The sequence below is a fragment of the Petrotoga mobilis SJ95 genome, from assembly GCF_000018605.1.
Taxonomy (GTDB): domain Bacteria; phylum Thermotogota; class Thermotogae; order Petrotogales; family Petrotogaceae; genus Petrotoga; species Petrotoga mobilis.
In genome coordinates this window covers 2,029,628-2,087,298 of the sequence record NC_010003.1, presented here as the reverse complement: position 1 = coordinate 2,087,298, position 57,671 = coordinate 2,029,628, and the positions used below count along the sequence as shown (strand labels likewise).

Here is a 57,671-nt window from a genome sequence, read left to right as displayed (position 1 = left end):
CGCAAGTGCAGCTCTAACAGAAAGCCCTAAAGCTGCTGTTGTTTTACCTTTGCCGTTACCAGTATAAACATGAACGAAAGATCGTTCCATCTCAGCCACCCCATCCTGTGCTAAAAATTTATTTTCTTACAAGCTTTTTTATACCCTTACATTTTTTTTAATTGCAAATTTGGAAATGTGGCTTATACCCCCTGCGAGTGAAATAATTCGAAAGATTTTGTCTTTTTCCCTTTCATCCCACCAAGAACCTGCTAAAATACTTACCCTCGTTCCAACAAACGCATTGGGAAACATCGGGGTCGATGCCCCAATTAAAACTATCTCTCGGGCATTTTTGCATAAACTTAAAAGATACTCTAGGCTGTGGTTTATAACAGTAGTCCCACTTAGAAATACTATTTCACATTTTGGAAGTATGCCTTTTTGTTCTTCCTCAGGGAGTACTTTCCCAAAAATACCACCTTTTTTTGAGATTCCGCGATCAAAAATAAACACATTTTTGACCATTCCATTGAACATATTAGCAACTTGAGGAATATAGCCTATCAAGCAAACATTATCCTCAGGTGTGATTTCAATAGAAAAAGGATGAATAGAAGTATCAACATCAACTAAAGGAAGGGAACGTGAAGCAGCTGTCAACACGGCAACGCCGATAGATCTTTGCAGATCATCTTGACCTGTGAGAGCCCATTCGGCAATTTCTAAACTATCTTTACCAATAATGTCTTGAGCATACGGGAAAATAGAGCAACCTGACTTTAAATCCTCACGTAGAACGTAGCTTACGCCCACATGATTATTACTAAGTTCCATACCAATAAGTGAAATCCCTATAACCGCATCTTTGATCTTTATTCCCTCTAAATAAGGCTGTGCTTCTTCTATAACTCTTTCAACTATCATCCTGATCTCCTTCTTAGTGAGTTATTTAACTATTGAAATATTAAAAATGTTCCTAACCTTCTTCCTATTACCCATGATTTTGATAATTTGTTTTCAACCCCATTATATCATCTAAAAATCTAAAAAAATTCATTAATTTGCATTAACCTTCGATAGCTAAATTAATAACTACTTTAGCTCTTCTAATGTAATACTTAGAATATTTTTCTTTATCTGATTGTGGATTTGCTCTTAGGATAAGAAGAAAAAAGCGAAGAAACAAGAAAGATGCGTTAAAAACTATTTTAATTTCTTATTGTTAGAATAAAAATCTATGAAGTTAAGAAAGATGGAGATGATTTGAGAATATTTTCATTCATCAAAGAAAAGATAGGATAAAAAATCTAGAATGTTAAAAAAAGTCAGACGGTTACACAGGTTTCCATTCCTCACTCCCACCTTCCATTCCTTTCTCCTTTTCATTTCTTTTTGAACAAAAGAGAAGAAAAAAAGTCTCACATTTACAGGTTATCTTTTCTTTCCTACTTTCAGTTCATTAAAATAAGGTTAGAAGGAAGGAAGCATTACTTGGAAGCTGAGAGATAATATCGCTTCCCTTATTCCCCTCTATTTGTAATCTTTTTCAAAGTAAAGAAAAGAGAAAAAAACTCATGTTTGCAGGCATTATTTTCGTTTCTACTTTACCTTCATCAAAGCTTGTCTAAAAGGTTGGACTGCACAGTATAGAACCTAGCAAGTTAAGAAATAATGTAGTTTCTGTTTTATCTACATCTTACATTATTTAGAGCAAAAGGGGAGATATCAATCTCCACTTCATTCCTATTTTCGATTAATTAAAGTGTGATTAAAAATTTAGGGGATACTTCGTAGAAGCTTAAGAATGATCTAAAATGAGGTCCAAATTCTTACCCTATTTTCTATCCTTTAGATCAAAAAGAAGTAGAAAAAATGCTTAAGTTCGCTAGCCTTACTTCCCTTCCTTCCATTCATCAAAGCTTGGTTAAAAAGTGGAAGCGAACTACTTGAAATTCCCGGAAGTTGAAGATTGTATTGTTTCCATTTTTTCCCTCACCCTCCATTCCTCTCCACCCCCCTCCATTCCTCATAGGTAGGATAAAAAGCCATGCAATGGATGCAATGCGTTATGCTGTATATACGTTTCCATTCCTTATAGGTAGGATAAAAAGATTAGCTGCTCAAAGAGGAGCTTTAGAGGAGAGTGCGTTTCCATTCCTTATAGGTAGGATAAAAAGGGATACATGGTGAAGTAGACCAATATGTGAAGGAAAGTTTCCATTCCTTATAGGTAGGATAAAAAGGGTACACCGAGGGTATGTTAGCTTCAGCTCAGGGGCTGTTTCCATTCCTTATAGGTAGGATAAAAAGCTTCAAGGAAAAGTAAAAGTATTCACAGATTTAGAGTTTCCATTCCTCATAGGTAGGATAAAAAGGGGGCGTTTTAGCAGTATTCACTTTACTTTTCATATGTTTCCATTCCTCATAGGTAGGATAAAAAGAAAAAGAAGATACAAAGATTGTTAGTTTAAATGAACCGTTTCCATTCCTCATAGGTAGGATAAAAAGGAAAAAAGAGGTGAGAAATCATCTCTTTTTTTTACTTGTTTCCATTCCTCATAGGTAGGATAAAAAGCTACTATATGGTTCAAAAAAAAAACTAAGAGATATTTCTTGGTTTCCATTCCTCATAGGTAGGATAAAAAGTGAACAATTAGAACCAGAAATAGTTAAAGAAATAAGAAGTTTCCATTCCTCATAGGTAGGATAAAAAGGGAGAAAATCACAGACGAAGGAAGACAGGATGATATAAGTTTCCATTCCTCATAGGTAGGATAAAAAGTAAATATCTACACAAATATCAACACAAAAATCTAAAGTTTCCATTCCTCATAGGTAGGATAAAAAGCGAGTTGTCGGAAAAAATGTACATAGAAGAAATCGAGGTTTCCATTCCTCATAGGTAGGATAAAAAGTGAGAAAGAAAATAATGTTGATATGTTGAATAAAGTGTTTCCATTCCTCATAGGTAGGATAAAAAGAAAAGAAAAAGGAGTTATAATTGCTAATTTAGCTACGTTTCCATTCCTCATAGGTAGGATAAAAAGGATGATTTGTTGAGAAATTATTATTGTGAAATTATTGAGTTTCCATTCCTCATAGGTAGGATAAAAAGTTGTTATTACTTATTACTTGTGGGAATACTGTATTTGGTTTCCATTCCTCATAGGTAGGATAAAAAGAAGTTACAAAAAGAAGTTGAAAGAAGGAAGTTAGAGTTTCCATTCCTCATAGGTAGGATAAAAAGAGAAGCAAAGAAAGACAAAAGAAGCGTTTCATTCATGGTGTTTCCATTCCTCATAGGTAGGATAAAAAGGCACGGAGCCGCAAACACGGAGCCGAAACAAACGCCTTGGTTTCCATTCCTCATAGGTAGGATAAAAAGCTTAAGGAGGTAACTGTTATGGATCTAATTGGTGTCGGTTTCCATTCCTCATAGGTAGGATAAAAAGTGTTTTTATGTCTGCTTCTGTTTCTGTATACAAGTGTTTCCATTCCTCATAGGTAGGATAAAAAGGATACAGCATCACAGTGCCGGACGTGCGAGACGGGTGTTTCCATTCCTCATAGGTAGGATAAAAAGTGGCAAAGATAATTGAAAATGGTGATGGAAGTTATATTATGTTTCCATTCCTCATAGGTAGGATAAAAAGTTTTATTATTTGCCTCCTCTTTTTTAGGTTCCTCAAGTTTCCATTCCTCATAGGTAGGATAAAAAGAAAAACCGACACGGAAAAACCGACACGGTTTTTCAGGAAGGTTTCCATTCCTCATAGGTAGGATAAAAAGCAGGACAGACTCAACCAAAAGAACCTATTGAGACAAGTTTCCATTCCTCATAGGTAGGATAAAAAGACAGGTCTCTCTTCTAAAGTGCTCTCATTCTTAACCCAGTTTCCATTCCTCATAGGTAGGATAAAAAGATTCTTTTTTCAAGTTATACAACGTCAGCGGCACGGGGTTTCCATTCCTCATAGGTAGGATAAAAAGCACCCCTCCACGTAGATATTTGAAAGTATCCAATTGAAGTTTCCATTCCTCATAGGTAGGATAAAAAGAAATAACTGAAAACTTCCAAGGTGTCAAGAATGCACAGTTTCCATTCCTCATAGGTAGGATAAAAAGATTTTCATTCGAGCTGGCTCGTTGTTAATTGTTAGAGTTTCCATTCCTCATAGGTAGGATAAAAAGCGACTTAGAAAGTACAGTGTACTTTCTATAAAAAAGTTTCCATTCCTCATAGGTAGGATAAAAAGGCTTTTATCACCATGCCAAATCCTTTTATCATCTTCATTGTTTCCATTCCTCATAGGTAGGATAAAAAGTTATTCTTTTATCGTACCGAAGGGATACAATTATCGTTTCCATTCCTCATAGGTAGGATAAAAAGTCAACATCACGCCTACAATATTCTATATCCTCATTGTTGTTTCCATTCCTCATAGGTAGGATAAAAAGATAGAATATTTTAGAAGTTTTATCGCCTTTTCTTGCTTGTTTCCATTCCTCATAGGTAGGATAAAAAGAATTCACCAATACGTTTCATGATTTCCTTTTCGCCCTGTTTCCATTCCTCATAGGTAGGATAAAAAGAGTGTTTTTTGATTCATTCGGAGACAAATATGAAGGTTTCCATTCCTCATAGGTAGGATAAAAAGTCAATCAATTCAGTACGTCCACCATAGTAACTATTTCGTTTCCATTCCTCATAGGTAGGATAAAAAGTTTTACTAAAAAAGGAGATGATTTTATCATGAAAAAAAGTTTCCATTCCTCATAGGTAGGATAAAAAGCATAATCCATAACAAATAATCTACTATGTGGATGAGGTTTCCATTCCTCATAGGTAGGATAAAAAGGGTCAAACGTTCTTGATGTCTTTCTTTCTTTTCCATCGTTTCCATTCCTCATAGGTAGGATAAAAAGGCATAAGATACCTATAAATACTATATCATAAAAAATTACGATTGTCAATCAAAATTTTGATAAATTGTTAAAAATCAACTCAAATATGCATAATATAAGGATTGTGACTTTTAACACTTGTCTGTCGATCCCCTGGGATTTTTACCTTATTGGAGGTCGACAGACATTTTTTTATACCTTCTTGCTTTTTTTATTATCGTATGATAAAATATATTACAGTAAAGATTCTAATTTTTAATTTAAAATATCGGGAGAATTGAAATGAGATTAAACGTTCAATTTTCTTTAAATAGTTTAATACTTCCATTAAATTACAATCATATTATTCAAGCTTTCATTCTTGATTTAATAGATAATGCCGAATATAGAAACTTCATTCATAACGAGGGTTTTAGCTATAATAAAAGAAAGTACAAATTGTTTTCTTTTTCAAGGCTAAGCGGAAAATTCAGCTTAAATCAAAAGGATAAAACAATAGAGTTTTCTGATAATGTTTCTTTGAAAATTTCCTCTCACGACAAGAACTTAATTCAGTATTGTGCAGACTCGCTTTTATTTAAAGATGATTTTGAACTATTAGGTCAAAAGATTCATGTAGAGAAGTTAGAGTACGATGATTTGGAAATAAAAAGCGATAAAATAAAGGTAAAGACTTTATCCCCCATTACTATTTATTCTACGATTGTACAAAATTCTTCAAAAAAGACTATTTACTTTTCCCCCAGCGAAGATCAATTTTCAAAATTAATAAAGGAAAATTTAATAAAAAAATATCTTGCCTATTACGATTCATATCTTTCAAAAAAAATAAGTAATGATGAATTCGTTATAAAAGAAGCTGATCAGAAAGGCTCTAAAATGATCATAACAAAGTATAAAAATTTTATTATTAAAGGTTGGCATGGAGTTTTTGAAATTCAAGGGAATCCAAGTTTGTTGAAAATTGGTTACGATTCTGGTTTTGGAGCAAAAAACTCCCAAGGGTTTGGGTTAGTCGAAGTTATATGATTATGGACAGAGGGTGATAATATGGGTTTTATCGAAGCGGTTTACACTATTGGAAAAGAATTTTCATCAAAAACTGATGAAATAACAGATTATCTAGCCATACCTGTAAGAACAGATGGATCAAAAGAAATAAGAATTTATTTAAAAGTATCAAATTACAGTACGTTGAAATTGCAAAGTGAAAAAGAAAATACAATCATACCTCTAAAAATTGAGGGTGTTTCAAAAATTGATGAAGCTGATTTTTTTGCAGATAGCAAAGATGAACAATACAAAAAACTTAGGTATTTGTATAAAGAACCTCCAGGCAGTAATACCGACTGGCGATACTCACCTGTTTTGAGAATATCAAAGCCAAAAAGTACAAGAGAAAAAAATCGTGAGGTTCTCTTAAATGGTTCTAAATCGTATATAAGCAAAATTGAAAAAATGATTCAAGATTTCGAAGATTTAGGATTTTTTGAAAAAGGTTCTGTTCAAAAAATAATCAATGACTTATCTAATAATGATTTTGTGGATCGGTTCTTAGAGTGTTACAGTGATCCAAAGGCTTCGTATTTAATTGTTTTTGGTATTGAAGATGATGGACAATTTCTTTACCCTGGAGAAGTTAAGCTGTTCCAACAATATTTTTTAAAGAAATTAAACGAGGAACTGAATAAGAAAAATGTTTCAAAAAAAGGTGGAGTTTGTGATTATTGTGGTAAGGAAAGCGATATTTTACTTAATTTCGATATGATTTTTCCTTTTGCTACGTTTGATAAAGTGAATTTCCTTCCTGCCATAAATAAGAATTTTTCTAACAAGGTATACAAATATTGTAAAGACTGCTTTAAGACTTTCTCTAATGCCAAAACTTACATAGATTATAATTTTGTAGATCAATCCATTATAAATAATATCCAGATCTGGATAATACCCGAGTTCTTTACAACAGATACAAACATTCTGGATGATGCTTTCAATGATTTAAAGAATTATTTTTGGAGTGATCAGTATACAAAAGAAAAAGATCTTTTGGATTATATCACAGATCCTGATTATGATGTAGATAAACCTTATACAGCTGTTTTTCATTTTCTTTTTCTCGAACAAAATCAAGCACAACTTGTAATACATCAAATGATCGAGGATGTACCTTTAACAAGAATACAAAAATTACACCAAATTTGGGAAGAGACTGTGCAGCTCTTGGCGAAAAAGAAAGATACCCAACTTTCTGCTGCTTTAAAACACATATATCGAACTCTTCGCCATTTAGTTTTGAAAGAAGACAGTGAAGAAAAGGTAATGAGAACCCTGACAATGGAAATTATTGGAAAAATTTTAAGTGGAGAAAGGGTTGAAACTAAAACTATAAAACAAAATTTTGTTGCAAGAATTCCTAAATTGATGAACGACAAAGTCCAAAATGACTATTTTCATCTTACTTTGAATGACTTTTTGTTGTTGATTGAATTTTTGAACAACTACAATAAATCTTGGAGGTATTCGTTATGAAAAGACATTTGGAATTCCTAGATAAGTTTTCTGATAAGTTTTTGCAGAGTGATTTTGGAAAAGGAACACTTTTATCTGGAGTAGTTTTGGGCTTTATAGCCTATAATCAAGCAAAAGGGGAAAAAGACGAGAGTGGTTATTCAAACGCAAAAATTCAAGATTCTCCGTTGTACAAACAGCTAAATTTTGGAAGATTAAGTTTAAGAGATATTAAAAAACATCTAGCAAGAATACCAGAACTGATAAAAGCGTACAAGATTGAGCCTTCTTTCCTTATTGAAGATTTAGCTGGTTACTCTCAAGAACTATTAATGAATTCTAAAGGAAAAGATTTAGGCGTTGATGGAAATTTTGCTTTTGTAACAGGTTTCATGAACTGGAGAAATTATTTCTGGGAAATATACAAAGACTACACAAAAGAGAAAGAAGTAGCAGAATTAGAAATAGAAAAAACGGACAAGGGGGAGGACCAAGATGTTTAACGGTAGAAAAGAACTTTTGTTTGTATACTCTGTAAAAGATGCGAATCCAAACGGTGATCCATTGAATGCAAATCATCCAAGATACGATGAAGAAACAGGGCAAGTTTTGGTATCTGACGTTAGGATTAAAAGAACTATTAGAGACGAATTAATGAGAATGGGAGAAGATGTTTTCATTGATGGAGAACCAAAGACTTTAAAAGAAAGATTCGAAGAGTTGAAAACGAAATTGTCTACCACAAATGGAGACGAAACTCTAAAGAAATGTATCGATACAAGGCTTTTCGGTGTAACTTTCGCATTGGGTAAAGAAAGTTTTGCATGGACTGGACCTGTCCAATTTAAATGGGGAAGATCTTTACATAAAACAAAAGTTGAATTTGTACAAGGGACAGGTGCGTTTGTTACTAAAGAAGGAGGAGAACAGAGAACTATAAGAAATGAATATATAGTACCTTTTGCATTGATTGGAACCTATGCAATTGGAAATCAATATGCATCTGAAAGGACACAAGCAACAGATGAGGATTTCAACAAACTTACACAAGCTGCTTGGAACGGAACCAACAATTTAATCACAAGAAGTAAAACTGAACATCGCTCCCGCTTTTTGATGGAAATTTGGTACAAACCTGATTTCAATGGATTAATAGGGTCTTTGGATGAAAGGATAAAATTAACCAAAAAAGATAATTCTTTGTTAGATGACGATGAACAATTGGCAATCAGAAATATTCAAGACATTGCTCTCAATTTGAAGGAAATATGTGATAAGGTTTCTTTACTCAAAGATAATATAGAAAAGATAATAATTATCAAGGATCCTGACTTGGAAGTAAAGAATATTGATGATCTAAAGAGTATTTTGGGAGAAGATAAAGTAGCTATTGAATTGAGGTGATACAATGGCCCTTGTTTTTGATATTACAGGGGAGTATGCTATGTTTCGCAAATTCTATACAACCACTTCTTCCGCATCCTATCCCTTTCCGCCACCTACGGCTGTTGGAGGATTAATTGCAGCTATAATAGGCGTAGAGAACAAATCTGAAAATAAAGCTCATTTGGCTTCTTATTGGGAAGCATTGTATGGAAACAGAATTTCCATCTCTATAAGATCTCCAATTAAATGGTTCACTACTAGCATAAACCTGTGGAATTATAAAGACCCAAAAAAGGGAATTCACAATATTATAAAACATCAATTTGTTAAAAGGCCAAAATATCGAATTTATGTAGAAGGTCCTATAGAAGAAAAATTAAAACCTTTTCTTGAACAAGGTAATTTTGTTTTTACTCCATATTTAGGTACAGCATATTCATTTGCTAATATTGACTACATAGGATCTTTCAACCCAGTGAAGATCAATGATGGTGAGGTAAATATTAAAAGTATCATACCAGCTGATATTAAACCCAAAATTAATCTGAAAAAAACCAAAGGAATCTTTAAAGACATAGTCCCTCTTCAGATGGATGAAGAAAGGGGACTTACCAAAAGCTTGTCAGTTTTTTATCCAGTCAATAGCGATACGGGGATTATTGTTGATAATCCTGAAGAGATAGGGGGAGTTTTGGTTGGAAATGATGAAATTGTTTGGCTTCCTGAATGGTCAAGAAAGCCATCCGGATAAACTGCTTAAAGATCATTTAGAAGGAGTCTTCGAAAAATCCAAAGAGATATCAAATTTTCATGGGTACAATGATTTAGTTGATCCATTAAAACCTATCTGCTTAACTCATGATGTAGCTAAATCTCATGTTAAATTTCAACAATATTTAAAGACAAAAAAAGGAAAATATCCTCATTCTGAACCTTCTTCTTATTTAACATTTATGCTTACAAAGGATGTTTTCCAAGCCGAAATTGTTAGAAGACATCATTCATATCAACTAAATTTTGAAGATATAATGTCTTTTTGGAGAAATTTAAATTATCAAGACGTTATAAAAGCATTAGAAGAATTCCTTGATCTAAACAAAATTGAATATCTAACAGAAAAGGAATGGAAAAGATTAATATTTCAATCTTGGCATTCACAGTATCTTTTAAACAAGACGGTTAAAGCTGAAGAATTATGGTTTAATACGAGAATCGAGAATTCAATTTTTATAACATCTGATAGGCTAGATGCGTTAAATGTTGATAGGATCAATTTTGATAAAATTTCTTATCAACAAGATAGGTTCGACAAATTTCTTGAATCCCTTCCAAAGAACCATTTAAGCGATTGGAAAAACAAAATAAGAGAAAGTACATTATCAAACGTTGATACAATTTCAGAACCAGGTATCTATACCATAACGCTCCCAACTGGGGCTGGAAAAACACTCACTGGATTGCAAGCATCGATGAAGTTAGCAAATAAACTTTCTCTTAAAACAATTATTTATGTATTACCGTTCATAAGTATTGTTGATCAAAATTCTGAAGTTGCAAAGAAAATATACGACAAAGTACAGGAAGACCATCATTTGGTAAGTGCATCAAAGGAAAAAGAAGATTTAGATAATTTAGAAAGGTTTATACTTTCTTTTAGATACTTCAAAGAGCCACTCATTGTTACAACCCTTGCAAAGTTTTGGGAAGTGCTTTATTCTCCTAATGCCAACGATTCTATGAGTTTCCACAGGTTAAAAGATGCGGTAGTTATTTTGGATGAACCTCAGTCGATTCCCCCTGAATATTGGCAAGGATTTGGAGAAACAATGTCTTTTCTTTCAAAAAAGATGGGAACTTATTTTATTTTAATGACCGCTACACAACCTAAAATAGCAGAAGGTAAAGAGTTAGCTCCTAAATCTTCTTTCCCAAAAAATAGACACTGTTATAACATAGTTAATGAAAAAATAAAGCTTTCTGATATTAAACAATTTACAGCTGATAGAACTGATAACTCTTCTCTACTTATTCTTAACACAAGAAAAGAAGCGTTAAAAGCTTTTATCTTACTCCGAGAACATTTGAAAAGTAACCTTTTCTTTCTTTCTACTTGGGTAATTCCTAAAGAAAGGTTAGAAAGAATTAAACAGATCAAACAGTTGGAAAATAAAAACTTGCCAAGAAATCTCATATCTACCCAGGTAGTAGAAGCTGGAGTAGACTTAGACTTTGATTACGTTTTTAAAGATTTATCCCCCTTTGATAGTATCGTGCAAGCTGCTGGAAGATGTAATAGAAGAATGCTAAATAAACTTGGCACAGTAATGGTTGCTGAAATAGTAGATGATGACAGTGAGAATGAAAGATCATATGCTTCTTATGTGTACGATAGCATATCGCTGAATAAGACAAAAGAAATTTTTTCCAACAAAAATAAATTTTCAGAAAACGAAGTTCAAGAACTACTAGATAAATATTACACTGCATTGTCAGTGAGTAAATACCAAAAAGGTCCTTGGTATGAGATAAAAGAAGGGAATTGGAGTAATTATAAACCTCTAATAAAAGAACATTTATACGAGGATGTGGTGTTTGTAGATTCGGATGGAACAGTCTCAAACAAATTATATGAAATTGAAAGTTTGGAACATAGTTTAGAAAATTACGAAAGAAAAAAACAACTATGGAAAGAAATTCAAAATTATTCTATAAATGTTCCTCACAAAGAACTGGAAGAATGGGAAAACTACTGTAACGAAGTATTTCTAGAGGATGACAAAAAGCTTGAGTATAAGGGAAATGGAATTTGGTTGATTACCCAATTAGGCATTGGGGAAATCTATTCTGAAGAAGTAGGGTTTATTCCATATGAATTGAAAGAGGATTTTCATGGATGATAATATCATTACAGGATATTCAGTTTTAGCCTATTCAATATGCCCAAGAGAAGCTTGGTTTGTTTTAAGAAGATTCACTCCTGAACAAGATAACCCCTACATAGAACTAGGAAGGTTTTTACACAAAAATTCTTATGAAGGGAAAGGAGAAAAAGAAATAAAGCTTCCAGGAGCTGTAATTGATTTAATTTGGAATGATAATAAGTGTACCATAGTTGGAGAAATCAAAAAATCTTCGAAATCTTTCAAAGGAGCCAAAATCCAGTTGTTATATTATTTAAAATTATTGGAGGATATGGGTATTCAAGCAAAGGGGGAAATTCTATTGCCAAAAGAAAAAAAGAGAATTCCCATTGTGTTCGATGAGGAAGCCAAAAAAGAAATACAAGATACACTTCTTAAACTCAATGAATTAATTGAATCGCCTATTCCATCTCCACCAAAATGGATAGGAGTGTGTTCAAAATGTGGCTTTGCAGAATTATGTTGGGCGGGAGAGGAATAAATTGAAACCTATCTATATATTTCAAAGCGGAACGTTATCTAGAAAAGGAAACACACTAGCCTTTAAAAATGAATCTGATGAAAAAACAAAGTACTTCCCGATAGAAAACATTTCAGAAATAAAGATATTTGGAGAAATAAACATAAACAAACGACTTCTTGAATTCTTGTCAGCCAATAACTTACCACTCCATTTTTTCAACCATTATGGTTTTTATGTGGGAAGTTTTTATCCATATGAGCATAATACAAATGGAATAACAATAGTTAAACAAGTAGAGCACTATATCTCCTCAGAAAAAAGATTAGTTTTAGCAAAAAAGTTTGTAGAAGGAGCTATGCAAAACATCTTAAAGATTGTGCAATATTATGAAAGGAAAAACGATTTAACAATAAAACGGTATTCGCAAAAAATGGAAGAATTTATTCAGAATATTCCCCAGATTGGTTCTATTAACGAATTAATGGCACAAGAGGGAAATTATAGAGAGATTTATTATAATTTTATTGATAACAATATAATCTCAAATGAAGATTTCAAAATGGTTGTCAGAGAAAAAAGGCCCCCTACAAATTACCTGAACACACTTATCAGTTTTGGAAATTCTTTAATGTACTCTACAGTTTTAACGCAAATTTATCAAACACCATTAGATCCTAGAATTGGCTATCTTCATTCAACTAACTTTAGAAAATTTTCTTTGAACCTTGATATAGCTGAAATATTTAAGCCCATTGTGGTAGATAGAACTATTTTTAACCTTGTGAATAAAAAAATAATTAATGAAAACCATTTTAAAAAAGTTCAAGGCGGCATTCACTTGAACGAAGAAGGCCAAAAAAATTTTATAAAAAATTATGAAGAGCATTTAAGTACAACTTTAAAACATAAAAAATTAAAAAGAAATATTACCTACAGAACATTGATAAAACATGAGGCTTATAAGATTTTAAAACATCTGATAGAAGAAAAAGAATACGTTCCTTTTACAATGAGGTGGTAAAAACGTACGTAATAATGGCCTACGATGTTAATGAAAAAAGAGTAGCAAAAGTTTTAAAAAAAGCGAGACAATACCTGAACTGGGTACAAAATTCCTTGCTGGAAGGAGAAATAACAAAAGCAAAATATGAGATCTTAAAACAACAGATAAGAAAAATTACAAAAAAAGATGAAGATAGCATTACTTGGTACATTTTCGAATCTCGAAAAATTTTTATAAAAGAAACTTATGGTGTGGAAAAAGGTGAACCTGATGACTTCATAATTTAAGGAGTGATATTTTTAAGAATACAATTATAGCTTAAATACTTGGCATTGGTTCGGTATTATTATAGATAATTTGTTCGTTTTGGTGATGTATTTTTCTTCCCATATCTTTAGTGGGTATTTTAAAAGTTGCAGAAACACACTGGCATTATTGTAACTTTTGTGTTCAAAGAGAATGTATTAGTTAAATAATTTAGGTCTAATACTTTCTTAACCTCAGAAGGTAGGTAGTTTTGTAAGAAATCTTGGGCTATTTCTTTGTTTGATAATGGTTAAAAAGAATTTAGTGTTCATTTATATCTATTCAGTAACAAAAATCGCTTGTACCGAACATCTGGCTTCAACTTCTCGACATTTGACCTCAGCTTCTTTGTAAACAGTATCAACGATGACTTTTGATTTTCCTTCTTCCAGTTGAAACACTTCAGGACAGGTTTGTGTGCAATTGGGCTTTCCCATCACCCATCTCGATCAACATGTGCTTTCATGTTAGTATTCCTTTTGAAATTTTATCAGTCTAGAATTAATCGCGACAATTACTGTACTAAGGGACATGATAATAGCCCCCATAGCTGGAGCGAGAATAATTCCATAACTATACAAGACCCCGGCCGCTAGAGGTATGGCAAACACGTTATAGCCTGTAGCCCAAGCAAGATTTTGGACAGTTTTGCGATGATTAATTGCCGAGAGCCGGATGATATCCAATACATTTCTGGGATCATTCTCGATCAATACCACATCGGCTGTTTCAACAGCTACATCCGTACCTGCCCCTATGGCTATTCCCACGTCAGCCTGAGCCAGAGCAGGCGCATCATTGACACCATCACCCACCATCGCAACTTTTCTACCTTCGCTTTGAAGTTTTTTTATTTTCTCGGATTTTTTATCGGGCAAAACTTCGGCAAAAAAACTGTCCAAGCCTAATTGATCGGCTACAAATTTAGCGGTTGCCTGATTATCGCCAGTAATCATCGAAACACTTATATCTTGCTTTTTGAGTCTCTTAATCGCTTCTTTTGATTCATCTCTGATGATATCTGAGAGAGCGATGATCCCCTGAATCTTGTTTTCTGAAGCAACAAAGACCAGTGTCTTTCCCTGAGAAGCAAACTCGTTAGCCTGTTTTTGCGCATCGTCCGTTGAAGATACTTCGGCAATTTCAAAAATCCCTTTATTTCCAACAAAAATTTGTTTGCCCTGAATACGCGCTTTAGCGCCTTTCCCTGGCAGACTTGAGAAATTTTCTACCTTAGGTAAATCCAGCTTCTTTTCTTTTGCTTTTTTCACGATTCCTTTGGCAATCGTGTGTTCGGAATTTGTTTCAATGGCAGCGACATCACGTAAAAGCTCGTCTTCCTTCCAGCCGCCAAACGTAACAATGTCCGATACCCCGAATTCCCCTTTGGTTAATGTACCTGTTTTATCAAAAACGACAACATCAATATTACGAGCACCTTCAAAAGAAGTTCTATTCCTAATCAGAAGGCCGTTCTTAGCCGAAATAGATGTAATTACAGCGATAACAAGTGGTATAGCCAGGCCTAAGGCGTGCGGGCAAGTAATAACCATGACAGTAACCATACGTTCCAAAGCAAATACAAATTCTTTACCTAATACAAGCCAGGTTATAAGGGTTGCTGCACCTGCCGTAATAGCAATTATTGTCAACCAGAAAGCCGCCTTATCCGCTAATCCTTGCGCCCTAGATTTACTTTCACTGGCAATCCTTACTAACTCTATCACTTGGGAAAGATAAGAATCTTTGCCGGTCTTGGTTACTTGGACAGTGAGAGAACCTTCTCCGTTGACTGCGCCACCGATAACCTTATCATCCTTTTTTTTGCTTACCGGCTTTGATTCACCAGTTATAGCAGATTCATCAACATCCGATTCGCCTTCGAGAACTATTCCGTCAACCGGAATTTTTTCACCCGGTTTGATAAGCACTTTATCCTGTGATTGCAAATCTTCAATCTTGACCTCTTCTATATCTCCACTTTCTTTTAGACGATGGGCTTCTGACGGCATAAGTTTCGCCAGTTCCTCCAAAGCCTGTGACGCTCCCATAATAGATTTCATCTCTATCCAGTGTCCAAGGAGCATAATATCTATAAGGGTAACTAATTCCCAAAAGAATACTTTTCCTTCAACTCCAAAGACAACCGCACTACTGTAAAAATAGGCGACAGATATAGCCAGCGCAATGAGCGTCATCATACCGGGTTGTTTCTTTTTTAACTCCTGAAACAGTCCCTCTAAAAACGGCCAGCCACCGTAGAAATAGACAAATGAAGAAAGGCCAAAAAGAAAAAACATCGAACCCGCAAAATCTATGGAATAGCCGAAAAAAGATTGGATAAGTGGAGAAAGTAGAAGAACGGGGATAGTCACAATTAATGATACCCAGAACCTCTTCCTGAAATCAGCCACCATGTGTGCGTGATGTGAGGCATGCCCACCACCATCGGTATGATTTGTGTGCTCGGCATTCATATTATGTTTCGTTTGACGGTTTCTGTGTTTCATAGATTATTAACCTCCTTTTCAGACTAGTAGCCTGTTTTAATAAATTCATCCTTACAGAGTTTACTACAGAAATAATGTGTCAATCCATTCTTTCTAACCTTCCATTTGACTTCTTCTGGATTGACAACTATCTGGCATATAGGTCAACAAACTCCGGATTATTCGGAATGGCCTTAAGGCGCTCCTGTTGTCTTGTGCGATTAAAATTATCTAATTCTGCTTTTATGTCTGCTACCAGTTTCAGTTTAAGGCAACATAGAACAAGCGACCAACAAATAGAATAATCAGGCGATATAAGCCTTTTCTTTACTTTCGGCACCGCATGCAAATCAATCCTTAAGGTTTCATACCCCTACCCCAATAATAACAGCAGAAAATAAATATTAAAAGCAATTGCATCACAAATACTTAAAAATTTACTAAATGTTTACAGCCCCAACAATATTCTTTAACAATTTTAGAGTCGTGGGTTCCCGCTGATACTCACCAAAAACATTTGGATTATTCATATTCATAGCAAAAAATATTGCAGTAAATCATAGCCCCAAACTGGCAAAATCAACATGAGCCAATAATACCTCTGCATCCACGCAACAGACGGAATTTTCAAAAAAAATACCCTAGGCGAATTTTTTTTGGAATTTTATTTTATCATTCCTAAGAGGGGCCGTTGTTTTTTTAAGAAGATCCTGTATAAAAATTAAATTATTCAAAAGACTCTACCCTTGGTTAGAGAATTCTAAACTTGGAAAAGTCGAAAGAAGCTCTTAAAATAACTCTTATTTGGGTAACAAATATTTCCGAATGAAAACGGTGAATTCTAGGTGCCCTAAACCTAAATAAGGATTTTTCTGAAGCATTAAGGAAAGACAAGGAAGATTCTTATTACTACAAATATCAACGGTTCTTATAGGTACGGACATTTTTTGATATTTATTAAAGAGAGTAGAATACAACATAAACTACTCGTTTCCATTCCTCCCCCACTTTCAATTCATCAAAATCCGTTTAAAGCGAGAACATACTGCATCGAAGCTCTGAAGCAATCTCGTTTCCATTCCTCTCCCCTAACTCCATTCCTTATAGGTAGGATAAAAAGTATTGTATATACATTTGTATTCTCATTGTCAATATCTCGTTTCCATTCCTCATAGGTAGGATAAAAAGGCGGGTTACGCTGGGCAGAAAGCTTATGAAAAACAAAGTTTCCATTCCTCATAGGTAGGATAAAAAGCTTTGTGAGCTGGTTTATGCGAACAGAGCAAAGCAGTTTCCATTCCTCATAGGTAGGATAAAAAGTATAAGTAAATTTTACGTTCCTCCCCCCTTTCATGGTTTCCATTCCTCATAGGTAGGATAAAAAGGCATAAGATACTTACAAATACTATATCATAAAAAATTACGATTGTCAAGCAAAACTTTGAGAAATTGTTAAGATTCAATTCAAATACTCATGTAATAAGGCTTGTGACTTTTTTCGCTTGTCTGTCGATCCCCCCGGGATTTTTACCCTATTGGAGGTCGACAGACGATTTTTCTCATCATTTGCTTTTCTATGCTATTATTAGGTTAAATTGTTAACATTATTTTATATTAAGTCGGTTCAACTTATCAAAACTGTGAACAAAAAAATTAATAAAATCAAAAAACCCGCCATGAAGGCGGGTTATAAAGTTATTCCAACAAGGTAATTGTCTTTCACGACATCGCTTTAATTTGTAACGAAAGGTGCCATACCGCTTGTTCCATGAAACTTTAATAAAACCATATACCCTGTTTCAAAACCAAATTCTAGTATTGTTTCTTATTGTATATCATTTAAGAACACTTTGACCATCCGCAAGTGGTGCAGGTGACACAGCCTGATTCATTTACCAGTGTATTTTTAGATAGACAGCTTGGACAGTATGCGTTACCTTCTGAGTCTATATAATATCCTTTGTCGTATTTTAAGTCATTGGCGTAGACAAATTTTTCTACTTCTTCTCGGGTTTTAGGTGTGCCCGTTCTTATTACTTCATAATCTTCTATTTTCGATCCCCATAACTGGTTGAAATCGTTGAGGGCTTTGCTTATTTCCTGTGCCAATCCTTTACAATATGTTCCTTTAACTTTTTTTAATTGCTCAACTATTTCATCCGTTGAGACGCCTGCTCTTAAAGCTATGGATGATAATCTTCCAATGACCTCTGCCGTTTCTGTACCATCTGATAGAAAGATTTCTACCGCTTCTCCGGCATCATCGAAGGAGACTGTGACGTATACCGTTCCTGTGTCGTGTTTGAACTTTCGTGTGACGCTTCGTAAGGTTTCTTTTCTTGGCCTTGCCCTTAGTTTATGCTTTTCGTCCAATACGAAGAATGTAACGCTTTTGCCTTGTGTTTCGGATGTTTCTTTTTCTTCTTGAGATGAGGAGGTTAGAACTTGGGTTTCAAGGCTCCCATCTCTGTAAATAGTTAATCCTTTTAAATTTAATTCTAATGCTTGTAGATAGATAGCTTTAACGTCTTCTATAGTTGAAGATTTAGGCATATTTATAGTTTTAGAGCATGAGGCGTCAAGATAACTTTGAATTACGTGTTGGGCTAATAGATGATCCTTTGGTGGTATATCCATAGAGGTTACAAATATTTTTTTGATTTCGTTTGGTATGCTGTCTATATTTTGAATACTTCCTTTTTCAATGATTTCTGCTTTTAACTCTTCTGTCATGTTGGTGCCTATTTTTTCCATTAATATTGGGTTTATATAAGATAGAGGAACTCTGTCTCCTTCTTTGTTGGTCATGTATCTTACATAGGATAGTAAGAAGTTTGGCTCGATTCCACTTGATGTATCTGCTAAGTTAGATATTGAACCTGTTGGGGCTATGGTGTTTGTTTGTACATTTCTTTTGTATTTTGTGGCTTCGCCTTGAAAATGTTGACGTATTTTTTCATTCCACACTTTTATGTCTTCGTCTATTTCGTCATCCAACATGGGAAATGGAATGAAACCGTTTGGGTATTTGGATCGTTGAAAGTCCGGGAAATTGCCTCTTTCTTTGGCCAGTTCAGTACTTGCAACATGAGAGAAATAAGCTAATTCAGCGGTTAATTTTGCCATGAACTTTCTGGCTTGTTCTGAGTTGTAGGGTAGCTCTTTTTTGTATAATGCATCTGCTAATCCCATCATTCCTAATCCAATAAATCTTTGCTTTTTCGATATTTCTTCAATTTCTTTCAGAGGGTAGATGTTTGATTCTATGACGTCATCTAAAAATCTTACAGCCCAATATACTATTTCTTGAAATTCTGAAATATCCGGCGAGTTTGGATTTCCTAAATCCATGTCTTCCACTAGTTTTGCAACGTCTATAGAGCCAAGATTACAACTTCCAAAGGGTGGCAGTGGTTCTTCTCCACATGGGTTTGTGGCAGTGACTGGAGTATGCTCACTCATAGCATAGTACTGATTGTGTCTGCCGAGGAAAAGCATCCCAGGATCTCCCGTTTTCCATGCGTTTTCTACCATTTTGTTCATTAAATCGTTTGCCTTGATAGTCTTTCTTATGGATGATGCGGGATGTTCTAAGGTGAGATCCCCATCTTCTTCGAGCATTTTTTTGAATTCTTTTGGGTTGTCAATGTTTACTGAAATGTTGAAATAATTCAAGACATTGTTGCCTTTGTTGTCTTTTTTGGAATTTATAAAGTCAAAGACATCGGGATGATCATACCTTAATACAGCCATTTGAGCTGCCCGCCTTGCCCCACCTTGTTCTATCGTGGAAGCTGCTGTGTTGAAAACATGCATGAAGCTAATAGGTCCGGAGGATTTTCCCCCTGTTCCTGCGATAGAAGAACCTTTTGGACGTAAAACAGAGAAGTCGTATCCTACTCCTCCTCCATATTTCATTATTAAAGCAGCATTTTTTACCGCATCGAATATGGCGCTCATTGAGTCGTCCATAGGGATTACAAAACATGCAGATAACATGTTGTGTTTTGTTCTTGAATCAAAAATTGTTTTGTAGTCTTCTAAAGTTGTTTCTTCTATATCTTTTTTGAATAATTGTCTGTCCATTGTTTTGCCTGCGTTGAATATCGTTGGACTGTTCGGTAAGAAAATTCGAGATTTAATTAGTTGGTAGAAATGTTCTTCTGCATTTTTTATTTCCTCTATATCGTTTGTATAGTTTACCTCAGCTGCAGCAACATGTCTTGCAATCCTTTTTGCAACTTCATCCCATGTGCTTTCTAAATAATTCCCTTCGCCATCTTTTAAGAAATATCTGTCTTTTAATATGGTGATTGCATTCTTCGATGGTTCTTTTTGGATCCATTTATTTAAAACTCTCATGAAAATTACCCCCTTGAATCAATATATTGTACTTTTATATGATAACACGACAATATATTGAAATCAAGGGGGTCTATTAAAAATTTACAAAATCTTATTGAGGATATTTTACTAGTCCCATCAAGTAGTTTTTATGGGGCATGAGAGGATTGTTAGGTGTTACCCTTACATTTATTCCATATTCCCCCCTGTCTTCTATTTTAAATTTTACTGAGTATAGATATGTGTCTTTTTGTACTTCTTTGATGAGTTTCATATCGTACCGCCTTATGTTTGCAATCTTACCATCTTTTAACCTTGCAAATACAACTTCTGGTAGGATTGAGTCTGGACCTATACCTGGCAAGTATATTTCTGCTTGTACTCCTATTTCTTCTTCTGCGTTTTTTACTCCAGTAAGATCTTGATCGAGTTTGACATGTATTTTTATAGAGTCCCAATTTTCTTTTAACAATTTAACCCAACCGGCAAATTCTTTTGCCAATTTAAAGTCATCGTTTGAAAAGCGTGTGTGCTGCTCGAGAGCGGGCATATATAGTTTTTGAGTGTATTCTTTGAGCATTCTGGCTGTGTTGAAAAAAGATGTGACACTTTTAATAGACTCTTTCATCTTTGATACCCATTCTTTTGAAACGTCAGTTTCTCCTTTTTCATAGTACATAGGCACTATTTGTTTTTCTAATTGGTTGTATATTGAAACACTGTCTATTTTATCCTGTAATTTCAAGTCTTCATAGTCTCTGTTGTCCCCTATGGCCCATCCATTTTTACCGTTGTATCCTTCAACCCACCAGCCATCTAAAACTGAGAAGTTTATAGCTCCATTCATTCCGGCTTTCTGGCCTGATGTTCCAGATGCCTCTCTTGGACGTCTAGGATTGTTTAACCAAATGTCAACACCCGAAACTAAGTGCCTTGCCATATCCATATCGTAATTTTCCAGAATTATGACTTTATTTTGAAATTCTGGTTTTCGTGAGTATTCGTATATCTTTTTTATGAGTTCTTGACCTGGTTTATCCGCAGGGTGAGCTTTACCAGCGAATATTAATTGTACGGGTTTGTCTGGATCGTTCAAGATCTTTTTTAATCTTTCTTCATCGCTGAATATTAGATCTGCCCGTTTGTAAGTAGCAAACCTTCTGGCAAAACCGATAGTTAAAGCTTTTTCATCACCTATTTGGTTTACTTCCTCGAGTTGTTCAACTGTTTCTCCATGTCTCGATCTTTGTGCTTTTATACTCTTCCTAATGTATTCTATTAACTCTTTTTTTAATTGTTGGTGAGTTTCCCATAGTTCATGGTCAGGGATATTATCAATTTTTTCCCAAAGTTCTGGATCGTCAATTTTTGACATCCAGTCAGCACCCAGGTATTCTTTTAAAGATTCCTGCAATTTTGGGTTTAACCATGTGTCTATATGTACGCCATTGGTAACATAGTTTATAGGTACTTCCAACCATTCTATACCTGGCCAAACATGGTTCCATAACTTTCTCGATACTTCTCCATGTAGCCTTGAAACAGCATTTGATCTTCCAGAGAGTTTTAGCGCCAAAATGGTCATTGAAAATAATTCTTCTGCGTTTTGTCTTTTTTCTAATCCTAAATTTAGAAAGTCTTGCCTTGAAGCTCCTAATTTAGGCCAAAAGTCTCCAAAATATTTATCAATTAAAGAAATAGAAAATACATCGTTCCCAGCAGGTACGGGAGTGTGAGTGGTAAAAACGTTTCCAGCCCGAACCGCTTCAATTGCTTCCTGAAAAGTTAAGCCATGTTCTTGAACTAATTCACGTATTCTTTCAAGACCTAAGAATGCAGCGTGACCTTCATTCATGTGCCAAACAGATGGGTTGTACCCTAACTTTCTTACCGCTTTCACTCCACCGATCCCTATTAGTATTTCTTGTTTTATACGCATTTCTATGTCTCCACCATACAATGTGGAGGTTATTTCTCTATCTTCAGGATCATTTTGCATTAGGTTGGTGTCCAAGAGGTATAGGTTCACTCTTCCTACCTTTACCTGCCAAACTTTAGCGAATACCTTTTTCCCTAATAGGTCTATATCGACGTATATTTCATCCCCGTTGCTTTCTTTGGCGGGAATAATAGGAAAATCCGAAAAATCGTAATCTAAAAATATACTTTCTTGCCATCCTTCTGAATTAAGCCTCTGAATAAAATATCCCTTTTGGTATAGTAAACCTATAGCTATAAGTGGTATACCTAGATCACTTGCACTTTTTAGATGATCACCAGCCAATATTCCTAAACCACCAGAATACATAGGAAAAGACTCGTGAAGGCCATATTCCATACAAAAGTAAGCAATTTCTCCATCTTTAAAAGAACGGTGGGTCTTACTGAACCATGTGTTGCTATTTTCATTCATATAATTAGAAAACTCTTTCATGACTTCTTGATAGAGTTCGTTAAATTTCGAATCTTCTGCAGCAGTGTTTAATTTTTTTTGTTCCACACGTTTTAAAAAGGTAACCGGGTTTCTCTGAGTGGACTCCCAAAGCTCTTTGTCTATGGTTTCGAATAAGGCTTGAGTTTTATAATTCCATGTCCACCACATGTTTTCAGAGAGTTCTTTTAACCCCAGAATCTTTTCCGGGATTTTTGGAACGACGGTAATTTTACTTATAAAATCCATTTTTTACCCTCCCAATATAGCTTTTGATGATAGAATCTTTAAAAATTAGATACCCCCTTTTGGACCCAACTCCAGTAACTCTTTTAAAATAAATATTATACTTAAAAATTCTTTATTTTTATATTTTCTAATTATTGCTCCAAAATTCTTGAGATTCCGATATCATTATTAGCTCTCCAAAATTATTGGTTGATTTTTCTAAATAGTATATCTTATTGAACAACCCATACTTTTTCGAAATGAAATAAATGTAGTCTTGGGATTCACCTACCGTACTTATCAAATTTTTTGATAAAGTAAACTCTTGATCGTTACTAACAATGGTGTAACTGTTCTCACTTTCTTTGATATATTCATAATTTGCTAATTCTGGAATCTCTAAGACCCTTATTCGTAAAAGATTTTCAACAAAGGTAAAAATATCTTCAACGATTTCCTCGTTTGGTACTATAACAAATTTAAAGATACTACCATTTTTTAGAATTACAGAATATTCGAGCCCTCTGAAATCGTAAGAAGGATAAGAGACTACTACCATATCAGAGTTTTCAAAAAAGAAGAATCTATCGTCAAATGTTTGAATATTGAATGAACCAAACTTTGTTTTTACTGTGTAAGTGTTTGTGATATTGCTTTTTTCAATAGTTATATTGTAACCTTTGGGCGAAAAAGGCATTTTTTTAACCCGTTCGTAGCCTGTTTCTTTGATTTTTACATATGGATAGTAATAATGGCTTTCTAAGTTTTCTACATACAAATTCCATAGTATGAAAGTAGCAAAATATATGACTGCCATAGTGCCAATGATGATTAATAAATTTTTTAGACTGTCGTTGGATTGGTTTTTTTCTTTTTCTTCCATGATTTTTTCTCCTGTTTTAATGGTTGTTTTTAGCGCTTCCACCCTTCTAAAAGGGACCTGCGGTCCCTAACGCGGCCGGGGGTGGGCTCCGCCCTGTGACCCTTTTAAAACCTAAATCTTATTGTTAAAAATTATTTAGTTTCTATAATATTTATTCTATCTAGGTTTGCGCCCTTCCACAATTCTTCACGCTTTTGAAAGAGAGACCTGCGGTCCTTAACGCGGCCGGGGGAGGGCTCCGCCCTGTGACCCTTTTAAAACCAAAATCTTATTGTTAAAAATTATTTAGTTTCTATAATATTTATTCTATCTAGGTTTGCGCCCTTCCGCAGTTCCTCACACTTTTGAAAGAGGGACCTGCGGTCCCTGACCTAACCAGGAATAGAGGGCTGCGCCCTGTGACCTTTTAAAAAAAAGAGCGTTTTTTAGTTAATTATTAGCATCGTTTTTTGTAAGCTGCGCTTAGTCTTTATTTGCGCCCCTTCGCCCCGCAGCCCACCCCACAAGGAAAAGATCGAAGATCTCTTGACCTCGCAGCCCACCCATAAGGAAAAAGATCCTTATTTAGCGCTCTAACCCTGTGCATTTGACATTAACTACCAAGGGATATATTTATTTGTAATTGGCATTCTTCTGTCTTTTCCAAAACTTCTTTCAGTTAGTTTTATACCAGGAGCAGATTGCCTTCTTTTGTATTCGTTCTTGTTGACCATGTTTATTACATTTTTCAATAACCCTTCATCGTATCCTTCCTGTAGTAATTCATCATATGACATTTCTCTGTCTATATACTTGAATAAAATCTCATCGAGTAAAGCATATGGCGGCAAAATATCCTCATCTTTTTGATTTGGTCGAAGTTCCGCTGAAGGGGCTTTTTCTAATATCGATTTTATAATAATTTCCTTTCCATGCAGTTCATTGTATTTTCTGGCAACTTTATATAAGTCTGTTTTGTATAAGTCTTTAATGGGAGAGAATCCTCCTGCCATGTCTCCATACAATGTAGCGTATCCTGTAGCTGCTTCACTTTTGTTGCCGCAAGCTAAGGCTAAATATCCGAATTTGTTCGAAAATGCCATTACTAAGTTTCCCCTTATCCTTGCTTGAATGTTTTCTTCAGTTTTGTCTTCATCGGTGTTTTTAAAGCTTTCCTTTAAATTTTCAATATACTTTTCGTATATGTCATTTATTGGTATTATTTTATAATTTATTCCCAAATTTTTTGATAACTCTATCGAATCGTCGATACTGCCTTTAGATGAGTATTGAGAAGGCATTAGTAATCCCACAACATTTTCAGGGCCAATAGCATCCGCTGCAATAGCGGCTGTGAGCGAAGAATCTATTCCTCCACTTAGTCCTAGAACAACTTTTTGGAAACCATTTTTCAATACATAATCTTTTATCCCAGTTTTTACAGCAAGGTACAATTGCTCGTATATATCAAAAGAGTCAACTTTGACAGCTTTTATAGGAGTTTTTTCTCTAATCTTTTTTTCTATTTTGATTGTATTTACGCTTTCATAGTAGGCACTTTGATTGTAATGTTTCCTTTTTCCTTCCCTTAAATTTGCTCTAGTAGGTTCTAGGGGATCTATATCTATAAAATACAACCCTTCTTCAAAAGAAGGAGCACTTAATTCTATTTCTCCGTATGGGTTAATAACTACACTCCCACCATCGAAAACTAACTCATCTTGACCACCTATAATATTGCAATAAGCGATCCAACTCGATAACTCTGATGCTCTAGTTTTAAGCATTTCAAACCTTACTTTATTTCTCCCCTTATAAAAAGGAGATGAAGAAAGGTTTAAAATCAAATTGGCTCCGTTTTGGGCTAAAGAAACAGCCGGTCCATTGGGAACCCACAGATCTTCACAAATTGTTATTCCAATTTTGATCCTTTCCATTTCCATTAAAAAAGGTGCTCTACCGGCAGTAAAATACCTTTTTTCGTCAAAAACAGAGTAGTTTGGTAAGAACATCTTTTTATAACTACCATAGATTTCGCCTTTGTATATAACAAAAGCAGAGTTGTAGGATTCAACATCCCAGTCAACAGCACCTAAAACTATTACAACATCTTTAGATTTACTAAAATCTTGTATTTCTTCTATACTTTTCAAAGAATCCTTGAGAAATTGAGTTTTTAAGATTAAATCTTCAGGTGGGTATCCATTCAGAGATAATTCCGGAAATAATATTATATCGGCACCTTTTTCGTCTGCCTTAGAGATGAAATCTTTTATCTTTTCAACATTTCCTGGATAGTCGCCAACTGTAGAATTCATTTGAGCCAAAGATATTCTTATTTTCATAGCTAATTTATGCTTTCGGTTTATTTTTTAAAAGCATGGACCTCCTTTTTCGGATATTGAAAAAAGAAACACCAATATATTTTACCATTCTTGCCATAATAAATCAAATTTTCTGTTTATGATGTCAGCCAACCCTTTGTTTTTAATTATAACAACCATTTCGTCGTTTTTCTCTCTTGCCCTATAGGTTAGATTGTAACTTCCTATAATGACTGTTTCTCCATCTATTGTTATACACTTTGCATGAATGTCATTCCTATATTTTATATTTATGCCTTGCATATATTTTAAGGGTGAAGTGTAGATTTTGTTCCAATCATCGGATAGTATTTCAACCTTTACATTATTGGAGGAAGCTTGTTCCAAAACATGGACAAAGTAGGGATCGGTGAAAGAATACGAAAAGACTTTTAAAGAAATTTTGGATCTCTTAATCTCATTTAAGACTGAGTTAAGGACCTCTTTTGATGGCCCAGTTATTATTTTTACCTTCCCAAATTCGGTGGTGTTTAGACGCTTATTGATTACTTCTTTTGAATATCCAAATTTACCCCTTTGAAAGTTCTCATATTCATCAAGAAAAACTTTAACAATCTTTTCATCTTCGGTGTAGATGAAGATGTTTAGATCTGTTAATAAACCGCTTGTAGTGAAGTTCCCAGTTCCAAATAATACTGAGTTGTTATCGAAGATCATATATTTTTGATGTAGGTAACCGTCAGTATTCTTATCGTATTTGATGGTCAAATTCAAATCACCAGAATATCCACCATCTTTTTCTAAAAATATTTGGTGGTTTATAGCTGATAAGTTTTCAGAAATTGTGTCATCCAAACTGAAAGATACAACTTTTACTGAAGTGCTCGTGGTTAGTTTTTGGTTTATGAAGTGTACTAATTCTCCACCGGAGAAGAAGAGTTCATAGGAAAAAATCGAGGTAAAGAAAGACAGAAATAATGCTGTTAAGGTAAGTTTTGTTTTCAATGTTGTTAATCCTCCGTCCTGTGAACTTTTGAAGCTTTATTATTAGAATTTCTTCTAAAACTTACTGTTAGCGCCCCTTCGCCCCGCTGCCCACCCATAAGGAAAAAGTTTTTTTAATATTTTCCCCAGAACACCCTCGTACGAAAAAAGTTTTTTCATTTTTTGACCTGCTGACCACACATAAGGAAAAAAGTTTTTTTATTTTTTGTTCTGCTGCACACACATGGGAATACAAAATGAAATCGTTAGAATTATAGCATATTTTCGAATTTTGCTTCTAAAACGTTGAAAAGAAAATTTATTAGAAGTATGGTAAAATATATTTGTTGTATTGCAAATAACAGAGTATTGGAGGTAGCTTAAATGAAGGTGCTATTTCTAAACCCCCAGGGCAACTTTGACAAAAACGATTCTCATTTAACCGAGCATCCTGATTTTGGGGGTCAATTGATCTACGTTAAAGAAGTATCTAAAGAGTTGGCTAATTTAAATGTTTCTGTGGATATAGTTACCAGACAGATAATTGATCGTGACTGGCCTGAGTTTTCAAAGGAATTAGATTATTTCGATATTAATAAAAATCCAACTATTGTCAGGATACCTTTTGATGGTGAAAAATTTTTAAATAAAGAACAATTGTGGCCTTATTTAAAGGAATACGTTGATAATATTCTTTCATTTTACAAAGGCAAAAATATAGATTTCATAACCACTCATTACGCCGATGGAGGGTACTCGGGAGTTCTCTTAAGATCAAAATTAGGTTTAAATTTCTCTTTCACAGGGCATTCTTTAGGTGCCCAAAAAATGGACAAATTAAACGTCTCTTCGAAGAATTTTGAAGATCTCGACAAAGAGTACCATTTTTCACAAAGAATAATGGCTGAAAGGTTGTCAATGCAATACGCATCTAAAATTATTGTCTCCACATCTATGGAAAGATATGAACAATATTCTCATCCTTTGTATGCCGATGTTTCTGAAGTTGCAAACGACAGTAAATACAAAGTGATTCCTCCTGGTGTTAACACGGAGATCTTTAACGACGATTTGACTGATCTCGATCAAGACACTGTCGCTCAAATTGAAAATAAATTAAATAAACAGCAAAAACCTTTTATCGTTCTCTCCAGCCGTTTAGATGCTAAAAAGAATCATATAGCTGTTGTGAAGGCATATGCAAATTCTAGAGATCTTCAAGATAAGGCAAATCTAGGAATATTTCTTAGGGGCATTCCTGATCCTTTCACTGACATACAAAAATTGTCGGAAAAAGAAAGATCCATCCTAACCCCAATTTTGGAAGAAATAGAAAAAGCAGATATAAAAGATAAGGTATATTTTTTTGATTTAAAATCTCAACTTGCCTTAGCTACCGCTTACAAACTCTTTTCAAAATTGAAGTCCGTTTTTGTTTTACCCTCTTTTTATGAACCTTTTGGCTTAGCTCCTATCGAAGCAGGCGCTTGTGGCCTTGCTGTTGTTGCAACAAAGAATGGTGGACCAAGCGAAATATTTTCGGATGGTTCAGGTGTGTTAATTAATCCTGAAGATATTCAAGATATTGTTGAGGGCTTAATAAAAGCTTTGAATAATTATGATTATTTTTCAAAAAAGGTTAAAAAAAGAGTTTTAGAAAATTATACTTGGAAGAGTACTGCTAGAGGATATTTAGAGGTTATTGAGGAAGGAGTTAAACTTCCCAAAAAAACGTTAGAAAAAGTGCCTCCTTTAGATGCAAATGAAATAATACTTGATTATTTAAAAAATAAAAAGATTTAAAATTATGGTATAATTTCGATGATAGAAGAATAAAGTGCCGATTGTAAGGTTGGTGTGGTGAATGCTACTTTCTTTGTCTATAAAAAATTTTGGTCTCTTTAAAAGTGCTAACGTGGATTTTAACGATAATTTCTGCGCTATCACCGGTGAATCGGGAACGGGAAAATCTATGTTTTTAAATGCTTTAAATCTTTTTTTAATAGGAAATGTTCCTCAAAACCTGAAGACCTCAGAAGGTTCAGTTTCAGCATATTTTACCGTTAATGATTTTATCAAAGAGATGCTGAGAGAATACGTGCCCTTTGATGGTGATGATTTGATCTTAGCCGTAAATTTCACTCCTAAAAAGACACTTTTCAGAGTTAACGATACAATAGTTCCTAAAAACGTCGTTCAAGACATTTCGAAGTATCTGTTAGAAATACATTCTCAAGACTCCAACATAGCTTTGAGAGACGAGAATTATCAGAATTCTTTGATTTTTAAGATTTTGAGAGAGAAATTCCCCGAATATTTTTTTGATTACGATAAGGGGTATGAGGAATACTTGAATTTGAAAAGAAAGCTAGAAAACCTTCCAACCAATAAAACCGAAATCTTTCGAAATATTGATATTTTAAACTACCAGATCCAGGAAATTGAAGAGGCGAACCTTCAACCTCATGAAGATGATGAACTTTCTGCTCGGTTTAAAACTCTAAATAATTTAGAAGAAATCAGGGAACGTTTGGTAGAATCTTTAAACATACTAAAAGATAGAGAGGAACAAAGTATCGATGAGGAAATTGGTTATATAATTTACAATTTGTCAAAGTTAAAAGATTTTGGATTCATTGAAGAACATTCTCTAGCTTCGTCTATTCAGGAACAAATAGCCGAATTATACACCCTTTTAGAAAATAGATTATCTCAACTAGATAGCGATCCAGAAGAATTGGAAAGAGTCAGCGAGAGACTGAACAAAATCATCGATTTAAAAAGAAAATATGGTCCATCTCTTGATGATGTTTTAAAAAATCTCAACAAGTTTAGAATTCAAAAAAATGAATTAGAAGAAATAAAAAACGATTTTCACGAGTTAGAACCAAGATTATATAAATTGAAAGACGAATTATTAGAACTCAGTGATAAAATAATAGAGGAAGTTACTCCTTTTCTCAACGATTTAAAATCAAACATTGAAAACAATCTGAAGGATCTTAATATGGAAAATAGTAAGATAGATTGGAAGATAGAAAGACTAAAAGAGCCAAAAAAAGAGGCAGCACATAGGATCACCTTTTTATTAAAAACAAATCCAAAAAGTGATTTTATGCCTTTATCCGAAATAGCTTCTGGGGGTGAATTATCTAGAATAATATTAGCAGTGGAGGTTGTACTAGGAAAAAATCATGCAATTGATACTATGGTTTTTGACGAGATTGATTCTGGAGTTGGTCCAAGGATGGCAGATGTTGTAGGAAATAAACTCAACGAATTATCAAAAGACAAACAAATTATTGTAATCACTCATATGCCCCAAGTTGCAAATTTCGCCACTGAACACTTTAAAATAGTAAAATCGTCAAACGAAGAAACTAGTTCAGCAATCATAAAATTATCAGAAAATGAAAGATTGGAAGAAATAAAAGAAATGTACGGAAACATTGTCTATTGAAAAGGATGTGTAAAAGATGTACAGTCGTGAAGATCTGATAAAAAAGATAGTAGATGAAAAAGGGCTTCAAGCTATACCTAATTTAATAGAGTTATTAGATGACGAAGATTACGAAGTTCGAGAATTGGCAAGGGATGCATTGAGCGTTATGGCACCCGAGGGAAAAGAATACCTTTTACAAGAGTTCAAACGAAGATTCAATCTGAACTTTCAAGACGATACTGTTTTGTTGTATCTAGCTGAACTTTTATCTGACTTGAAGTGCCATGAAATAGTGGAAAACCTTAAGATGATGTTCAATAAATTTTCAGATGAGAGGGCTTTCCCTTTGATCATAGAAAATCTATTAAAAATCACAAAAGATGAATCTTATTTAGACATATTGAAAACTTATATTGACAGCGATGAATGGGAAATAGAAGAGATAAGCGTTATGGCCATTACCGAGTTACCGAACAGAAAAACTTTAGATATACTTTTAGAAAAGTATTATAAAACTTCCAACAACTCTTTAAAAGTGCTCATTTTGGATTCAATAACAAAAATCTTGTCTAAGAATTTTGATTTGGTTCCATACCTACAAGAACGTGACCCTGAAATATCTGAAAAGCTACAGTGGCATCTTAAGAGGTCTTGATTTTGAACTGAAAATTTGTTATAATATAAACGTATCCCAGCAAAAAGAATTCACCCCGAACGGGTTAAGGAATAAAGTATGGGGACGATTGGGTTCGACGGGAATAGGCTGAAGTCGGGAAGCGAGTCGAGGAGTCTGAAACCTCGTAAAAAACGAAAAAACATTGAAATGCCGAAGAACCAGAATTAGCATTAGCTGCTGCGTAGACGGCGGCTCGTCTCTCCCCAAGTTTTCTTGGAACCTTGCTTGAGGAATGAGGCGTCAGAAAAAGGTTCCACTTCTAAAATCTCTTACCCGGGTTTTAGAAGTACCAACGGGTAATAGGAAATTGTGACTCGGTCCGCAAAGTCACAATTTCCGAAAACTGATTGCGGACTGCGCTCGGAGAAGCCGACTTCACCTATTTTCGGACGCGGGTTCGATTCCCGCCGTCTCCACCATTTTTTAGGATGTAAGTTAAATATTTCACATACATACTATATACAATATACAGGGGTGGGGAGCAGTCACGGTATTGCTACCCTTTTTTTCTATGCAGGATGATGGACACAGTGGGGATAAAACGAGTTTTAGAATATTTAAATTCTATATATACTAAAGTCGACACTTTAGAAATATAAAGATTTTCAAAAATAAGATTTTGTTTTTAAATTGGTTACAGGGCGGAGCCCTTCCTCACACATGCGAGCGGGTTAAAGCTTTTAAAGACACTAAATTTAAAAAATAGAGGAGGATAATTGAGTGTTTTGGATAAGAGATAAGGAGAACCAAAAACCATTCATAAAAGAAGATGAAATATTTAACATATTGGAAGGAACAAAATCCCCAAGTAAATTAAAAGTCAGAGATATTATTCAAAAATCTTTATCAAAAGAAAGATTGAATCCAGACGAAGTAGCAACACTTTTAAACGTTGAAGATGATGAAACGTTAGAAGAGATTTTTGAAGGAGCAAGAACATTAAAAAGAAATGTATATGGGAATAGAATAGTCTTTTTTGCTCCTCTTTATATTGGAAACAAATGTATAAACAATTGTGAGTACTGTGGTTTTAGATCAAGCAACACGGAAATTTATAGAAACTCTCTTAGTTTTGAACAATTAGAGAAAGAGGTGAAAGCACTTGAAGACAAAGGCCATAAAAGATTAATATTAGTTTATGGCGAACATCCTGATTACGATGCAGATTTCATAGCCAAAACCGTTGAAACGGTATACAAAACTAAAAACAGAAACGGTGAGATCAGAAGGGTGAATATCAATGCTGCCCCTCAGACAATTGATGATTACAAAAAAATAAAAGAAGTTGGAATAGGAACATTTCAAATTTTTCAAGAAACTTATCATTTTGATACTTACAAGAAAGTTCATCCAAAAGGGCCTAAATCTAGTTATATATGGAGGCTATATGGATTAGACAGAGCTGTAGCTGCTGGGATTGACGATGTTGGGATCGGTGCTTTATTTGGACTTTACGATTATAAATTCGAGGTCATGGGCCTTTTATACCATACAATACATCTTGAAGAACGCTTTGGATTTGGTCCCCATACAATTTCATTTCCACGAATAGAACCAGCTCTAAACACCCCTTTATCTGAGCAACCTCCATACCTTGTGAATAATAATGAATTCCAAAAGATAGTGGCGATTTTAAGATTAGCTGTACCCTACACGGGATTAATTTTAACAGCCAGAGAACCTTCCCATATAAGAAACGAGGTTTTAAAGTTAGGAGTTTCACAAATAGATGCTGGTTCTAATATTGGAATTGGTGCATATTCAACAGAAGATCAACAAGCTTATAAGAAAAGTCAATTCACCTTAGGTGACCAAAGGAGTTTAGACACTGTAATAAACGAATTAGCAATCGAAGGTTATCTTCCTTCATTTTGTACCGCATGCTATCGTATGGGGAGAACTGGCGAGCACTTCATGGAGTTTGCAATACCTGGATTTGTGAAGAGGTTTTGCACTCCCAACGCCATTTTAACTCTTTTAGAATATGCCCAGGATTATGCCCCAGAAAATACTAGGATATCTATCGAAAAGAGGATCGAAGAAGAGTTAAAGGTTATGAATGAAGGGCCTCTAAAAGAGAAATTATTAGAAAGAATGGATCTTGTTAAGGCTGGAAAAAGAGATCTATACTTTTAATGCAAAGGGATGTATTATATGAAATTACAAAACGAAGAAATTTTAAAAATATTACAGAGTAATACACCACATTCCACCTCTCAATGGGATGATTATTCTAATTTTTCTGAAAAAGTTCAAAATATCGTGAATTATTTTATATCTAATGAAACCATAGAAAAAGAACACATTATACAAATCTTGTCTTTAAAAAAAGAAGATAAAGATCGAGATGATCTTTTCAATGTAGCAAATCTGATCAGAAAAACGTATACAGGAGACTATATAAACATAAAAGGAGTTATCGAGTTTTCAAATTATTGTAAGAAAAACTGTTACTATTGTGGATTGAGAGCTAAAAATCCATCTGTACAAAGGTATCGGATGAGTCCCAAAGAAATAATAGAAGTTGCAAATCAAGCAGCGATACTTGGTTTAGATACGATTATTCTTCAAAGTGGTGAAGACGATAGATACACAGATGATGATTTAATCTACATCATAAGAGAAATAAGAAAAAACACAAGTTTACCCGTATCTTTATCAATTGGTGAAAGAAGTTTTTCATCATATAGAAAATTTAGAAAAGCAGGCGCAGTAAGGGTACTTCTAAAACACGAAACCATTAACAAAAATATTTTTAAAAATATCCATCCTGAAAAGAGCTATGATAATAGAATAGAACTATTAAGGTATATGAATAGTCTAGGTTACGTGACTGGTTCGGGGAATATTATAGGTTTACCTGGACAAACATTAGAAGATATAGCTGATGATATTCTTTTTATGAGAAATGAAAATATTAGGATGATAGGTATGGGGCCATTTATCCCCACAGAAAACACACCGTTAAAAAATCATCCTCGTGGGAGTGGTGAATTAACTTTAAACGCCTACTGTGCCACAAGATTTTGCGTGCCAAGAGCACAAATGCCTACTACTACTGCATTAGGAACGATTTCTCCCGATTTGCAATACCAAGGTTTTTTTGCCGGGTGCAACGTTATTATGGTTAACATTACTCCAGAAGTGTATAGAAAAAATTACAACATCTACGATAATAAGATAAAAGTAGAGTTTTATGAGACATATGAAAAAATCAAACAATTAGGCTTCTCACCTTCCAAAATAACCCAAAAACGAATGGAGGATGGAAATAATGCCAGCAACATCAGGTTATAGAACTTACATAGCTATCGCTGGAAGAAGAAACGTTGGAAAATCCTCTTTGATAAACGCAATAGTTAATCAAGAAATAGCTCTTGTTTCTAACGTTGCTGGGACAACTACCGATCCAGTATATAAAAGTATGGAATTACAACCTATAGGCCCCGTTACTTTAATTGATACCCCAGGTATTGACGATGAGGGTGAACTTGGAAAAAAAAGAATTGAAAGGGCTAAAAGAGCTTTTTACAAAGCTGATGTTGGAGTTTTAGTAGTTGATTCTGAACCCAACGGGTTTGAACACTCTATTTGCGATCTCTTTGAAAAGATGAATATCCCATTCATAATCGTATTGAATAAAATAGATCAACTTAACAACGTATCTAATTTAAAACAATTATATATTAATTCTTTTGGAAGACCTGTTTTAGAAGTTTCTTGCAAAGAAAAAATCAATATAGAAAGAGTAAAAGAAGCTTTGACTGAGTTAAAACCAAAGGAAGAAGAAATTCCGTTGCTTCCACAATTTATTAAAAGCAACGATATCGTCTTACTTGTCGTCCCGGTGGACACAGGAGCACCAAAAGGTCGATTGATAATGCCTCAGGTAGCAACTATAAGAGAAGCAATAGATAGAAAGGCTTTTCCAATTGTGACTTCTGTTGAAGGAATAAGCGAAATAATTAGTAAGTTGAAAGAAAAACCTAAGTTGGTTATCACCGATTCTCAAGCAATTGGGAGGGTTTCTGAATTAGTCTCTGAGGATATAAATTTAACTACATTTTCAATATTAGAGGCACATCATAAAGGGGATATCAGTATCTTAACTAAGGATATAGACGTAATTAATAATTTGGAAAATGGCGATACCATTCTTATAATGGAAGGTTGTTCTCATCGCCCGTTGAGTGAAGATATAGGAAGAGTCAAAATTCCAAAATGGCTCGAAAAATATTCCGAAAAATCTTTGAATTTTAAGTTTATTGCAGGGAAAGAATTCCCTGACATAGAAGATGTTAAGAACGTAAAATTGGTTGTACATTGTGGGGGATGTACTCTTACAAGAAGAATGATGTTAAGAAGAATAAATTCAATCAATAGGTTGGGAGTTCCTGTCGTTAATTACGGGGTGCTAATATCTTTTCTCCACGGATCCTTAAATAGAACTTTAGAACCTCTTTCATTATAAACAATTTTTATTGAGGCTCCTGATTTTAGTTTAGGGAGTCTTTCTTTTTTCCTTAAACACTTGATTTTTCACGGTTTTATAAAAGAACTGTAATGAAATTTAGCTTTTTTGTATAAAGAAGAGAGTATTATAATATTTGTAAGCCACCAATTTAAAGATTAAGTGAAGAAAGGCGGCGAATTGCGGTGTACGAGAAAAACCAAAGTCCTTATCGTGAAGATGATTCTTTCAAATTCAAATACTCTTCTCAAATTGATTTTATTAGATCTCTAAAAAATGCTAACGACGAGGAAAGTATTAGAAAGTTAGCGTTAGCGAAAGAAGACTATTTTTTTAATAATATGAAAAGCACAAAACATTAAAATGGATAAAGATAAGATTATCGAAATTAAAGATTTATCTGTATACATTAACAGTCAAAGACTACTAAATGATATTAATTTAGAAATATCAAAAAATGAAATTCTTTTAATTTATGGACCTAGGAATGCAGGTAAATCTTTATTAGCAAGATCTATTGTAACTTTGAATGAGGAACTTTTTAAAAACATCCAAACTACTGGTCAGATTTTATTTTTAGGTGAGGATGTTAATCATATTGAAAAACGATATCTGCGCTCCGAAATTGCATATTCGGAGCCAACCTTTGTTGATAATATAAATTTCTTAACTTTAAGTGAAGTCTTCAACCTCGTATTAGGAATAAAACCTTCCGAGATATCACATGAGCAATTTATACTTCTTGAAAAGCTTAATATCGCACATATCTTTTCCAATCATTCTTCGTTAAAAAGTTATGAGAGTTTTTGGAATTGGACAATTGGGGATAAGATTTCATTTATAATTTTTCTGAGTTTAGTTAGAAACCCACAAGTATTCATATTTGATTCTATCTTAGATCATTTGGACGATTTCATGCATAAAAATATTAAAGACTTTCTTTACGATATCAAAGAAGATCGATCATTGATTATATCTACAAGAAACCTCTCCTTGTTTTCAGACATTGCAGAAAAGATTGTTTTTTTGGATCAGGGTGAGATTGTTTACAAAGGGAGTATTGAAGGTTTTTTGCTGAATTTCCCTCTTTAGTTTATTACTCATCTTCATTAGAATAGATTATAACTTCGTTTTTTGTAATTTCGATATCAAACTTACCTAAATCGTATTCCTTTTGTGGTGCGTAGGAAGGCAACTCTAAAAACATATTGTAAACATTTCCTTCTTTGAATATTCCTCCTGCAAATTCAATCCTATAACTTTCTAATTTGAAGGTTTTTATTTGAATATATTCATCTGTGACCAAAATGGATAAAGGAGCTCTTTCAAAATCTCGATTTATATTCTTTTTACCCAAAGTGAGAAATTGGCCCGAACTGGAAAGCATGTATACCGTACTATCTTTTTCATAGGCAAAAACAATTTCTCCATCGATATAGAATGTCTTACTTTTTTCTTCTATGTCACCGTAATCACAATAAAACCGGGATTTAGTAATGACAGGTTCTCCTTTTTTTGGCATCCAAATAGATAAAGGCTCTCCATAGAAAAATACGCCGCTTTCAATTTCAAATACTTTATCTATATTAGTTTCAACTTTTTTATATATCTGTTGTTTTTCCAGATCTAATGTATATTTTTCACCTTCATAATTCGTTAAGTCTATTTCTATTTTTTTTACTCCATCCGTGAAAGTAAGTTTTGAAGGTGGTACATTTATTGTAATTGGTGTGTTTATTTTTAGATTGTTTAAAGTAGCTTCTCTGCTGTCACCCGTAATTTCTAGCTCTATCCATTTTGAAGGTACTCTTGTAATCATCTCACCAATGGGTGGAGAAAACTTATGCTCAAAAATAAAGCCATTGACATCTAAAAGTACACTCATATTTTGATTCCAACTTAAAAAAGCAGACGTTTTGGTTCCATCGTCTGTAAGAATAAAAGAGTTTTCTGGGATAACAAAGACGCTCCTAGGAAGTTCATTAAGTATTTCATGGATAGTATTATCCAAATTTTCCATTGAGGTTGTGAAAATTGTGTTGTTATATCTTATATAAAATAGATCGTTAATATAATCTATTTCCAAAATTTGAGAGTTTTCATCAGGAGGTATGGAGATATCCGCGTATTTGTAGAGATTCAACAAGACCTCGTCGAAATAGTTAGAAGGTCCATTATAAATTAAACCAATCTCCACTTTGGCTAAGATTATACCATTTATTAAAATAAAGCTGAGTAAAAATACAACCCTTGCGCAGGAGCTGAGGCAGGTGCTAAAGCTCTTTTTTTTGCTTCCAAAATTTCCTGTATTTTTTCCACTTCCCATACATCTGTACCCACCTTTACCAATGAACCAACGATATTTCTAACCATTCTTTTTAAAAAGGACTTGCCTTCAACTCTTATCAAAATTAAATCTTTTCTTAACTCTATTATTCTTACCCTATAAATGGTCCTTATGGGATTTCTCTCATCGTTACCGGTTTTAAAACTGGTAAAATCATGCTCCCCTTCAAAATATTTTGCTGCCTGTCTCATCTTTTCTAAATTCAATGCAAAAGGGATCCACCATACTCTGTCTCTTAAAAATATATTTGGATCTTCACTAATATAAATAAAATAATGATATATTCTTTTTTTTGCCTCTGCCCTTGGATTAAACCCTTCTTTTACTTCTTTGACTTCTTTTACATACACATCTTCTGGTAAAATAGCATTCAAAGCATCTTTGATATTTTTTTCAGTCATATTTTCATTTTCTACTTTAAAGGAAATAACTTGGCCTACCGCATGTACTCCTGTATCAGTTCTTCCACAAGCATAAGAAGGAATTTCTTTTTTAAAAATAACCTTTAAGGCTTTTTCAAACTCATCTTGAACGGTACGAAATGTTGGCTGACTTTGATAACCATAAAAGTTTGAACCATCATACATTACCGTTGCTGCAACCCATTTCACGAATACTCCTCCTAATATGTCTTCTGTAATAGTTGAGCTTCTAAAATTTTGAATGCGATTTCCGATTCAAATCTTTTTAATAGATCTATATTTCTTTTATAAATCCCTTCATAGATCTTTATCAAATACAAATTAACAAATTTTGTAATTCTTTGAGCGATCAACTCTCTAACGTCAAGAGGAACATTTTCAACCGTCTTTTCTAACCAATAACTAAAATTGTTGTTTATATCGTTTTCTAAAATCAAATCGTTGAAAGAAGAGATTACTCTCCTTAACCCTACATATTTAGAAACCAGATCAACATAATCGCCATGAATCTCCCTAACCGTGTTAGATATGTCATCACAATAACTTAATTTAAGGTATTTCCCTCTTCGCTCGCTTATATTTAAATATCTTCTTATACCTGATAGATCATTATTATCCTCTTCCACAAGAAAATATCCCACGAAGTTAACAGAACCTTTTCTTAAAATCGAAGGCGGAAGAATGTCGTTTATTTTTATAGTGCTTCCATCTAAATAAGAAATATCGTTGATTTCTACGAAATTACCATTATCTGTAAATAAAACGTTATGAAACCTCATTTTCACTCACCTTTATTAGAATACTAAACATTTACAATTTCTGAGATAGCCTGCTCAGCATCTTTTATCAATTTGCGAGATTCATTTTCGGAAGATGATTTTACCATAATATAAAATTTGATTTTTGGCTCTGTGCCTGAAGGCCTCGCTATAATTTTAACGTTTGAGTATCTCAGTTCTACTACATCGGATTTCGGGAACCCCTCTATTCCATTAAGATAATCTAACGTTTCCTTCAAAGTAAAATCACCAACTTTTATAGGAGGATTTTTTCTCATCTTGCTCATTATGCGTTTTATTTTTTGAGTTCCTTCAAACCCTTCAAAAGTAAAAGAAAGAAGCTTTTCATCATAATAACCATATCTTTCTTTTAGATCTTTCAAATACTCGGTGAGTGTTTTCAGTTTGGATAGGGACTCAGAACTCATAACGGAAATTAATGCAGCAGCAATTATGGCATCTTTATCCCTCACATGATCGTTCGCCAAATATCCATAACTTTCCTCAAATCCAAATATAAATTTTTTTCCACTTCCTAGATATTTTTCTATTTTTTCTCCTATATATTTGAATCCTGTCAATGTTTCTTCGACTTTTACATCGAACTCTTGGGCAATGGGTTTAACCATATCAGTAGTAACTATTGTCTTTACAATGTAATCGTCTGGTTTTAAGGAAGAAAATTCCCTAAATTTGCTTAACAAATAATGAGCCAACATTACTCCAATTTGATTTCCTGTAAAAGATACATAATCGCCTTTATATTTTTCAAATACCCCTATTCTGTCTCCATCAGGATCCGTTGCCAAAATTAGATCGGCATCTATTTCTTTTGCTTTTTTCAAAGCTAATTCAAATGCTTCTTTCTCTTCGGGATTAGGAACCTTTAAAGTTGAGAAAGAAGGATCAATTTTTGATTGTTCTTCAACTAGACTAAACTCAAAACCTAACCTATTCAAAATTCCTTCAACTAATTTCAAAGCAGCTCCATACAATGGTGTATATACTATTAAGGGTTTTTTATCCATTTTTGGATTTAAGGACCTAATGTATCCTTCAATTTCATCTAAATAATCGTTGAAAATAGATTCGCTGAGTATATTTATTTTTTCAGAATTAACAGCTTCTTCGAATCCCATCATTTTAATATCTTTGAAGTAATCTAACTTTTCGATTTCTGAAGTAATTTCATTTGCATATTGGGGAACAGCTTGAGTGCCGTCGGATGTATAAACCTTGTAACCGTTGTATTGCGGTGGATTATGGCTCGCTGTTATGATTATTCCGCCATCTGCCTTTAATTTTCTTACGGTAAAGGAAAGTAAGGGTGTAGGAGCAACTTGATCAAAAATATGTACATTAACGTTATTAGCAGCCAATACTCGAGCAGCAACCTTTGCAAATAGGTCGGAGTTTAACCTCGTATCGTAAGCAATAACAACACTCGGAAAATCTTTATATTTTTTTAAATAATTAGCGAAGCCCTGAGTTGCTCGAGCTACTGTATATACATTCATTCTGTTAGTTCCAACACCCATTATACCCCTTAATCCACCAGTTCCAAACTCTAAATCTTTATAAAAGCGATCAATAATTTCCTCTTCATTATCCTTTAAACGGAGTAGTTCTTCCTTGAAATCATCTGTTACACTTTCAAGCCATTGCTGATATCTTTTATATGCTACTTCCTTAACATCCTCCATCTCACTTCCTACCTCCATTTTTAGAATTTTTTCGTCTAAAAAATTATATCATATTTTCTTCATTTTAATAAACAAAAATGCCGCGTATATTCTACGCGGCAATTTTTAGGGCGGGACTTGGGCAGAGAAACATTTAAAAAAAAGGAAGGGGGCGATACCTACTCTCACACGTCAAAGCGTACTACCATCGGCACGATACGGCTTAACCGTCAGGTTCGGTATGGTTCTGGGTGTTTCCCGTATCGTTATCTTCACCCCCTATTACTCATTCACAAGTGCATAGAGTTTCGTCCAAAGCCTCGGGCTATTAGTACCGCTCGGCTCAATACTTCTCAGTACTTACACCTGCGGCCTATCTACGTCTTGTTCTCAAACTGCCCTTACCTCTCTCGAGTGGGAAGCCTATTGTTTGGGCCCGTTTCCCGCTTAGATGCTTTCAGCGGTTATCGGTTATATGTGTGGCTACTCAGCTCCTGCTACTTGCATAACAGCTGATTCACCAGGGACATACTCACTCCGGTCCTCTCGTACTAGGAGCAACCCCCTTCAAGCTTCCTACCCCCGCAGCAGATAGGGACCGAACTGTCTTACGACGTTCTGAACCCAGCTCACGTACCGCTTTAATGGGCGAACAGCCCAACCCTTGGGACCGGCTTCAGCCCCAGGTTGCGATGAGCCGACATCGAGGTGCCAATCCACGCCGTCGATGTGAACTCTCGGGCGTGATTAGTCTGTTATCCCCGGGGTAACTTTTATCCGTTGATCGACGGCCCTTCCTCTCAGAACCGCCGGGTCACTAAGTCCAGGTTTCCCTCCTGATCGACTCGTCAGTCTCTCAGTTAAGCAGGCTTTTGCCTTTGCACTCTTCAGTGGATTTCCAACCCACTTGAGCCTACCTTCGAACACCTCCGTTACCTTTTAGGAGGCAACCGCCCCAGTTAAACTGCCCTCCTAACACTGTCCAGGTCAAGCTCTTCACTTTCTCCCGTTAGTAACCCATCGTTGTAAGGGCGGTATCCCACGGACGGCTCCAGCTGCCCTGGCGAGCAGCTTTCTCCGCCTCCCGCCTATCCTGTACATACAACGATAAGTTACAATGTCAGGTTACAGTAAAACTCCACGGGGTCTTTCCGTCTAGCTGCGGGTCCTTGGCGTCTTCACCAAGCTTGTAATTTCACCGGATCCTCCGTTAAGACAGCTCCCTAGTCGTTACGCCATTCATGCAGGTCGGAACTTACCCGACAAGGAATTTCGCTACCTTAGGACCGTTATAGTTACGGCCGCCGTTTACCGGGGCTTCAGTTCGAAGCTTGCACCTCTCCCCTTAACCTTCCGGCACTGGGCAGGCGTCAGTCCCTATACTTCCACTTCCGTGTTAGCAGAGACCTGTGTTTTTGGTAAACAGTCGCTAGGGACTTGTCACTGCGGCTCTATTAACATGATTCCTCATGCTAATAGTCCACCCCTTCTCCCGAAGTTACGGGGCCATTTTGCCTAGTTCCTTAACGAAGGTTATTCCGCTCCCCTTTGCCTTCTCAGCTCGTCTACCTGTGTCGGTTTCCAGAACGGGCAGTAAAAAAATCAACGCTACACGAGGCTTTTCTTGACAGTGTGATTATCTACCGTTGGCCTTGCGGCCTCCCCATCACGACTCCTCCTCCACCAGCGGATTTCCCTACCGGCTTCTTCGGCATCGTCGCTTGGAAGATTTGCAACCCTATCTCGGTAGCTTTACCTCCTGTGTCCCCCCTTGCAGCTCTTCTTTTACTGGTACGGGATTCTTCACCCGTTTTCCATCGGCTACCCCTTTCGGGTTCACCTTAGGTCCCGACTTACCCTGGGCGGACGACCCTTCCCCAGGTAACCTTAGACTTTAGGGGTGGGAGATTCTCACTCCCATTTCGTTACTCATGCCTGCATTCTCTCTTGTGCTTCGTCCACATAACCTTCCAGTTACGCTTCTCCCTCGCACATTGCTCCCCTACCTATAGCCTTTCGGCTATACCGTAGCTTCGGTGCGCGGCTTTAGCTCCGTTACATTTTCGGCGCAGTCCTCTTCTACCGGTGAGCTGTTACGCACTCTTTTAAGGATGGCTGCTTCTAAGCCAACCTCCCGGCTGTCTCAAGAGGTCCACTTCCTTTCACACTTAGCCGCTTCTTCGGAACCTTAGCTGTCGGTCTGGGCTCTTTCCCTCTCGACCATGAAGCTTATTCCCCACAGTCTTTCTCCCTGGTATCCAGTTATGGCATTCGGAGTTTGATTGGTTTCAGAGGTCTACCCCCCTACGCCATTCAGTGCTCTACCTCCATAACTCTTCTTCCAGAGGCCGTGCCTACACACGTTTCGGGGAGAACCAGCTATCCCCAGGTTCGGTTAGCTTTTCACTCCTACCCACATGTCATCCGAGGATTTTTCACTATCCACCAGTTCGGACCTCCACTTGGTTTTACCCAAGCTTCATCCTGCACATGGGTAGCTCACCTGGCTTCGGGTCTATTTCCAGTGACTTGCGCACTATTCATACTCGGTTTCCCTTCGGCTCCACCTACCGGCTTAACCTCGCCACCGAAAATAACTCGCAGGCTCATTAATCAAAAGGCACGCGGTCACTTTCGCTCCCGCTTCCTGTAGGCATACGGTTTCAGGTTCTCTTTCACTCCCCTCCCGGGGTCCTTTTCACCTTTCCCTCACGGTACTATTCCACTATCGCTCAGCTGTCCTCTTTAGCCTTGGATGGAGGTCCACCCAGCTTCACGCAGGATTCCTCGTGTCCTACGCTACTCGGGTTAACAGCAGTCGAATCTATATACTTTCGTGTACAGGACTTTCACCTTCTTCGGTAGGCCTTCCCATGCCTTTCCACTTCGTATATATATCCAACCCCCTATCTGGCAGTTCGGGTAGCTGTTACCCACAACTCAGTAGCAACAACGCCTGCCCGCTTTTACATCGCTACTGTTTGGGCTCTTCCCTTTTCGCTCGCCGCTACTAGGGGAATCTCGTTTGATTTCTTTTCACCGGGTACTATGATGTTTCACTTCCCCAGCTTCGCCTCCTGTCTCCAGGATGCCTTTCGGCAGGTTTCCCCATTCGGATATCTGCGGATCTTCGCTCGTTTGCAGCTCCCCACAGCTTTTCGTAGCTTACCACGTCCTTCTTCGCTTCCAGCTGGCTAGGCATCCACCGTATGCCCTTCTCTCTTTGGACGTACTCTATGCACTTGTCAATGAGCTTTCTTTCAGGGTTGGTGGGCTAGGGAGGACTTGAACCTCCGACCTCACGCTTATCAGGCGTGCGCTCTTACCAAGCTGAGCTACTAGCCCAACTCTCTCAAAAGTAGATAGAGGAGGTAGAAACTTTGTAATCTCCTTAGAAAGGAGGTGATCCAGGCGCACCTTCCGGTACACCTACCTTGTTACGACTTCGCCCCCCTCGCTAAGCCCACCTTCAACAGTACCTACCGTACTGCCTTCAGGTGTTCCCAACTCGGGTGGCGTGACGGGCGGTGTGTACAAGGCCCGGGAACGTATTCACCGCAGTTTGGCTGACCTGCGATTACTAGCGATTCCAGCTTCATGTAGGCGGGTTTCAGCCTACAATCCATATTACGGAGAGTTTTTCCGGATCCGCTCCACCTTCCGGCTTCGCTTCCCTTTGTCCTCCCCATTGTAGCACGTGTGTCGCCCAGAGTATAAGGGGCACGCTTATCTGACGTCATCCCCTCCTTCCTCCGCCTCGTCGGCGGCTGTCCAATTAGTGTCCCCAACTTTACTTGCTGGTAACTAATTGCAGGGGTTGCGCTCGTTGTGGGACTTAACCCAACACCTCACGGCACGAGCTGACGACGACCGTGCACCACCTGTGTAACCTCCTACCTTACGGTAGGCCAGTAGATTTCTCTACCTTCAGTTACATGTCAATCCCTGGTAAGGTTCTTCGGTTAGCTTCGAATTAAACCACATGCTCCACCGCTTGTGCGGACCCCCGTCAATTCCTTTGAGTTTCATCCTTGCGGACGTACTCCCCAGGTGGCTCACTTAGCGCGTTCGCTTCAGCACAGAGAGTCTTTCGCTCCCTACACCTAGTGAGCATCGTTTAGGGCCAGGACTACCCGGGTATCTAATCCGGTTTGCTCCCCTGGCTTTCGGACCTCAGCGTCAGCTGTAGCCCAGTAGACCAACTTCTTCACCGGCGTTCTTACCTGTATCTGCGGATTTCACCCCTACTCAGGTAATTCCGTCTACCTCTGCTACGCCCAAGATGATCAGTTTCATCCGCAAGCCGATCGTTGAGCAATCTTTTCACAGATGACTTGATCACCCGCCTACGTCCCCTTTACACCCAGTAATTCCGGGCAACGCTCGCCCCCTACGTCTTACCGCGGCTGCTGGCACGTAGTTAGCCGGGACTTTTCCTAACCTACCTTCTTCTGTAGTGTGTCCACTACCCTTTTATTCGATTAGTTCAGAAGTTTACATCCCGAGGGACTTCTTCCTTCACGCGGCGTCGCTGGATCAGGCTTTCGCCCATTGTCCAAGATTCCCCACTGCTGCCTCCCGTAGGAGTAGGGCCCGTGTCTCAGTGCCCTTGTGACCGTCCATGCTCTCACACCGGTTATCCGTCATCGGCTTGGTAAGCCTTTACCTCACCAACTACCTGATGGATAGTAGGTCCATCCTAAGGCTGTCTACCACTTTCCCCTCTCGGGCTTATCAGAGTTTACCTACCGTTTCCAGTAGCTATCTCTGTCCTTAGGGCAGGTCCCTACCTTTTACTCACCCGTTCGCCACTGGTTATATCTCCGAAGATCTATAACCCGTCCGACTTGCATGTGTTACGCACGCCGCCAGCGTTAACCCTGAGCCAGGATCAAACCCTTCATCCTATACTCTTGGGCCTCCTCTATCTACTTTTCAATGAGCTTTCCCTTTCCTTCTTCTCTTACTTTTTTCTTTCTTTCTCTCTTTCATCCATCAGCGTTGTATATATTACCACATCTCTCTCCACTTTGTCAATTTCTTTTTTATGAACTTATTTGAAAATTATTGTGAATTCATCAAAGAAAAAGAATAGTATACATTGAATATCGAATATCCTAAATAGGCTATGGAAGGTAAATAAAACCATTTGTTTTGGCCTATTTCAGTTTGTCCGAACAATTGTATTCCTACCCAGTTTAAAGAATATTTTATTATTATATAAGTTATAGCAATAGTCATAAAGATTGAAAAGAAAAAAGAGATAGCGCCTATTAACGAGTATCTGTGAAGTCTAGCTTTTTCTATGGCATATATTTCAAATAGTATTCCTAAGACCAACATTAATATAGATAGAAAAAATATTTGTCTGGTTTCTAACGGAAAATTGGGGTTAAGAAGATCATTAATAATAGGTTTTACAGTGTTCATTATTACTACGAGTAATATAAATATTACAGAAATAACTATATTAAATGTACCATATAGCATTTCAGCGAGTGTAAAAGGAGATTTTTTTTCTTTTTTTATATTTTTTGGCGTTAGATTTTGATTAGTCCTTTTATAATAATCTTCAATGTTTACTTTCATTGTTCTCTCCTTTTGTAGAAGTATTACATTTCTATTATCTAGGGCCCTTTCACCCTGCTCCCCACCCATAAGGAGCAAGGAGTAAGATCTAATCCACTTCCATCTCATAAGGGGGAAAAATCAATGTTTTGCCCTGCCGCCCACCTTTCTAAAAGGGACCTACGGTCCCTAACCCAGAGGAGATGGGGGGAGGGCTCCGCCCTGTGACCCTTTTAAAAATCAAAAGCTTTTTTTTATGCGTTATAGATCAATTTTTATTTCATTAATTTGGTCAACTATTTTAGCAGTCTTTTTTATAAATTGATCATAAATAGATTTGAAGTCTATATCAAGGATACGATCTGCAGGTGTTTTGAATACGGCTAATGCTGGTGCTTTAACTTTCATTTCTGGAAGTTTGTATGAATTTTCCAAAAAATTGTATCCTCGAAGCACTTTTTCTTTTAATATTCGACCTATTTCAATATATATAGATACTTCTGAACTACTTATATGATCGGGAACTTTAAATAAAACATGAATGTCCTTCAAATATGGAAAATAAAATATGTCATCATCCCATTGCTTGTAATGTTCTATTATGAATTTCAATTTTTCATCTGTTATGCTCTGATAGAGAGAAATGTATTCTTCGCCTTTTAATTTTTCAGAGAATATGAGCTTTTTTATAAGCCTTTCATTTCCCCATACCCTGTATGATGTAATTTTAAAAGGTGATTGTACTATTCCAAATGCCGTGTCGGGTTGTATTATTTTATTGTATTGCTTAGATAGTTCTGTGTATTTTTTTAGTAATATATCAGGATCATTGTAATACGTAGGATATAAAACACTCATAACTTTTCCTGGTTTATCAGGTCCCAGAGTTTCAAAAACTCTTCCTTCTTCATCTATAAAAATACAGTAGACTGGAAATTTGTCTTCACCATCGTAAACAGCGCCAAAGAAAAAATGTTGAAATTCATCGGCTAAAAAGCTTTTGTATTTATTTAAGTAACTTATGGCAAATTCTATTAATTTTTCCAAATTATTTCTCTCCCAAACTTTCTTTTATTCTTTTAGCGATTTTTTCACTTTTAACGACTTTCGATATCTCTTCAATTGATGCTTCCAGTAATTTTTGAATCCCTCCAAAATGTTTTATTAATTCTTTTTTCCTTTTTGGACCTATACCGTAAATATCATCCAACTTTGTTTTTTCAAATCGTTTACTTCTGAGACTTCTGTTAAAGCCTATAGCAAACCTATGGGTTTCATCTCTTACGTATATAAGCAGCCTCAACACCGGATGATCTAGTGGTAAGTGAAGATCTGGTATGTCACCTGGAAAAACTATCCTTTCATCTTCTTTGGCGATACCTACAACATCGACATCTTTCAAAGAATAACCAATTTCTTTTAGTGCTTCTACAGCTGAATTTACCTGTCCTTTTCCTCCATCAATAAATAAAAGATCAGGTAATTCATGCTTTTGATATCTTCTTTTTATAACTGTTCTGATGCTTTCAAAGTCATCTGGCGCTTTTATATCATCTAATCGATACTTTCTGTATCCTTCTTTTTTGGGCTTGCCGTTTTCAAAACGTACTAAAGAGGCAACGGTATATAACCCTTGAAGATGAGATATATCTATACCTTCAATAATTTTTGGTTCTTTTTTCAAAGAAAGTATCTCTTTTGCTTGTTTTAAAGCAAAGCTTAAGTCTTTTTGCCTTTTTATTTCTTCTTGCAAATTTGTATAAGCCATTTCATATATTTTAGAACTTTTACCTATCTTTTCGATTCTTTTTAAGCCTTTTTCTTTCAGAAAATCCAATATTTCTGGAGAAATTTCTTCATTGTATAATGTCGATATCAAAGAAGGCGGTTCATTCTTTCTAACAATATAGTATTGATACAAGAAATCTTCTAACGTACCTTCCATTGTGAAGGAAAGTTTTGAAATCAAGTATCCTTTTCTCACTATTAAAACTAAATAAACAGGAGGCTCATACATTATTATATCTAAATTTTTCCCGTTTTTGTATTCAACTGCCACTTCTTCAAATAAATTTTCCAATTTGAACAACGTGTCACGCATCTGAGCAGCTTTTTCATAATTTTTTATTTTGGCATAATCCATCATTGCTTTTTGAAGATAGTTCTTCACTTCTTCAATATCTCCTGATAAAACTTTTTTAACCTTTTCCACTGATTCTTGATATACCGTTTCGTCTACATCCTTGTAACATGGACCATAGCATCTTCCTAAATGGTAAAGGAAACATGGTTTGCTTTTCCTGCCTAAATCTCTGTCACAACTTCTGATTTTATATACGCTTTGGAGTACTTCGATAACGTCTTTTACAAATTTAACATCAGAGTATGGACCATAGAATTTACCTTTTTCTTCTTTTTTTGTACGAATGTATTTTATCTTGGGGAATTGTTCATCCGTTACTAAAATATATGGATACACTCGTGTATCTTTTAACATTATATTGTATTTTGGCTTATGAATATAGATGAGGTTGGCTTCTAAGATAAATGCTTGATTTTCATTTGAAGTTATTATGTAGTCTAAATTTGTGGCTTTTTCTAGCATTTCATAAGTTTTTTCATTTCCTATGTAGTTTTTCTTGTTAAAATAGGAAGAAACTCTGTTTTTTAAGTTTTTTGCCTTGCCTATATATATAGGATCACCTTTATTGTTTTTAAAAATATATACTCCTGGTTTTTTAGGGATGTTGTTTAAAATTGATCTGTCTATCAAAGGTTGAGTCGCCTCCTTGCATTAAGGGGTAAACCCCTTAAGAACCCCAAGATCTTTGTTTGTTTTTAAAAAGTCTTTTTGCACAAAGCTGCAAAAGGGCTTCGCCACTTAAGAACCATATGAATCTTTGTTTCATTATCTTGTGTTAGCGCCCTTTCACCCCGCTCCCCACCCATCTAAGGAAGGACCTGCGGTCCCTAACTCAGCAGGAAAAGTGCTTCTCCCACACCCCATAAAATGAATGTAACTTGCCCTTAAGATTTTAATTTTTCACATCTACTGTCGTCGCAGCATTTCTTAGCAATGTAACGATCCACTATTCCCCCCACAGGATTATTTTCTCCAACTAAATAAGATGCATAGTGTAAGTGTAGGCATTTTACCGAAGAAAAATTCTCAATTCCACCTACTCCTGTCTCTTTTAGTTTCTTAATCATATTTTCAGGTAGGGAATTGATTTTTTCTCCTAATAGCTTCATTCTTTTTTCAATTTCTACTTGGTGAACACGTACCAGCTGTCGTTTTAATTCTGGATCATTTTGTATAATCTTTTCTATTTCAGTGATTTTTTGTTGGGCTTCCAGTTTTGAAACTTCTTCCACTAAATATGGACAAGTTAGCCAATAAAGAGTAGGAAATGGCTTTCCATCTTTTAAAGGAAAGCTCTTTATTACTTGAGGATAGCCATAAATGCATCTTTTTTCTATAGTTAATACGTTACTAACGCACCGTCCCAATTGTTTTTCAATTATTTTTAAATCTTTTTCTGAAACATCAGAGCTATCCAAGAACCATCCTCCATTCTATCTTTCAATACTAAATTTACATCTTTTGCTTGTTCAATAACCAATTTTTCCTTACTTTCAATTATACCAGAAAGGATGACAAATCCTTTATTTTTAAGTATTTTATCAAATTTAGGATCTTTCATTAACTGTATCAGTACTTCAGCCACAATATTAGAAACTAATATATCGAATCTTTCATGTTCTCCAACAGCGCTTAACAAATCGGATTCTTTTATCTCAATACTGACATTGTTTAAAATAGCAGTTTCTTTTGCTTTTTCTGTAGCCAAATCATCGTTATCTAAAGCCAAAACACGATTAGCCCCAATCTTTTTAGCCAAAGCGGACAATATTCCGCTACCTGTTCCAACATCAATAACATCTTTGCCTGTGCAACCAACCTTTCTTAAAAGTTCGGCTGCCAGTTTAGTGGTTGAATGTAAACCTGTTCCAAATGCACTTCCTGGTATTATATTCAATACTATTCCCGGTTTTTCTATTTTTTTATTGGAAAAAGGATTGATCCAAACTCCATCTATAAGTTCAAAAACATCTATTGTTTTTTTCCATTCTTCTAACCATTTTGATTCTTCGGTAATTTCCTTCGAAAGGAGTTTTAAACCATACATAGAAAGGAAATCCAAAATATCTTTGATTTGCTCTTCCTTCTTGACATACAACTTCAGAAAAGTCTTTGAACTTTCTACATCTTCTTCAAAGTAAAAGGAATTAAACCCATATTTTATGAACTGATCTATTATCTTTTCTTCCTCGCTGGCTTTTAATTCATAAACAAACTCATAATATTTATCCATCTTATTTTTTCTCCATCATTTTATTAATTTGAGGAATTCTCGTGAGTAATAAAAGCATTATAAAGGCGTTCAAAAAGAATGAGACCACATAGCCACCGATTCGTGGAGGCATAAGAACCGCATATGAAACATCAAAAGCTTGATGAATAAAGAATGGTGTTAAGGTTATTCCTACCGCTTCACCTAAACCACAGGAAATGGCTAGTGACCAATAATTGATTCTTCTTTTAAAAAAATACCTAAAAACTATACCTGGAATCAAACCGTGTAAGGCTGAGGTCAACGTGAATTGGGGAAGGAACGCCCCCATTGGATTTATCCAAAAACCAATCAAATCAGATAAACCTCCAACGATAAAACCATCCAGGGGCCCAAAAATAAAAGCGGAAAGAAACATAGGAATCGTTCCAAACCCAAATCTAATAACTTCCACATTGCCTATGGGAATTCTAATCGCTAATAACCTTGACAAAAGTATGGATAGAACTATAAACAACGAATTCATTACTAACCTATAGGTGGCATTCTTTTGGTCCATAAATTCACTCCTTACTTTAATGGATAATTAGCATATTTTTTGCAAAGAACCTTAATACATCTTTTATTTCTTGGCTCCAAAGAAACCAATTATGGTCGCCTGGTTTTATGAAAAGAGTTGAAGATATGCCATTGATTCTTAATTCATGGTGCAGTTCAGAAGCACCCAAATATAGGTAAAAGTAATCTTCACTTCCACAAGAAAGATAAACTGGAAGCTCTAAGCCGCTTTGTTTTACGTTTTCTATATAATTAAAAATATTCTCTTTCTCCCAAAACTTTGGGTCAAAAGGCCAGCCAAATGCGTCATGATAGTAATCTTCTCTTACATGAATTTCATTGCCATATAAATCGACTTCTTTCTCTGGGGGAACTTCTCTGGTTATTCCCCCACTTAAACTAGCAACAGACAAAAATAACTCTGGATACTTAAATGCCAACCTTAAGGCACCGTATCCTCCCATAGATAAACCGGCTATGAATCTTGAAGAACGTTCGTTATAAACCTTGTACTGCGTTTCTATATGTTGAAGAAGGTCCTCTATCAAAGCGGTTTCATAGTTAACACCAGTTGGAGAATTAACGTACCAACTGTTCTTAGCATCAGGCATCACGGCAACAAAAGGTGGAATTTCATTGTTAGTTATCATTAAATCCAAACTTTGATCTACTCGACCTTTTCTTAGCCAACTCGTTTCGTTCCCTCCATGTCCATGCAGAAGATAAATAGTCGGATATTTCCTGGTTTCAATGTCGTATTTAGGTGGAAGATAAATAGAATATTTCACATCACTTTTCAGTGCTCGGCTATAAAACGATAAAGATTCATATACTTTTCCATGTATCAAATGTGAACACCCCTTTTTTCTATCTATTAGGCCGTCAGTAAAGATTGTTTACAACCTCACCATACAATGGACCTGGTGTAATTTTATTGACCTTTACTTTCAAAAATTCACCGTTCAACTCTTCATTGCTTTCGAAGATTATTAATTTATTGTTCATAGTTCTTCCCATATAAGTACCATTTTTACCCGCTTTTCCCTCTTGAATTATAACAACTTCTTGTTCAAGATACTTTTCATTTTCTTCAAGGTTTATCCTTTTTTGTAACTCCATGAGATACTGCAATCTTTTATTTTTGATATGTTTAGGGACATCGTCATTTTGATATTTATAAGCTATGGTCCCTTCTCTTGGGGAATATTCTGCGATATTTATTCTCTCAAATCTACATTGCTTAATCAAATCTACCGTTTCTTCAAAATCCTCATCTGTTTCAGATGGAAAGCCCGTTATAAAATCACTGGATACCGTAACGTTAGCTACCTCTTTCTTTACCTTATTAACAAGTTCAATGAACTCTTCTCTTGTGTATTTTCTATTCATCGCTTTAAGAATCTTGTTGCTTCCCGATTGAGCTGGAAGATGAAAATAATTTGCCGCTTTTTCTTCGTTGGCAACAGTTTGTATCAAAGAATCGGTTATATCCGATGGATATGAGGTTAAAAACCAAATTCGTTTTATGGAATCAAATTCAGCTGCCTTTTGTATGAGAAGGTCTAATTTAGATTTTTTATCTCCAAAGTCCTTACCGTAGGAATCAACATTTTGACCTAAAAAGGTTATTTCTTTGTAGCCCTTTTTTGCATAGCTTTCAACTTCTCTTATTATATCTTCCATAGGTCTACTTTTTTCAAAACCTCTGGTATATGGAACTATACAGTACGAGCAATATTTGTTGCATCCGTATATGATAGTAATCCAAGCATGATGTTTACTTATTGGCATCTTTGGAATATCGTAATTGACATCATTCAATTTGTCGCTAAAATCAGCAAATCTTTTTCCATTTAAAGCACGCTTTACCAAATTTCCTATGTCTACCACATTTCTAGTGCCAAAGACAAAATCTATATTTTTAAATCTTTCAAGCAGATTCTCCCTTTCTTTTTCTGCAGAGCAACCACCTACACCTAAGATTAAATTCTTATTTTCATCTTTTAGTTTACCGTAACCGCCTATGGCACCATACATTTTATTTTCTGCTTTTTCTCTAACAGCACAACTATTTATCAATATTATGTCGGCTTCTTTTGGATTTTCAGTCCATTCGAAGCCTTCTTCTTTCAAAAGACCTGCCATTATTTCACTTTCATTAATATTCATTTGACAACCAAATGTCCGTATGTAAAATTTCAATATTATCACCTCTTATAAAAAAACCGGGAGCTATCCCCCGGTGTATTATGTAGAACCAAAAATTAAAATTTTTCGTCTTCGTCTTCTATTTCTGAAGGTATAAATTCTTCTTCCACTTCTTCTACTTCTTCAGCATAACTGGCGTATTTCTCTTCAGCTTCTAATTTTTCGTCCACTTCATCAATTACTTCGTCTTTTTCTTCTTCTTCTTCTTCTACTTCGCTACTTTCTTCGAGAGTTTCAATTCTACCTTCTTTTCCTTCAATAATCGCATCAGCCATTTTTGAAACAATGAGCATTATGGTTCTAATAGCATCATCGTTTGCTGGAATAACGTAATCAATAACATCCGGATCACAATTAGTATCCACCGTTGCTATTATAGGTATTTTAAGTAAATTAGCTTCTTTCACAGCGATTTCTTCTTTTTTAGGATCAATAATAAAAAGAATATCTGGAATTTTTTTCATTCCACGTAACCCACCCAAGTTTTTTTCTAATTTTTCTAAATTTCTGCGTATGGTTGCTTGCTCTTTTTTGGGTAGTTTCGAAAACTCTTCGCTTTCAACATATTCTGTTAGTTGTTCCAACTTATCAATTCTAGATTTTATCGTTTTGAAGTTTGTTAACAAACCACCAAGCCATCTGTTGTTTACAAAAAACTCTCCACATCTGCGGGCTTCATCGGCAACAATCTGCTGTGCCTGTTTCTTAGTCCCAACGAACAATACTCTTTTCTTCTCCATGACCGAATTTTTTAGGAAGTCATAGGCTTCGTCAATACTTTTCAAAGTTTTTTGTAAATCAATAATGTGAATACCTTTTCTTGCAGTAAAAATATAAGGCTGCATCTTGGGATTCCATCTTCTCGTCCTATGACCAAAGTGAGCTCCTGCTTCAAGTAACTGTTTCATACTTACCACTGACACAAAAATACACCTCCGTAGTTGTTTGATTTGGTTTTCTAACCTCCACCTTCCTTTTTTTCACCGACCCTTTTATGGGCACCGGGGTGAAAAACGAAAGATGTGAGTATTATTTTATAGTACCATTCTATTTTGTTCTCCCCAAAGCCCTTCTAAATCGTAGAATTCTCTACTCTCTTCCGAGAATATATGAACTATAAAAATACCCGCGTCGATTATCATCCAATCGGTACTTTTTCCTTTATCGTAAAAAGTTATGGGTATATCTTCATCTTTTAAATACCTAACTACTTGGTCTCTTAAAGCTACTCTATGTGGTTCTGAATTTCCCGTAACAATAACAAAGTAATCAACCATCAATTCAGAATTTTCCATGTCAAGTACAACAATATTTTCTCCATCTTTTTCTTCTAACAATTCCACTATTTCCTTAACGGAATTCAAAACATCAGTTTTTAACAAAAATTTATCACCTCCACTAAAATTATTCTACTGTGACACTTTTTGCCAAATTTCTCGGTTTATCTGGGTCCAAACCTTTTTGCACCGCTATGTAGTAAGCGAACAATTGAGTAATAGGAGCTACTACCAACGGTATTAAAGGTTCCAGAACAGTAGGCACATCGATGTAATCATCACATATTTTTTTCGTTTGTAGATCATCTTTTGGGGTTAAAGCTATAACCCTTGCGCCACGCGCTTTTACTTCCATAATGTTTGAAATCATTTTTTCTCTTAACTTCCCTGAAGGAACTATCGCAAAGACTGGAAAATTATCATCTAATAGTGCTATTGGCCCATGTTTTAATTCTCCTGCTTGATAGGCGATCGCATTGATATAACTGATCTCTTTTAATTTCAAAGCCCCTTCCAAAGCTGCGGGAAAACCAAAAACTCTACCAATGTACATCATGTCTTTGAAGTTTTTATACTTCTTTACCAATTCCATCATGTGACCGTTTGTTTCATTCAAGATCATTTTAAATAATTCTGGGATTTTTTCGATGGTTCTCATAATTTCATCCAACTCTTCGTTTTCGTAACCTTTCCAACGGATGAGTTGGGAAGCTAAGGTGTAAAGCAAAGCTATCTGTGCCGTATAAGTTTTCGTTGCAGCAACCCCTATCTCTGGACCAGTGTTGAGATAAAGGACTGCGTCAGATTCTCTCGGAATAGTTGACCCAACTACGTTACTTATAGCTAATACATATGCACCTTTTTTCTTTGCTAATCTGACACCTTCTAACGTATCTATAGTCTCCCCAGATTGAGAGATAGCCAACACCAAAGTATTACCATCTATCGCCGGATTCATGTATCTGAACTCTGATGCAACCTCAATGTCAAAATCAATATCTGAATATCTATTCATGAAGTATTTTGCAGCTAAACCAGCATGATAACTCGTACCGCATGCAACCACATATACTTTTTTCATTTGGTTCTTAACAAAACCTTCTAAAGATCGTACTTCTTTTATCTGTGGTTTCCCATCTTTTAATCGACCAACCAGAACGGATTCTAAAGCTATCGGTTGCTCAAAGATTTCTTTCAACATGAAATGCGGATATCCTGATTTTTCTGCCAGCGACTCATCCCAGGTTATAAGTATTGGTTTTCTCTCAAGAGGGACACCATCTAAGTTAAATAAAGAGTAACCTTTAGGAGTTAAAATAGCTACCTCTCCATCATTCAAAAAATTCATCTCTTTTGAATACTTCAGTAAAGGAGTAACATCTGAAGCTAACATACTAATACTATTATTACTTGCAATCACTAAAGGACTGCCTTTTCTTGCAGCAACTATTTGATCGGGTTTGTCTTTATGAACAACAGCAATAGCATACGCACCTTCGAGTTCTTCTAAAGCTTTTAAAACAGAATCAAAAAGATCTCCATTGTACTTATCTTCTATCAAATGTGCGATAACTTCTGAATCCGTTTCTGATTTGAAGATATGGCCCTTAACTTCAAGCTCCGTTTTCAACTCTTGAAAGTTCTCTATGATGCCGTTATGTACAACGGCTAACTCTTCTTTACAATCCAAATGTGGATGGGAATTTTGTTCTGAAACAACGCCGTGCGTTGCCCATCTTGTGTGGGCTATTCCAGAATAAAAACTTTCTTTCATTAAACCTTCATTTAGTAGTAATTTTTCAATCTCGCTTATTCTTCCCGGCATTTTTAGGTATTTTATAGAATGATTCACATTGTAAGCTAAACCTGCGGAATCGTATCCTCGATACTCAAGTTTTTTCAATCCAGAAATAAGATCTTCAACTTTCACTTTTCTATCGGAAACAAACCCTACTATCCCACACAATTGTTAAACCCCCTTTTAAATCTCAATCTTTTCGATCAAGTCAAATTTGGCGGCACGGTAAGCCACGTACAATGCATTAGCTATTGCTTCAGCGTCTGAAGACCCATGCGCCTTAACTAAAACACCATTGACCCCCAAAAAGAATGTCCCTCCGTAACTCCTATAATCAATTTTATTGACTAAAGATTTTAAAGAACCTCTTAGAAACAAGGCTCCTAATTTTGTGAATAACCCACCTTTTTTAATCGTTTCTTTCAATTCATGAAGGATGAAATAAGCTGTACCTTCCATAGTTTTTAAAACGTTGTTACCGGTGAATCCGTCTGTAACTATTATATCACACGTATCATCAAACAACTCACGTGCTTCTACATAGCCAACATAATTAAACTTCTTTTCTTCTTTCAACAAATTAGAAGCTTCTCTAACAATTGAATTTCCCTTTTCGTCTTCAGAACCGATATTTAAAATCCCAACCCTTGGATTTTCAAGATTCAAAAATTTAGCGTAAGCTATTCCCTCCCTTGCAAAATCATAAAAATGTTCAGCCTTTACTTCAGCGTTTGCTCCTGCATCCACCAAAATTTTGGGTTTATTGGATTTAGAAGGAAGGGCTAAAACCAAGGCAGGCCTTTTTATACCAGGTAGTCTACCTGCAACAAATGTACCGCTTGATAGTAATGCACCAGTGTTACCTGCACTAACAAAAGCATTTAATTCGTTATTTTTCAACATTTCGCAGCCTACGTACATCGAAGATTCTTTCATTTTCAAAACTTCCGTT

43 protein-coding genes, 1 tRNA gene, 3 rRNA genes, 1 other RNA gene, 1 pseudogene and 2 CRISPR repeat arrays (2 of these 51 running past the window's edge) are annotated in these 57,671 nt (G+C 35.6%); of the genes and pseudogenes, 18 read left to right on the top strand and 31 right to left on the bottom strand.

Features of this window, described 5'->3' with window-relative positions; genetic code table 11:
• Together cobO and PMOB_RS09695 are read right to left on the bottom strand one after the other, a co-directional pair.
• Positions 1-90, bottom strand: partial view of a cob(I)yrinic acid a,c-diamide adenosyltransferase gene (cobO, locus tag PMOB_RS09700; RefSeq protein ID WP_012209670.1) — the 5' portion only. It extends 426 nt beyond the left edge of the window; 90 of the gene's 516 nt are visible here — the first part of the coding sequence; its start codon is at positions 88-90; the stop codon falls past the left edge of the window.
• A 48-nt stretch (positions 91-138) separates the two neighbouring features.
• Positions 139-906, bottom strand: a complete 768-nt coding sequence (locus PMOB_RS09695; RefSeq protein WP_012209669.1) for a DUF364 domain-containing protein — start codon at positions 904-906, stop codon at positions 139-141.
• A gap of 1,091 nt (positions 907-1,997) precedes the next feature.
• Positions 1,998-4,908: a CRISPR direct-repeat array (repeat unit 30 nt; unit sequence GTTTCCATTCCTCATAGGTAGGATAAAAAG).
• A gap of 261 nt (positions 4,909-5,169) precedes the next feature.
• On the opposite strand from PMOB_RS09695, the gene cas6 reads away from it, so the two are divergent.
• Genes cas6 through cas2 form a run of 9 tightly spaced genes read left to right on the top strand, consistent with a single transcriptional unit; the run spans position 5,170 to position 13,455 of the window.
• A complete protein-coding gene (cas6, locus tag PMOB_RS09690; RefSeq protein ID WP_012209668.1) occupies positions 5,170-5,916 on the top strand; it encodes a CRISPR-associated endoribonuclease Cas6 in 747 nt (248 codons plus the stop codon).
• Positions 5,917-5,937: 21 nt separating this feature from the next.
• Positions 5,938-7,416 (top strand): TM1802 family CRISPR-associated protein, encoded by a 1,479-nt coding sequence (locus PMOB_RS09685; protein ID WP_012209667.1) that lies wholly within the window; start codon positions 5,938-5,940, stop codon positions 7,414-7,416.
• Positions 7,413-7,898 carry a TM1802 family CRISPR-associated protein gene (locus PMOB_RS11065; protein ID WP_012209666.1) on the top strand — a complete coding sequence of 162 codons (486 nt, stop codon included), beginning with the start codon at positions 7,413-7,415 and terminating at the stop codon, positions 7,896-7,898. Before PMOB_RS09685 ends, PMOB_RS11065 begins: the two co-directional genes overlap by 4 nt.
• Positions 7,891-8,799 carry a type I-B CRISPR-associated protein Cas7/Csh2 gene (cas7b, locus tag PMOB_RS09675; protein ID WP_012209665.1) on the top strand — a complete coding sequence of 303 codons (909 nt, stop codon included), beginning with the start codon at positions 7,891-7,893 and terminating at the stop codon, positions 8,797-8,799. Before PMOB_RS11065 ends, cas7b begins: the two co-directional genes overlap by 8 nt.
• A gap of 4 nt (positions 8,800-8,803) precedes the next feature.
• Complete coding sequence (gene cas5b / locus PMOB_RS09670) at positions 8,804-9,532, top strand: type I-B CRISPR-associated protein Cas5b (protein WP_012209664.1); 729 nt, start codon at positions 8,804-8,806, stop codon at positions 9,530-9,532.
• Positions 9,483-11,678, top strand: a complete 2,196-nt coding sequence (gene cas3 / locus PMOB_RS09665) for a CRISPR-associated helicase Cas3' (protein ID WP_231282499.1) — start codon at positions 9,483-9,485, stop codon at positions 11,676-11,678. Before cas5b ends, cas3 begins: the two co-directional genes overlap by 50 nt.
• Positions 11,671-12,183 carry a CRISPR-associated protein Cas4 gene (cas4, locus tag PMOB_RS09660; RefSeq protein ID WP_012209662.1) on the top strand — a complete coding sequence of 171 codons (513 nt, stop codon included), beginning with the start codon at positions 11,671-11,673 and terminating at the stop codon, positions 12,181-12,183. The genes cas3 and cas4 overlap by 8 nt, the downstream gene beginning before the upstream one ends.
• Before the next feature lies 1 nt (position 12,184).
• The gene (cas1b, locus tag PMOB_RS09655; protein ID WP_012209661.1) at positions 12,185-13,186 is read left to right on the top strand and encodes a type I-B CRISPR-associated endonuclease Cas1b; all 1,002 of its coding nucleotides are present in this window, start codon (positions 12,185-12,187) and stop codon (positions 13,184-13,186) included.
• A gap of 14 nt (positions 13,187-13,200) precedes the next feature.
• Positions 13,201-13,455 carry a CRISPR-associated endonuclease Cas2 gene (gene cas2 / locus PMOB_RS09650; protein ID WP_041534156.1) on the top strand — a complete coding sequence of 85 codons (255 nt, stop codon included), beginning with the start codon at positions 13,201-13,203 and terminating at the stop codon, positions 13,453-13,455.
• 24 nt (positions 13,456-13,479) lie between these two features.
• On the opposite strand, the gene PMOB_RS10490 is transcribed toward cas2, so the two are convergent.
• The 9 genes and pseudogenes from PMOB_RS10490 to PMOB_RS09620 form a co-directional block, all read right to left on the bottom strand.
• Positions 13,480-13,629 (bottom strand): Rpn family recombination-promoting nuclease/putative transposase, encoded by a 150-nt coding sequence (locus PMOB_RS10490; RefSeq protein ID WP_081429302.1) that lies wholly within the window; start codon positions 13,627-13,629, stop codon positions 13,480-13,482.
• Positions 13,575-13,709 (bottom strand): annotated as a pseudogene (locus PMOB_RS11205) (hypothetical protein); the annotation flags it as partial. The pseudogene PMOB_RS11205 and the gene PMOB_RS10490, both read right to left, overlap by 55 nt.
• A gap of 43 nt (positions 13,710-13,752) precedes the next feature.
• Entirely contained in the window at positions 13,753-13,911 is a 159-nt protein-coding gene (locus tag PMOB_RS10485; protein ID WP_081429301.1) for a ferredoxin, read from the bottom strand.
• Positions 13,912-13,941: 30 nt separating this feature from the next.
• On the bottom strand, positions 13,942-15,984 hold the full coding sequence (locus tag PMOB_RS09645; protein WP_012209659.1) for a heavy metal translocating P-type ATPase: 2,043 nt from the start codon (positions 15,982-15,984) through the stop codon (positions 13,942-13,944).
• 1,069 nt (positions 15,985-17,053) lie between these two features.
• Positions 17,054-17,348: a CRISPR direct-repeat array (repeat unit 30 nt; unit sequence GTTTCCATTCCTCATAGGTAGGATAAAAAG).
• Positions 17,349-17,802: 454 nt separating this feature from the next.
• Positions 17,803-20,325 carry an adenosylcobalamin-dependent ribonucleoside-diphosphate reductase gene (locus PMOB_RS09640; protein WP_012209658.1) on the bottom strand — a complete coding sequence of 841 codons (2,523 nt, stop codon included), beginning with the start codon at positions 20,323-20,325 and terminating at the stop codon, positions 17,803-17,805.
• A gap of 94 nt (positions 20,326-20,419) precedes the next feature.
• Positions 20,420-22,987 (bottom strand): alpha-glucan family phosphorylase, encoded by a 2,568-nt coding sequence (glgP, locus tag PMOB_RS09635; protein WP_012209657.1) that lies wholly within the window; start codon positions 22,985-22,987, stop codon positions 20,420-20,422.
• 127 nt (positions 22,988-23,114) lie between these two features.
• Entirely contained in the window at positions 23,115-23,849 is a 735-nt protein-coding gene (locus PMOB_RS09630) for a hypothetical protein (RefSeq protein ID WP_012209656.1), read from the bottom strand.
• Between the two features lie 596 nt (positions 23,850-24,445).
• Positions 24,446-26,173: an NAD+ synthase gene (locus PMOB_RS09625; RefSeq protein WP_012209655.1), complete on the bottom strand. Its 1,728-nt coding sequence runs from the start codon at positions 26,171-26,173 to the stop codon at positions 24,446-24,448.
• 81 nt (positions 26,174-26,254) lie between these two features.
• Positions 26,255-27,157, bottom strand: a complete 903-nt coding sequence (locus tag PMOB_RS09620; RefSeq protein ID WP_012209654.1) for a phospholipase D-like domain-containing protein — start codon at positions 27,155-27,157, stop codon at positions 26,255-26,257.
• 363 nt (positions 27,158-27,520) lie between these two features.
• Between PMOB_RS09620 and PMOB_RS09615 the strand changes: the two genes are divergently transcribed.
• From PMOB_RS09615 to PMOB_RS09585, 9 genes are all read left to right on the top strand, one after another.
• Positions 27,521-28,939 carry a glycosyltransferase gene (locus PMOB_RS09615; protein ID WP_012209653.1) on the top strand — a complete coding sequence of 473 codons (1,419 nt, stop codon included), beginning with the start codon at positions 27,521-27,523 and terminating at the stop codon, positions 28,937-28,939.
• A 61-nt stretch (positions 28,940-29,000) separates the two neighbouring features.
• The gene (locus tag PMOB_RS09610) at positions 29,001-30,596 is read left to right on the top strand and encodes a DNA repair protein RecN (RefSeq protein WP_012209652.1); all 1,596 of its coding nucleotides are present in this window, start codon (positions 29,001-29,003) and stop codon (positions 30,594-30,596) included.
• A 16-nt stretch (positions 30,597-30,612) separates the two neighbouring features.
• Complete coding sequence (locus PMOB_RS09605; RefSeq protein ID WP_012209651.1) at positions 30,613-31,233, top strand: HEAT repeat domain-containing protein; 621 nt, start codon at positions 30,613-30,615, stop codon at positions 31,231-31,233.
• A gap of 80 nt (positions 31,234-31,313) precedes the next feature.
• Positions 31,314-31,673: a transfer-messenger RNA gene (gene ssrA, locus PMOB_RS10480) on the top strand.
• Positions 31,674-31,974: 301 nt separating this feature from the next.
• On the top strand, positions 31,975-33,390 hold the full coding sequence (hydG, locus tag PMOB_RS09600) for a [FeFe] hydrogenase H-cluster radical SAM maturase HydG (RefSeq protein ID WP_012209650.1): 1,416 nt from the start codon (positions 31,975-31,977) through the stop codon (positions 33,388-33,390).
• A gap of 18 nt (positions 33,391-33,408) precedes the next feature.
• Positions 33,409-34,551, top strand: coding sequence for a [FeFe] hydrogenase H-cluster radical SAM maturase HydE (hydE, locus tag PMOB_RS09595; protein ID WP_012209649.1), 1,143 nt, complete (start codon positions 33,409-33,411; stop codon positions 34,549-34,551).
• Positions 34,529-35,725 carry a [FeFe] hydrogenase H-cluster maturation GTPase HydF gene (gene hydF / locus PMOB_RS09590; RefSeq protein ID WP_012209648.1) on the top strand — a complete coding sequence of 399 codons (1,197 nt, stop codon included), beginning with the start codon at positions 34,529-34,531 and terminating at the stop codon, positions 35,723-35,725. The genes hydE and hydF overlap by 23 nt, the downstream gene beginning before the upstream one ends.
• Before the next feature lie 185 nt (positions 35,726-35,910).
• A complete protein-coding gene (locus PMOB_RS10730; RefSeq protein WP_155811098.1) occupies positions 35,911-36,087 on the top strand; it encodes a hypothetical protein in 177 nt (58 codons plus the stop codon).
• Position 36,088: 1 nt separating this feature from the next.
• A complete protein-coding gene (locus tag PMOB_RS09585; RefSeq protein WP_012209647.1) occupies positions 36,089-36,817 on the top strand; it encodes an ATP-binding cassette domain-containing protein in 729 nt (242 codons plus the stop codon).
• A gap of 4 nt (positions 36,818-36,821) precedes the next feature.
• Here PMOB_RS09585 and PMOB_RS09580 read toward each other — a convergent pair whose 3' ends face one another.
• The 20 genes from PMOB_RS09580 to plsX all read right to left on the bottom strand — a co-directional run.
• Entirely contained in the window at positions 36,822-37,868 is a 1,047-nt protein-coding gene (locus tag PMOB_RS09580; protein WP_041534155.1) for a hypothetical protein, read from the bottom strand.
• Between the two features lie 77 nt (positions 37,869-37,945).
• Positions 37,946-38,683, bottom strand: a complete 738-nt coding sequence (gene truA, locus PMOB_RS09575) for a tRNA pseudouridine(38-40) synthase TruA (protein ID WP_012209645.1) — start codon at positions 38,681-38,683, stop codon at positions 37,946-37,948.
• Between the two features lie 11 nt (positions 38,684-38,694).
• Entirely contained in the window at positions 38,695-39,273 is a 579-nt protein-coding gene (locus PMOB_RS09570; protein WP_012209644.1) for a hypothetical protein, read from the bottom strand.
• A 23-nt stretch (positions 39,274-39,296) separates the two neighbouring features.
• Positions 39,297-40,976, bottom strand: a complete 1,680-nt coding sequence (locus PMOB_RS09565; RefSeq protein WP_012209643.1) for a phospho-sugar mutase — start codon at positions 40,974-40,976, stop codon at positions 39,297-39,299.
• Between the two features lie 146 nt (positions 40,977-41,122).
• A 5S ribosomal RNA gene (gene rrf / locus PMOB_RS09560) occupies positions 41,123-41,235 on the bottom strand.
• Between the two features lie 28 nt (positions 41,236-41,263).
• Positions 41,264-44,184 (bottom strand): 23S ribosomal RNA (locus PMOB_RS09555).
• Positions 44,185-44,222: 38 nt separating this feature from the next.
• Positions 44,223-44,300, bottom strand: a tRNA-Ile gene (locus PMOB_RS09550).
• A gap of 50 nt (positions 44,301-44,350) precedes the next feature.
• A 16S ribosomal RNA gene (locus tag PMOB_RS09545) occupies positions 44,351-45,862 on the bottom strand.
• Together the 16S, 23S and 5S rRNA genes with 1 tRNA gene alongside form the textbook arrangement of a ribosomal RNA operon.
• Before the next feature lie 157 nt (positions 45,863-46,019).
• Positions 46,020-46,544: a hypothetical protein gene (locus PMOB_RS09540; protein WP_012209642.1), complete on the bottom strand. Its 525-nt coding sequence runs from the start codon at positions 46,542-46,544 to the stop codon at positions 46,020-46,022.
• 240 nt (positions 46,545-46,784) lie between these two features.
• A complete protein-coding gene (locus PMOB_RS09535; protein ID WP_012209641.1) occupies positions 46,785-47,570 on the bottom strand; it encodes a DUF4895 domain-containing protein in 786 nt (261 codons plus the stop codon).
• Position 47,571: 1 nt separating this feature from the next.
• Positions 47,572-49,296 (bottom strand): excinuclease ABC subunit UvrC, encoded by a 1,725-nt coding sequence (gene uvrC / locus PMOB_RS09530; RefSeq protein WP_012209640.1) that lies wholly within the window; start codon positions 49,294-49,296, stop codon positions 47,572-47,574.
• Positions 49,297-49,550: 254 nt separating this feature from the next.
• The gene (locus PMOB_RS09525) at positions 49,551-50,084 is read right to left on the bottom strand and encodes a DUF501 domain-containing protein (RefSeq protein ID WP_012209639.1); all 534 of its coding nucleotides are present in this window, start codon (positions 50,082-50,084) and stop codon (positions 49,551-49,553) included.
• The gene (locus PMOB_RS09520; RefSeq protein ID WP_012209638.1) at positions 50,051-50,899 is read right to left on the bottom strand and encodes a 50S ribosomal protein L11 methyltransferase; all 849 of its coding nucleotides are present in this window, start codon (positions 50,897-50,899) and stop codon (positions 50,051-50,053) included. Before PMOB_RS09520 ends, PMOB_RS09525 begins: the two co-directional genes overlap by 34 nt.
• Before the next feature lies 1 nt (position 50,900).
• Complete coding sequence (locus tag PMOB_RS09515; RefSeq protein ID WP_012209637.1) at positions 50,901-51,437, bottom strand: folate family ECF transporter S component; 537 nt, start codon at positions 51,435-51,437, stop codon at positions 50,901-50,903.
• Between the two features lie 16 nt (positions 51,438-51,453).
• On the bottom strand, positions 51,454-52,284 hold the full coding sequence (locus tag PMOB_RS09510) for an alpha/beta hydrolase (protein WP_012209636.1): 831 nt from the start codon (positions 52,282-52,284) through the stop codon (positions 51,454-51,456).
• Between the two features lie 34 nt (positions 52,285-52,318).
• Complete coding sequence (miaB, locus tag PMOB_RS09505) at positions 52,319-53,638, bottom strand: tRNA (N6-isopentenyl adenosine(37)-C2)-methylthiotransferase MiaB (protein ID WP_012209635.1); 1,320 nt, start codon at positions 53,636-53,638, stop codon at positions 52,319-52,321.
• Between the two features lie 62 nt (positions 53,639-53,700).
• Positions 53,701-54,567: a 30S ribosomal protein S2 gene (rpsB, locus tag PMOB_RS09500; RefSeq protein ID WP_012209634.1), complete on the bottom strand. Its 867-nt coding sequence runs from the start codon at positions 54,565-54,567 to the stop codon at positions 53,701-53,703.
• 111 nt (positions 54,568-54,678) lie between these two features.
• Entirely contained in the window at positions 54,679-55,026 is a 348-nt protein-coding gene (gene rsfS, locus PMOB_RS09495; RefSeq protein ID WP_012209633.1) for a ribosome silencing factor, read from the bottom strand.
• 22 nt (positions 55,027-55,048) lie between these two features.
• Positions 55,049-56,887: a glutamine--fructose-6-phosphate transaminase (isomerizing) gene (gene glmS, locus PMOB_RS09490; RefSeq protein WP_012209632.1), complete on the bottom strand. Its 1,839-nt coding sequence runs from the start codon at positions 56,885-56,887 to the stop codon at positions 55,049-55,051.
• A 15-nt stretch (positions 56,888-56,902) separates the two neighbouring features.
• A protein-coding gene (plsX, locus tag PMOB_RS09485) for a phosphate acyltransferase PlsX (RefSeq protein WP_012209631.1) crosses the window boundary here: on the bottom strand, positions 56,903-57,671 show its 3' portion. The gene runs 212 nt beyond the window's last position; 769 of the gene's 981 nt are visible here — the last part of the coding sequence; its start codon lies beyond the right edge, outside the window; it ends in the stop codon at positions 56,903-56,905.

Coding starts and splice junctions, on each gene's coding strand:
- cas4 (WP_012209662.1), top strand. CDS start 11,671: ATGGATGATAATATCATTACAGGATATTCAGTTTTAGCCTATTCAATA.
- PMOB_RS10485 (WP_081429301.1), bottom strand. CDS start 13,911: ATGGGAAAGCCCAATTGCACACAAACCTGTCCTGAAGTGTTTCAACTG.
- PMOB_RS09610 (WP_012209652.1), top strand. CDS start 29,001: ATGCTACTTTCTTTGTCTATAAAAAATTTTGGTCTCTTTAAAAGTGCT.
- hydF (WP_012209648.1), top strand. CDS start 34,529: ATGCCAGCAACATCAGGTTATAGAACTTACATAGCTATCGCTGGAAGA.
- PMOB_RS09515 (WP_012209637.1), bottom strand. CDS start 51,437: ATGGACCAAAAGAATGCCACCTATAGGTTAGTAATGAATTCGTTGTTT.
- cas3 (WP_231282499.1), top strand. CDS start 9,483: ATGATGAAATTGTTTGGCTTCCTGAATGGTCAAGAAAGCCATCCGGAT.
- PMOB_RS09645 (WP_012209659.1), bottom strand. CDS start 15,984: ATGAAACACAGAAACCGTCAAACGAAACATAATATGAATGCCGAGCAC.
- PMOB_RS09615 (WP_012209653.1), top strand. CDS start 27,521: ATGAAGGTGCTATTTCTAAACCCCCAGGGCAACTTTGACAAAAACGAT.
- cas2 (WP_041534156.1), top strand. CDS start 13,201: ATGGCCTACGATGTTAATGAAAAAAGAGTAGCAAAAGTTTTAAAAAAA.
- PMOB_RS09630 (WP_012209656.1), bottom strand. CDS start 23,849: ATGGAAGAAAAAGAAAAAAACCAATCCAACGACAGTCTAAAAAATTTA.
- PMOB_RS09585 (WP_012209647.1), top strand. CDS start 36,089: ATGGATAAAGATAAGATTATCGAAATTAAAGATTTATCTGTATACATT.
- cas5b (WP_012209664.1), top strand. CDS start 8,804: ATGGCCCTTGTTTTTGATATTACAGGGGAGTATGCTATGTTTCGCAAA.
- glgP (WP_012209657.1), bottom strand. CDS start 22,987: ATGGATTTTATAAGTAAAATTACCGTCGTTCCAAAAATCCCGGAAAAG.
- PMOB_RS09605 (WP_012209651.1), top strand. CDS start 30,613: ATGTACAGTCGTGAAGATCTGATAAAAAAGATAGTAGATGAAAAAGGG.
- PMOB_RS09520 (WP_012209638.1), bottom strand. CDS start 50,899: ATGGATAAATATTATGAGTTTGTTTATGAATTAAAAGCCAGCGAGGAA.
- PMOB_RS09540 (WP_012209642.1), bottom strand. CDS start 46,544: ATGAAAGTAAACATTGAAGATTATTATAAAAGGACTAATCAAAATCTA.
- cas6 (WP_012209668.1), top strand. CDS start 5,170: ATGAGATTAAACGTTCAATTTTCTTTAAATAGTTTAATACTTCCATTA.
- PMOB_RS09570 (WP_012209644.1), bottom strand. CDS start 39,273: ATGAGGTTTCATAACGTTTTATTTACAGATAATGGTAATTTCGTAGAA.
- PMOB_RS09625 (WP_012209655.1), bottom strand. CDS start 26,173: ATGAAAATAAGAATATCTTTGGCTCAAATGAATTCTACAGTTGGCGAC.
- PMOB_RS09695 (WP_012209669.1), bottom strand. CDS start 906: ATGATAGTTGAAAGAGTTATAGAAGAAGCACAGCCTTATTTAGAGGGA.
- hydE (WP_012209649.1), top strand. CDS start 33,409: ATGAAATTACAAAACGAAGAAATTTTAAAAATATTACAGAGTAATACA.
- PMOB_RS11065 (WP_012209666.1), top strand. CDS start 7,413: ATGAAAAGACATTTGGAATTCCTAGATAAGTTTTCTGATAAGTTTTTG.
- PMOB_RS09565 (WP_012209643.1), bottom strand. CDS start 40,976: ATGGAGGATGTTAAGGAAGTAGCATATAAAAGATATCAGCAATGGCTT.
- cas7b (WP_012209665.1), top strand. CDS start 7,891: ATGTTTAACGGTAGAAAAGAACTTTTGTTTGTATACTCTGTAAAAGAT.
- PMOB_RS09685 (WP_012209667.1), top strand. CDS start 5,938: ATGGGTTTTATCGAAGCGGTTTACACTATTGGAAAAGAATTTTCATCA.
- PMOB_RS09640 (WP_012209658.1), bottom strand. CDS start 20,325: ATGAGAGTTTTAAATAAATGGATCCAAAAAGAACCATCGAAGAATGCA.